This window comes from Halocatena marina (assembly GCF_023276375.1).
In the GTDB taxonomy this organism is placed as follows: Archaea; Halobacteriota; Halobacteria; order Halobacteriales; family Haloarculaceae; genus Halocatena; species Halocatena marina.
In genome coordinates, this window is sequence record NZ_JALLPK010000001.1 from 114,249 (window position 1) to 171,919 (window position 57,671).

51 protein-coding genes and 2 tRNA genes (2 of these 53 cut by a window edge) are annotated in these 57,671 nt (G+C 55.2%); 29 read left to right on the forward strand and 24 right to left on the reverse strand.

Annotation, left to right across the window (positions count from 1 at the left end):
- Positions 1-933, reverse strand: partial view of a glycine cleavage system aminomethyltransferase GcvT gene (gene gcvT / locus MW898_RS00605; protein WP_248903618.1) — the 5' portion only. Its footprint begins 144 nt before the window's first position; the window shows 933 of its 1,077 coding nt (coding positions 1-933); it begins with the start codon at positions 931-933; the stop codon falls past the left edge of the window.
- Between the two features lie 110 nt (positions 934-1,043).
- Positions 1,044-2,072, reverse strand: a complete 1,029-nt coding sequence (locus tag MW898_RS00610) for a Gfo/Idh/MocA family protein (protein WP_248903620.1) — start codon at positions 2,070-2,072, stop codon at positions 1,044-1,046.
- A gap of 260 nt (positions 2,073-2,332) precedes the next feature.
- Here MW898_RS00610 and MW898_RS00615 point away from each other — a divergent pair, with 260 nt between their 5' ends.
- Positions 2,333-2,794: a universal stress protein gene (locus MW898_RS00615; RefSeq protein ID WP_248903621.1), complete on the forward strand. Its 462-nt coding sequence runs from the start codon at positions 2,333-2,335 to the stop codon at positions 2,792-2,794.
- 33 nt (positions 2,795-2,827) lie between these two features.
- Here MW898_RS00615 and MW898_RS00620 read toward each other — a convergent pair whose 3' ends face one another.
- The 4 genes from MW898_RS00620 to MW898_RS00635 form a co-directional block, all read right to left on the reverse strand.
- On the reverse strand, positions 2,828-3,667 hold the full coding sequence (locus tag MW898_RS00620; RefSeq protein ID WP_248903623.1) for an ABC transporter permease: 840 nt from the start codon (positions 3,665-3,667) through the stop codon (positions 2,828-2,830).
- Positions 3,664-4,584, reverse strand: a complete 921-nt coding sequence (locus tag MW898_RS00625) for an ABC transporter ATP-binding protein (RefSeq protein ID WP_248903625.1) — start codon at positions 4,582-4,584, stop codon at positions 3,664-3,666. Before MW898_RS00625 ends, MW898_RS00620 begins: the two co-directional genes overlap by 4 nt.
- A gap of 75 nt (positions 4,585-4,659) precedes the next feature.
- Complete coding sequence (locus MW898_RS00630) at positions 4,660-4,896, reverse strand: hypothetical protein (protein ID WP_248903627.1); 237 nt, start codon at positions 4,894-4,896, stop codon at positions 4,660-4,662.
- 74 nt (positions 4,897-4,970) lie between these two features.
- Positions 4,971-5,561, reverse strand: coding sequence for a GNAT family N-acetyltransferase (locus tag MW898_RS00635; RefSeq protein ID WP_248903629.1), 591 nt, complete (start codon positions 5,559-5,561; stop codon positions 4,971-4,973).
- Positions 5,562-5,748: 187 nt separating this feature from the next.
- Between MW898_RS00635 and MW898_RS00640 the strand changes: the two genes are divergently transcribed.
- From MW898_RS00640 to MW898_RS00650, 3 genes are all read left to right on the forward strand, one after another.
- Positions 5,749-5,979: an AbrB/MazE/SpoVT family DNA-binding domain-containing protein gene (locus MW898_RS00640; protein WP_248903632.1), complete on the forward strand. Its 231-nt coding sequence runs from the start codon at positions 5,749-5,751 to the stop codon at positions 5,977-5,979.
- Positions 5,980-5,984: 5 nt separating this feature from the next.
- A complete protein-coding gene (locus MW898_RS00645; RefSeq protein WP_248903634.1) occupies positions 5,985-6,356 on the forward strand; it encodes a PIN domain-containing protein in 372 nt (123 codons plus the stop codon).
- A gap of 147 nt (positions 6,357-6,503) precedes the next feature.
- Positions 6,504-7,967, forward strand: coding sequence for a replication factor C large subunit (locus tag MW898_RS00650; protein ID WP_248903636.1), 1,464 nt, complete (start codon positions 6,504-6,506; stop codon positions 7,965-7,967).
- Positions 7,968-8,070: 103 nt separating this feature from the next.
- On the opposite strand, the gene MW898_RS00655 is transcribed toward MW898_RS00650, so the two are convergent.
- Entirely contained in the window at positions 8,071-9,009 is a 939-nt protein-coding gene (locus tag MW898_RS00655) for a COX15/CtaA family protein (RefSeq protein WP_248903644.1), read from the reverse strand.
- Between the two features lie 144 nt (positions 9,010-9,153).
- Between MW898_RS00655 and MW898_RS00660 the strand changes: the two genes are divergently transcribed.
- Positions 9,154-11,406: an NADP-dependent malic enzyme gene (locus MW898_RS00660; RefSeq protein WP_248903646.1), complete on the forward strand. Its 2,253-nt coding sequence runs from the start codon at positions 9,154-9,156 to the stop codon at positions 11,404-11,406.
- 102 nt (positions 11,407-11,508) lie between these two features.
- Here MW898_RS00660 and pan2 read toward each other — a convergent pair whose 3' ends face one another.
- Positions 11,509-12,729: a proteasome-activating nucleotidase Pan2 gene (pan2, locus tag MW898_RS00665; RefSeq protein WP_248903648.1), complete on the reverse strand. Its 1,221-nt coding sequence runs from the start codon at positions 12,727-12,729 to the stop codon at positions 11,509-11,511.
- Between the two features lie 1,187 nt (positions 12,730-13,916).
- On the opposite strand from pan2, the gene MW898_RS00670 reads away from it, so the two are divergent.
- The gene (locus tag MW898_RS00670; RefSeq protein WP_248903650.1) at positions 13,917-14,156 is read left to right on the forward strand and encodes a DUF5816 domain-containing protein; all 240 of its coding nucleotides are present in this window, start codon (positions 13,917-13,919) and stop codon (positions 14,154-14,156) included.
- 263 nt (positions 14,157-14,419) lie between these two features.
- Here MW898_RS00670 and MW898_RS00675 read toward each other — a convergent pair whose 3' ends face one another.
- Both MW898_RS00675 and MW898_RS00680 read right to left on the reverse strand, forming a co-directional pair.
- The gene (locus MW898_RS00675; RefSeq protein ID WP_248903652.1) at positions 14,420-15,397 is read right to left on the reverse strand and encodes a DUF3592 domain-containing protein; all 978 of its coding nucleotides are present in this window, start codon (positions 15,395-15,397) and stop codon (positions 14,420-14,422) included.
- Positions 15,398-15,625: 228 nt separating this feature from the next.
- Positions 15,626-15,814, reverse strand: a complete 189-nt coding sequence (locus tag MW898_RS00680; protein ID WP_248903654.1) for a hypothetical protein — start codon at positions 15,812-15,814, stop codon at positions 15,626-15,628.
- Between the two features lie 145 nt (positions 15,815-15,959).
- Here MW898_RS00680 and MW898_RS00685 point away from each other — a divergent pair, with 145 nt between their 5' ends.
- Both MW898_RS00685 and MW898_RS00690 read left to right on the forward strand, forming a co-directional pair.
- Positions 15,960-16,730 carry a helix-turn-helix transcriptional regulator gene (locus MW898_RS00685; protein ID WP_248903656.1) on the forward strand — a complete coding sequence of 257 codons (771 nt, stop codon included), beginning with the start codon at positions 15,960-15,962 and terminating at the stop codon, positions 16,728-16,730.
- 71 nt (positions 16,731-16,801) lie between these two features.
- Positions 16,802-17,101, forward strand: coding sequence for a PRC-barrel domain-containing protein (locus MW898_RS00690; RefSeq protein ID WP_248903658.1), 300 nt, complete (start codon positions 16,802-16,804; stop codon positions 17,099-17,101).
- A 107-nt stretch (positions 17,102-17,208) separates the two neighbouring features.
- Here MW898_RS00690 and MW898_RS00695 read toward each other — a convergent pair whose 3' ends face one another.
- The gene (locus tag MW898_RS00695) at positions 17,209-18,657 is read right to left on the reverse strand and encodes a DHH family phosphoesterase (protein ID WP_248903659.1); all 1,449 of its coding nucleotides are present in this window, start codon (positions 18,655-18,657) and stop codon (positions 17,209-17,211) included.
- A gap of 278 nt (positions 18,658-18,935) precedes the next feature.
- Here MW898_RS00695 and MW898_RS00700 point away from each other — a divergent pair.
- A tRNA-Lys gene (locus MW898_RS00700) sits at positions 18,936-19,009 on the forward strand.
- A gap of 172 nt (positions 19,010-19,181) precedes the next feature.
- Here the strand turns inward: MW898_RS00700 and guaB are convergent.
- Positions 19,182-20,669: an IMP dehydrogenase gene (guaB, locus tag MW898_RS00705; protein WP_248903663.1), complete on the reverse strand. Its 1,488-nt coding sequence runs from the start codon at positions 20,667-20,669 to the stop codon at positions 19,182-19,184.
- A 171-nt stretch (positions 20,670-20,840) separates the two neighbouring features.
- On the opposite strand from guaB, the gene MW898_RS00710 reads away from it, so the two are divergent.
- Positions 20,841-21,173 (forward strand): hypothetical protein, encoded by a 333-nt coding sequence (locus MW898_RS00710; protein ID WP_248903664.1) that lies wholly within the window; start codon positions 20,841-20,843, stop codon positions 21,171-21,173.
- A gap of 326 nt (positions 21,174-21,499) precedes the next feature.
- Here the strand turns inward: MW898_RS00710 and MW898_RS00715 are convergent, their stop codons facing one another.
- Together MW898_RS00715 and MW898_RS00720 are read right to left on the reverse strand one after the other, a co-directional pair.
- Positions 21,500-22,267 (reverse strand): hypothetical protein, encoded by a 768-nt coding sequence (locus MW898_RS00715; protein ID WP_248903665.1) that lies wholly within the window; start codon positions 22,265-22,267, stop codon positions 21,500-21,502.
- A 224-nt stretch (positions 22,268-22,491) separates the two neighbouring features.
- A complete protein-coding gene (locus MW898_RS00720) occupies positions 22,492-24,576 on the reverse strand; it encodes a S9 family peptidase (protein ID WP_248903666.1) in 2,085 nt (694 codons plus the stop codon).
- Between the two features lie 233 nt (positions 24,577-24,809).
- Between MW898_RS00720 and udk the strand changes: the two genes are divergently transcribed.
- Complete coding sequence (gene udk / locus MW898_RS00725; protein WP_248903667.1) at positions 24,810-25,487, forward strand: uridine kinase; 678 nt, start codon at positions 24,810-24,812, stop codon at positions 25,485-25,487.
- A 31-nt stretch (positions 25,488-25,518) separates the two neighbouring features.
- On the opposite strand, the gene MW898_RS00730 is transcribed toward udk, so the two are convergent.
- The 3 genes from MW898_RS00730 to MW898_RS00740 all read right to left on the reverse strand — a co-directional run bounded on the left by MW898_RS00730 (position 25,519) and on the right by MW898_RS00740 (position 27,694).
- Positions 25,519-26,115, reverse strand: coding sequence for an AsnC family transcriptional regulator (locus MW898_RS00730; protein WP_248903668.1), 597 nt, complete (start codon positions 26,113-26,115; stop codon positions 25,519-25,521).
- Between the two features lie 284 nt (positions 26,116-26,399).
- Entirely contained in the window at positions 26,400-27,368 is a 969-nt protein-coding gene (locus MW898_RS00735; RefSeq protein ID WP_248903669.1) for a BadF/BadG/BcrA/BcrD ATPase family protein, read from the reverse strand.
- Between the two features lie 251 nt (positions 27,369-27,619).
- Positions 27,620-27,694, reverse strand: a tRNA-Arg gene (locus tag MW898_RS00740).
- A gap of 81 nt (positions 27,695-27,775) precedes the next feature.
- On the opposite strand from MW898_RS00740, the gene MW898_RS00745 reads away from it, so the two are divergent.
- Positions 27,776-28,639, forward strand: a complete 864-nt coding sequence (locus MW898_RS00745; RefSeq protein WP_248903670.1) for a geranylgeranylglycerol-phosphate geranylgeranyltransferase — start codon at positions 27,776-27,778, stop codon at positions 28,637-28,639.
- 55 nt (positions 28,640-28,694) lie between these two features.
- The gene (locus MW898_RS00750) at positions 28,695-29,108 is read left to right on the forward strand and encodes a CoA-binding protein (protein ID WP_248903671.1); all 414 of its coding nucleotides are present in this window, start codon (positions 28,695-28,697) and stop codon (positions 29,106-29,108) included.
- Positions 29,109-29,116: 8 nt separating this feature from the next.
- Here MW898_RS00750 and MW898_RS00755 read toward each other — a convergent pair whose 3' ends face one another.
- Entirely contained in the window at positions 29,117-29,575 is a 459-nt protein-coding gene (locus MW898_RS00755; protein WP_248903672.1) for a DUF5798 family protein, read from the reverse strand.
- An 81-nt stretch (positions 29,576-29,656) separates the two neighbouring features.
- Between MW898_RS00755 and MW898_RS00760 the strand changes: the two genes are divergently transcribed.
- Positions 29,657-30,067, forward strand: a complete 411-nt coding sequence (locus tag MW898_RS00760) for a DUF7548 family protein (RefSeq protein WP_248903680.1) — start codon at positions 29,657-29,659, stop codon at positions 30,065-30,067.
- A 250-nt stretch (positions 30,068-30,317) separates the two neighbouring features.
- Here MW898_RS00760 and MW898_RS00765 read toward each other — a convergent pair whose 3' ends face one another.
- Entirely contained in the window at positions 30,318-30,611 is a 294-nt protein-coding gene (locus tag MW898_RS00765) for a hypothetical protein (protein ID WP_248903682.1), read from the reverse strand.
- 158 nt (positions 30,612-30,769) lie between these two features.
- Entirely contained in the window at positions 30,770-31,753 is a 984-nt protein-coding gene (locus MW898_RS00770) for an H-type lectin domain-containing protein (protein WP_248903684.1), read from the reverse strand.
- A 394-nt stretch (positions 31,754-32,147) separates the two neighbouring features.
- On the opposite strand from MW898_RS00770, the gene MW898_RS00775 reads away from it, so the two are divergent.
- From MW898_RS00775 to MW898_RS00810, 8 genes are all read left to right on the forward strand, one after another.
- Positions 32,148-32,420 (forward strand): NADH-quinone oxidoreductase subunit J, encoded by a 273-nt coding sequence (locus MW898_RS00775; protein WP_248903686.1) that lies wholly within the window; start codon positions 32,148-32,150, stop codon positions 32,418-32,420.
- Entirely contained in the window at positions 32,417-32,836 is a 420-nt protein-coding gene (locus tag MW898_RS00780) for an NADH-quinone oxidoreductase subunit J (protein WP_248903688.1), read from the forward strand. Before MW898_RS00775 ends, MW898_RS00780 begins: the two co-directional genes overlap by 4 nt.
- Positions 32,836-33,138, forward strand: coding sequence for an NADH-quinone oxidoreductase subunit NuoK (nuoK, locus tag MW898_RS00785; RefSeq protein ID WP_248903690.1), 303 nt, complete (start codon positions 32,836-32,838; stop codon positions 33,136-33,138). The genes MW898_RS00780 and nuoK overlap by 1 nt, the downstream gene beginning before the upstream one ends.
- 2 nt (positions 33,139-33,140) lie before the next feature.
- The gene (nuoL, locus tag MW898_RS00790; protein ID WP_248903692.1) at positions 33,141-35,168 is read left to right on the forward strand and encodes an NADH-quinone oxidoreductase subunit L; all 2,028 of its coding nucleotides are present in this window, start codon (positions 33,141-33,143) and stop codon (positions 35,166-35,168) included.
- Positions 35,165-36,757: a complex I subunit 4 family protein gene (locus MW898_RS00795; RefSeq protein WP_248903694.1), complete on the forward strand. Its 1,593-nt coding sequence runs from the start codon at positions 35,165-35,167 to the stop codon at positions 36,755-36,757. Before nuoL ends, MW898_RS00795 begins: the two co-directional genes overlap by 4 nt.
- Positions 36,754-38,265 carry an NADH-quinone oxidoreductase subunit N gene (locus tag MW898_RS00800; protein WP_248903696.1) on the forward strand — a complete coding sequence of 504 codons (1,512 nt, stop codon included), beginning with the start codon at positions 36,754-36,756 and terminating at the stop codon, positions 38,263-38,265. The genes MW898_RS00795 and MW898_RS00800 overlap by 4 nt, the downstream gene beginning before the upstream one ends.
- 229 nt (positions 38,266-38,494) lie before the next feature.
- Positions 38,495-40,081: a DHH family phosphoesterase gene (locus tag MW898_RS00805; RefSeq protein WP_248903698.1), complete on the forward strand. Its 1,587-nt coding sequence runs from the start codon at positions 38,495-38,497 to the stop codon at positions 40,079-40,081.
- Positions 40,082-40,126: 45 nt separating this feature from the next.
- A complete protein-coding gene (locus tag MW898_RS00810) occupies positions 40,127-40,936 on the forward strand; it encodes a CBS domain-containing ParB/RepB/Spo0J family partition protein (protein WP_248903700.1) in 810 nt (269 codons plus the stop codon).
- Positions 40,937-41,012: 76 nt separating this feature from the next.
- On the opposite strand, the gene MW898_RS00815 is transcribed toward MW898_RS00810, so the two are convergent.
- Entirely contained in the window at positions 41,013-42,188 is a 1,176-nt protein-coding gene (locus MW898_RS00815) for a pyridoxal-phosphate-dependent aminotransferase family protein (protein ID WP_248903702.1), read from the reverse strand.
- 198 nt (positions 42,189-42,386) lie between these two features.
- Here MW898_RS00815 and ligA point away from each other — a divergent pair, with 198 nt between their 5' ends.
- Together ligA and MW898_RS00825 are read left to right on the forward strand one after the other, a co-directional pair.
- On the forward strand, positions 42,387-44,510 hold the full coding sequence (gene ligA / locus MW898_RS00820; RefSeq protein ID WP_248903704.1) for an NAD-dependent DNA ligase LigA: 2,124 nt from the start codon (positions 42,387-42,389) through the stop codon (positions 44,508-44,510).
- A 144-nt stretch (positions 44,511-44,654) separates the two neighbouring features.
- Positions 44,655-46,397, forward strand: coding sequence for an MBL fold metallo-hydrolase (locus MW898_RS00825; protein ID WP_248903706.1), 1,743 nt, complete (start codon positions 44,655-44,657; stop codon positions 46,395-46,397).
- Positions 46,398-47,000: 603 nt separating this feature from the next.
- Here the strand turns inward: MW898_RS00825 and MW898_RS00830 are convergent.
- Positions 47,001-48,020 carry an AIR synthase family protein gene (locus MW898_RS00830; protein WP_248903707.1) on the reverse strand — a complete coding sequence of 340 codons (1,020 nt, stop codon included), beginning with the start codon at positions 48,018-48,020 and terminating at the stop codon, positions 47,001-47,003.
- Between the two features lie 65 nt (positions 48,021-48,085).
- Positions 48,086-48,346 carry a DUF7967 family protein gene (locus MW898_RS00835; protein ID WP_248903709.1) on the reverse strand — a complete coding sequence of 87 codons (261 nt, stop codon included), beginning with the start codon at positions 48,344-48,346 and terminating at the stop codon, positions 48,086-48,088.
- Between the two features lie 123 nt (positions 48,347-48,469).
- Between MW898_RS00835 and MW898_RS00840 the strand changes: the two genes are divergently transcribed.
- The 4 genes from MW898_RS00840 to MW898_RS00855 all read left to right on the forward strand — a co-directional run bounded on the left by MW898_RS00840 (position 48,470) and on the right by MW898_RS00855 (position 55,507).
- Positions 48,470-50,239, forward strand: a complete 1,770-nt coding sequence (locus MW898_RS00840; RefSeq protein ID WP_248903711.1) for an excinuclease ABC subunit C — start codon at positions 48,470-48,472, stop codon at positions 50,237-50,239.
- Between the two features lie 114 nt (positions 50,240-50,353).
- Complete coding sequence (locus tag MW898_RS00845) at positions 50,354-51,610, forward strand: hypothetical protein (RefSeq protein WP_248903713.1); 1,257 nt, start codon at positions 50,354-50,356, stop codon at positions 51,608-51,610.
- Between the two features lie 308 nt (positions 51,611-51,918).
- Positions 51,919-53,976 (forward strand): pre-peptidase C-terminal domain-containing protein, encoded by a 2,058-nt coding sequence (locus MW898_RS00850; protein ID WP_248903714.1) that lies wholly within the window; start codon positions 51,919-51,921, stop codon positions 53,974-53,976.
- Positions 53,977-54,361: 385 nt separating this feature from the next.
- Positions 54,362-55,507, forward strand: coding sequence for a hypothetical protein (locus tag MW898_RS00855; protein WP_248903715.1), 1,146 nt, complete (start codon positions 54,362-54,364; stop codon positions 55,505-55,507).
- 191 nt (positions 55,508-55,698) lie between these two features.
- Here MW898_RS00855 and MW898_RS00860 read toward each other — a convergent pair whose 3' ends face one another.
- Positions 55,699-57,378 (reverse strand): CocE/NonD family hydrolase, encoded by a 1,680-nt coding sequence (locus tag MW898_RS00860; RefSeq protein WP_248903716.1) that lies wholly within the window; start codon positions 57,376-57,378, stop codon positions 55,699-55,701.
- 189 nt (positions 57,379-57,567) lie between these two features.
- On the opposite strand from MW898_RS00860, the gene MW898_RS00865 reads away from it, so the two are divergent.
- Positions 57,568-57,671, forward strand: the 5' portion of a protein-coding gene (locus MW898_RS00865) for an SPFH domain-containing protein (protein WP_248903718.1). 1,003 nt of this gene lie beyond the right edge of the window; only the first 104 of its 1,107 coding nucleotides appear in the window; it begins with the start codon at positions 57,568-57,570; its stop codon lies off the right edge, out of view.

The window sequence follows — 57,671 nt, forward strand, 5'->3', positions numbered from 1 at the left end:
CATCGTTCCACTGGTGACGGTACCGATGATTCGTTCGTCGGCGTCGACGATGTCGTAGCCGTGGCGAGGAACTCCCCGCTCGGTGAGTTCGATTCCCACGAACTGCTCGTCGGGATCTGTCTGCTCAGCAAGTTCGTCGCGTCCGACGAACTCCGTATCGAGCGCGACGACGAAGCTGATTCCTGCCTCGAACGGCGTTCGGGGATTTTCTTCGTGATGGAAATCCTGACCGGAGAGGAGAAACCCCTGTTCGAGCCGGAGGGTATCGCGGGCACCTAATCCACAGGGCTGACAGTCGAACGCTCCCCACACCGTCTCCGCATCGTCCCACGGCACAATCAGTTCGAACCCATCTTCGCCTGTGTACCCCGTGCGAGACGCGAGACACTCGATGCCATCGATGGTGACTGTCTTGATTTCGAAGCTATCTATCGCTTGTGTGGTCTCTGTGGCCGAATCGACGAGGTCCACGCTGTCCGGTCCTTGCACGGCGAACATCGCGTACTGCTCGGTCGTGTTCTCGATTGTACAGTCAAGTTCCCACTCATCCCGATGCGTTCGCCAGCGTTCTTCTATCTCCTCGTCGTGGCCAGCGTTCGGAACGAACAGATACCCGTCATCGAGACTGTAAACGACTGTATCGTCGATGAGAATCCCGCTCTCGTCGGTGATCGCCGAGTACTGACCCACCCCAGATGAGAGTTTCCGTACGTCGTTCGTGGTGAGCCGCTGCATCAGTTCGGTCGCATCAGGACCACGCACTTCGATCTCGCCCATGTGCGAGACGTCGAATAGCCCGGCTGATTCCCGGACAGCCTCGTGCTCAGTCCTGATGGAATCGAACTCCACTGGCATATCCCACCCGCCAAATTCCGTGAACTTCGCCCCCCGATCCGCGTGTACGTCGCGCAACGGCGGCGTTCGTAGGACCATATCCCACCCACGAGCCGAACGATGTAATCGTTTGCTTCTCGGTCCAACGCAGCAGAGCCGTGCCTGTTCTCCCCGCCACGACAGTCTGGATCCACCGTGAACGGTGTCTTTCAGTCGATTACCACGTCTGCAGGATCGATGTCGACCCACTCGCCGTCGTTCCACGCCGATTCGTAAGCTGCCTCTGTCACTGCAGTGACTCGGAGTCCGTCCTGTGCCGTTGCGGCAGGCGGTTCCTCGCCACGAATCGCCGCAATGAACGCCTCGGCCTTCGTTCGCTGCTCGCTCCGATTCACGGCAGGGCTGTGTTCGCTGCTGTCGGCATCAATTTCGAGCATCTCACGCGGTTTCCAATCCACGCCATCGACGTAGACCGACCCCTCTTGATCCCACACGTGAATGTGTTCTCGGACGCACGGCGTTCGTCCGTAGGTCGTCACGGACGCTTTCGCTCCTTCCTCGAAGGCGATGGTAACGTCTGCCCAGTCGTCTACACGGCGCTCTTCATCGACGAACGTCATCTGAGCAGAGACAGCTGTCGGCGTCAATCCTGTCGTCCAGAGAATCGCATCGAGAAGGTGGCTTCCCGTGTCGTAGAGATATCCGCCGCCCGAAAGGTCCGGATTACAACGCCACGTGTCGTTGAACCTATCGATCCAGTCTTGTGATATTTCGGCTGTGATCCATTCCGGCGTCAGGCCGTTTTGCTCCCAGCGCTCTTTGACTGCGCCGAACGACGGGTTGAGGTGACGCTGGTAGCCAATCATCAGCACCTCATCGCTGGCACGTGTCCGGTCTCGAAGCTCTCGTGCGTGGTCGAGATCTGTTGTTAGAGGCTTATCACAAAGCACGTGCAGGTCACGATCCATTGCAGCGAGTACCTGCTCGTAGTGGAGCGTGTGCGGCGTCCCAACGAGAACAGCATCGAGCTGTTCTTCCTCAAGCATCGATTCGTACTCGTGATAGCGAGCCGCATCGGAGACTCCGAGCGCCTCTCCAGTGCTGTCGAGTACTGCCTCATCGATATCTGTCAGAGCCGCGACGGTCGCATCGGGATGATCTACGAATCCTCCGCCAACAGAACGTCCGATATATCCACCACCAACGATACCAAGCCGCAGTGTTCCATTTCCGTTCATCGCTTGGTACACTTCCGGTAACTGCTTATGTCTACTGATCTGTACACAGATTGCTGGGAAAATAATGCATCTAAATTTTCATACTTATGTCCGTAATTGTGTTTCAACCGTCGACATCACGTTCACTTACAGTCCGCTTATGGCACAGGCATATGATGGTTTTCCTCGTCTCTTTGTTGAGGATACTTCCTGACTATGGAACATACAACAGAATGTCAAGATGTGTATCTATGTGTGATGCCGTTTTTCGGTGACTGGCGATGAGTGTTCTCGCTGTCGGATTCCCTGATGGGGAATCTGATCGAATCGTGTGTGATGCTGGTTCGTATGCAGCGAGTACCGATCAGTCTCTCATCGTGGCCCACATTGTCCCCGAGTCGTCGTTTGCTCGCCGCCAACAATCATACGCTGCCTTCGATACGTGGGATGGTGAGTATTCACTCACACAGGCCCAAGACCGCGCTGCGTTAATCGCCAGAACTGTCGCTACTGAGGCACTTCGAGGGATGTCTGTCGCGTATCGGTGCGTTGGGCGGATCGGTTCGCTTCAGCGGGAGATCCAGCGGTTGGCCCGCGAGTACGACTGTGAGCATCTATTCATGCCCCGCCTCCGACGACCGTGGTACCGACGATTCTCGTCCGACCCACTCGACGTTCTCTCACGCTCGTTTTCGGGTCCGATCACCACCCGTCCAGTGTCGTCTTCGTCACTACCAGAGTGACTGTCCACAGTGAAAATGAAGTTGTTATGAAGGTTATAGATCCAGGCGCTGGAATCGGAGGTTACCGAACCCGATCGGGAGGGCAATCCAACAGAGCAGGATGAGGAACGCAAACCACGCAGACAGGTAGAACGGATCGCCGCTTTGGGACATCATATTCGCCATTGGGTTTGTTGGATCGAGTAGCACACTGAGGGTGCCATTGAACGCACCGTTAGGGCTCAGCCGAATAAATAACAAGAACCAGTCTGGTGGTTGTCGGAAGAAGATAGTTCCATTGAGGACATAGTGGATTCCGAATCCAATCCACTGCCACAGTACGTTGAAAAGAATAAACATCCCGAAGATTCCGGCTGCGGCTTTCGATGTGGATTTCGTCAGTGCAGAAATTCCGAGCCCAATGCTCACGTAGACTGCACCGAACACAATGGTCAACAGAATGAATAGACCGTAGCTGACCGGTGAAAGCTCCGGATAGAATGCGAGAAGGACGACCGTCGCCGCGGCGAATCCGACGACAGCTGATATCGCAAGGACAGACGTCCGCCCCAGAAGTTTACCGAGAATAACGTTCGTACGATTGTGCGGGAGCGAAAGCAGTAGCTTGATGCTTCCTGTCTCGACTTCTCCAGAGAGTGCTTTATATCCCAGCAGTAACCCAATAATTGGCACGAGGAATCCAACTGGACCTTGGAGGAAGTTGAGGAGGCCGATAGAGGATAGACCCGGGCCTCCCTGCTGGAGGCCTTGAATCTGAGAGTACGCAAACGCGGCACCGGCCGCAAAAAGGATGAACAGTACTGATAGCCCCCACAGCACTTTCGAACGGATGGCGTCCTGAAAGTCCTTCTCCGCGATGACGGACCAGCTCATGCTGTCACCTCCTGTTTGTCGCTCGTATACGCAATGAACAGATCTTCGAGCGACGCGTCTCTCGTCGAGAAGTCCTCGACATTCACGCCACTCTCTTCGATCGTGGTCAACACCGCCGATTTCGATCCGTTATTCGTATCGATCTTGATGACTGTATCATCTACAGTGACGCTCGACACACCAGTGAGTGCTTGGAGCCGACCTTTGATGTCATTGGGAACATGATCGACGTTGACCACCAGTGTCGATCCGGTGCTAACCGCGTTTCGGAGCCCACTGACCGTGTCCTCTGCAACGAGTTCCCCTTCACGGAGAATGCCGACCCGATCACACACTGCATCGACCTGACCGAGGATGTGACTCGAAAAGAACACAGCTGCGCCCCGGTCGCGCTCCTGACGGATGATCTCGCGCATTTCGCGCGCTCCGGAGGGATCGAGTCCCGTCGATGGCTCATCGAGAATGAGAAGATCAGGCTTACCGACAAGCGCCATTCCGAGGACGAGCCGCTGTTTCATCCCTTTCGAGTACCCACCAGCCTTCCGATCGCCATCGTCGGCGATGCCGACGCGTTCGAGAATCGCGTCCGGATCATCGTTTGCTTCTTTCGAATCGATGGCAAATTGGAGGTGTTTGCGCCCAGTGAGTCGGTCGTACACGTGATATCCGTCCGGGAGCACGCCCACGCGCTGGCGAACTGCGACGCTCTCTTCGTGTGCATCATGGCCAAGAACCTGAACGTTTCCAGACGTCGGCCGCACGAAATCGAGTAAGATGTTGATCGTCGTCGATTTTCCAGCTCCGTTTGGACCTAAAAAACCGTATATTTCTCCTTCATTTACTGTAAGATCTAAATTATTCAGGGCGGTGACGTTACCAAAGCGTTTGGTTACGCCGTCTAATTCTATGGAGGCCATACTGGCCGTTCAGCCTCGCGGATTATAACAGTAAGTGTTTCCCTCCGTCTAGTTAGATTCTCGATTCGTTTGTAGTTAACTTTCAAATGGTTTTTCGTCGCGGTGGTTGTCGATATTCTCCTGTTTTTCGGCTTCCTTCTCACGGACCGCTGATCTGCGGTCTTCCTCTTTTTTCTGCTCGTCTCGGTGCTCACGAGCAATCTCTTCGTTCTCGTCTTCCTCGGCTTCATCTTCTTTCTCCTTGGCGAGGGTCACGTCACGTTCGTGTTCCTGTTCGTGTCTGCGCTGGCGGTCGGTTTTTTCATCGCTCATGAAAACAATTAGAAACGCTGTCTTTGTAGGGATGCTGCTGGCATGATCAAGCGACGCCGGTTGAGCGCACGTTTTCAGCTCTTATTCGCGTCGTATTCTTCTCGTGCGATGCTATATCGAACTTCGTCGGCGACAGTGCCGTCCTGATAGACGAGGTGGTTACGCAGGTAGCCGTCACGGCGGCCGCCGTGTGCTTCGACGTATTTCTGAATTGCGCGCGCTGATTGTTCGTTGTCCGGGTGATGGTTGACGGTCACGAGATCGAGGTCGAGCCGATCGAACGCGAGAGCGATGAGTGCTGTCGCTCGTTCATGTGAGTAGCCACGACCCCAGAGCGGCTTGCGCAACCAGAACCCGAGTTGACCGGTTCGGCGGGACCAGTCGATACTGAGTCCGGTGCAGCCACCGAACTCGCCGGCATTGTCCTCTTCTTCTCGTGGGTACACGACATAGGTCGCCTCCTCGCCCTTCTCCCACTGTGTCTCCTGTTCTTCGATGAACGATCGCGTTTCTTTGAGCGACCGATTTGGCGACCACGTGACGTACTGCGTGATTTCGTCGATCGCCGGAGCGTCGACCGAAGTGTGATCGTATAACTCGAATAAGTGCTCCATCGTGAGCTGTTCGAGCCGAAGACGGTCGGTCTCGATGGTTTCGGGAAACATACACACGACGTATCGTGAGACAGCGAAAAGCGTTCGGCAGGATTGTCGTGTGGTGACACACATCACTGAGTATGATGGAGGATCGTGACGATGAGTTCGTGTCGACCTGATTTCACGCCAACACTCTTTGTGGGAATAATCGATTTGTTAGGGAACTTTTTTATCTCTACCCACCGTCTTCTCGTTTATGTCCGAGGCAACGCTCGACAACCGTGGCCGACTCACGCTTCCAAAGGAGATTCGGGAGCGCTACGGGGAACACTACTACATCGTTACACTCCACGATAGCGTCAAGCTCGTTCCAATCGCGGACAATCCCCTCTCAGCGCTCCGCGAGGAATTTGCTGGTGTGGAGAAGACGGCCCACGAACTCCGTGAGGAAGCACGACGGGAAGCGATCGACGAGGCTGGGAGTTAAATTGGATGTACGCAGAGACGGACTTTCTGCTTGCACTCATCAAGGATGAGGATTGGCTCGGTGACGCAGCCGAGACCGTGTACCGCGAACACCGTGACTCGCTCTGGACGTCGCAGTTCGCGCTTATCGAACTCCTCCTCGTCGCGTACCGAGAGGAGCGCGACACCGAGCATGTCATTGCCAACGCTGCGAACCTTGTCGAGGTTCGGGGTGATGTGGATACGGTAGTCGCGGCGGCGAGTTACGTCGAAGATCACGGATTCACGCCCTTCGACGCGCTCCATCTCGTCGAATCCAACGGCGATACCGTCGTATCGAGTGACGAGACGTACGAAGACTTCGCGCCCCGACTCGATTTGAAAGAGATCGACCATTGAGCATTGTGCTCTACTGTTCTACTCTGCGCGCTGCTGTGCCGTGAACAACCGCACTGTTAAGTTTGAAACTGCCCGAGAGATGTGTACGAAACATGCACGTCGAATGGGCTGGAGTATGGGAGCAGCACGACTGTGACCGGTGGAACGATGACTGACTGGACAGAGAAGTACCGCCCATCGACGCTGGCGGAGGTTCGGGGAAACAACAAAGCGCGCGATGCACTACGCGAGTGGGCGGAGTCGTGGGAGAATCACCAAGAATCGATCATTTTGCATGGGAGTCCCGGTGTTGGGAAGACATCTGCTGCACACGCGCTCGCAAATGATATGGAGTGGTCGACAATCGAACTCAACGCGAGCGATCAGCGCACCGCGGACGCCATCGAACGGTTCGCTGGTGGGGCAGCGATGAATCAGTCGCTGTCGGGGACGGGCCGTCAGCTCGTCATCCTGGACGAAGCGGACAACATCCACGGTACTGCGGACAGGGGCGGCGCACGCGTTGTTACCCGGCTCGCAAAGGAAACGCGACAGCCCATGGTCCTCATTGCAAACGAGTACTACGAGATGTCGAACGCGCTCCGGAATGCCTGTCGAGATATCGAGTTCCGGGACGTTTCCGCGCGTTCGATCGTCCCCGTACTCCGGGATATCTGTCGAAAGGAGAGCATCGAATACGACGAGGACGCGTTGAAAACAATCGCCGAGACCAACAGCGGAGATCTTCGAGGAGCGGTGAACGATCTGCAAGCAATTGCTGAACAGACCGACCGACTCGACACCGCTGACGTGGTGACGGGCGAACGAGATCGGACCGAGGGGATTTTTCAGCTCCTTGATGCCGTTTTCAAAGAGCAAGACGCACGTGGTGCGCTCGAATTCTCGTACGATGTCGACGAAACACCTGATGACGCCATCAGTTGGATCGAAGACAACGTACCGAAAGATTACGACGGGGAAGAACTCGCAGACGCCTACGAGTATCTCGCGGCTGCTGATCGCTGGCTCGGACGAGTGCGTGCAACGCAGAACTACACGTACTGGCGGTATGCGAGTGACAACATGACTGCTGGCGTCGCCGCCGCACGTCAAGAGCCGAAAGGAGGATGGACGCGCTATGGCCCACCGAGCTACTGGTCAAAGCTCGGACGATCGAAAAGCACCCGGACAAAACGCGACTACATCGCGCAACAAATCGCTGAATCGAGCGGGACAAGCATGGCGACAGCGCGCAGGCAAATTCTTCCCTATCTCTCGGTGATCACACACCACTGCAAGAACCGCGAGCTGACCGTCGCTGTGGCCGCCCGATATGATCTCGATGCCGAACACGTCGCATTCGTCACTGGAAGCGGTGAGGATACGAACAAGGTCCAATCAATCGTTGCGGACGCAGAACAACTGCGTTCGGAACCGAGCGAGAAACGTGTCGAAACTGAGGGCGCCGGTAACGAAATCGAGATCAGTTCAGACAACGGTTCGGATGCCGATACAGACGATGAATCCGAAACCCAGAACGACGGAGAGTCGGCGGCTCCCGAGGAGGAACCGACCGGAGATGGTTCCGAGGCGGCCGACGATCAACAATCAGGACTGAGTGATTTTCTGTAGTTCACCGTCTCGTCCTGGCAGTGTCTTTTTTGTGACGTTTCTCGATCACAGAACCGCAACCGCGAATGAATGAGCAAGGGCGGAAAAGAACCCGAACGTTACTCTAATCGGATCTTTGCGTCTGTGCGCTAGCCGGTGTCGATCCACCGTCACGGAAGACGATCCACACAGTAACGAGGGCTATGACGAACAGCACGATGCTGAGTCCATCCGTGATGAGTGGCGGAATGACCGTCCCCCACAGCTGGCGGCCGAGAAGCATCTGGACGGCAAGCACACCAGAACCAAGCGTAGACAACCACCGGAGACGGGTGAACGATGACGACACCGATCCAGTGGAAGACGAGGACGAGGATGTCGATGACGACGATGGAGCCACAGATATGCCCTCGTATTCTGTTGTCCAGACGGCGATCGAAACGAGTACTGCGTAGATCGCCAGTGTGAGTGCGTAGTAGACAATTTGAATTTCGGCAGAGTAGACGAACAGCGTGCCGTAGCTGAACAGGTACTGAATTGGGACGAGGATGAGGACCGTTGCAGTCAGTCGCCGGAGAAGGCGTCGTGATAGTCGTGTGGCTGACTCGGCGTTTGTTGGAGTGAGTGAAAGTGCTGTGCCAACGGTCAACAGCGTGAGGATAGTGAGTGCAACTGTGTAGTGAAGGATCTGAACGCTCGGTGTGTAGCCCCACGACAACAGTCCACTGAGTGTTACCGTCACAGCGCCGAGGCCAATCTGAAGGGGCAACAGCAGCACTGCAAGCGTGACTATCCACGCGATTCGGCGGTCATCAGCGCGCGTCCACGCGGCATACGCCGTCCCGATGATGACAAAGCCGGTGACCATGGCGACGAGGCGGTGGAACCACTCGATGAAACTCGGAATTGTCGCAGGAAACAATCCGAGCCATCCATCACAGAACGGCCACCGCGCCCCGCATGTTAACCCGGCACCGAACGCGGCGGTGTAGATACCGAGCAGCATGAGCACGAACGTTAGGCCTGTCGTGGCTAGCATGAGCTGGCGAAATCGGAACCTCATACACGAAACTCTGTATCCCGTTCATTTGAATCCCACCCTCTCGACGGAGCCTGATAGCACACATCTCTCAAGAGACGGACTGGTTAAGGGCCGATCGCAATATATTCGGAGTAGTTATTTAGGGTTCCTCCTCAGAAGGCCATCATGGGACTGGATGAGGACTCATTAGCGTATCATCGAGAGGAGCCACCAGGGAAGCTAGCGATTTCGACGACTAAGCCGACGAACACCCAGCGTGATCTGAGTCTCGCGTACTCACCAGGGGTTGCGGCCCCGTGTCTCGCGATCGACGACGATCCAACAAAAGCCTACCAGTACACGGCGAAGGGGAATCTCGTCGGTGTAGTCTCAAACGGAAGCGCGGTACTGGGGCTGGGTGATATTGGTGCGCAGGCTTCCAAACCGGTGATGGAAGGCAAAGGCGTGTTGTTCAAGCGATTTGCGGATATCGATGTCTTTGACATCGAACTTGACGAAACCGATGTCGATGCGTTCGTCGATGCAGTTGCAGCGATGGAGCCGACGTTCGGCGGAATCAACCTCGAAGACATCGCAGCTCCTGCCTGTTTCGAAATCGAATCACGACTGCGCGAGCGGATGGACATTCCGGTGTTCCACGACGACCAGCACGGAACTGCGATTATCTCTGGCGCTGCGCTGCTCAACGCTGCCGATGTGGTCGGCAAAGACCTGCAGGATCTCGATATTGTTTTCTCGGGAGCGGGTGCGAGCGCTATCGCGACAGCGCGCTTTTACGTTTCACTCGGTGCACGAAAAGAGAATATTACGATGTGTGATTCCTCAGGGATCATCACGGAATCACGCGTCGATAACGGTGAAATCAACAAATTCAAACAACAGTTCGCCAGAGACATCCAAGACGGAACACTGAGCGATGCGATGGCCGATTCGGACGTGTTCGTTGGCTTGTCGGCGGGCGGAATTGTCTCACAAGAGATGGTCCGCTCGATGGCGAGTGATCCAATCGTCTTCGCAATGGCGAATCCGGATCCCGAAATCGACTACGACGCGGCAAAAGAAGCGCGCGAGGACACCGTGATCATGGCGACAGGGCGCTCGGATTATCCGAATCAGGTGAACAACGTGCTTGGATTCCCGTTCATCTTCCGCGGAGCACTGGACGCGCGCGCGACAGATATCAACGAACCGATGATGGTCGCCGCAGCCGAGGCACTGGCGGAACTCGCTCGCAAAGACGTACCGGACGCCGTTCTCAAAGCCTACGGCGATCAACCACTCCAGTTTGGACCGGAGTATATTATCCCGAAGCCGATCGATTCGCGCGTTCTCTTCGAAGTGTCGTCGGCTGTCGCAAAAGCGGCAATCGAAAGTGGCGTCAGCCGAAATTCACTGGAAATTGAGCCGTACCGCGAGCAGCTCGAAGCCCGTCTCGGCAAATCACACGAGATGATGCGGATCGTTCTCAACAAGGCCAAATCCGACACCCAACGGATCGTCCTTGCTGAGGGTGATGACGATAAGATGATTCGGGCGGCTTACCAGCTCGAAGAGCAGGAAATCGCCGAGCCTGTCCTTATCGGCGATCGTGGGCACATCAGCGAAACTGCCCTTTCGCTTGGGCTCGATTTCACCCCCGAGATCGTCGATCCGGGCGAAGAGTCGCTCGAACCGTACGCCGATCGACTCTATGAACTGCGAAAGCGCAAAGGAATCACACAACGAGAGGCGAACGATCTGATCACGGATGGAAATCACCTCGGAAGCGTCATGGTCGAGATGGGTGATGCGGATGCGCTGTTGACGGGGTTGACCCACCACTATCCGTCGGCGCTGCGCCCGCCGCTGCAGGTAATCGGAACTGCTCCCGACGCAGAATACGCTGCAGGCGTGTACATGCTGACGTTCCAAAATCGCGTGGTGTTCTGCGCCGATGCAACGGTGAATCAGGACCCGGATGAAGATGTCTTGGCAGAGATCGCCCAGCACACGGCGAATCTAGCGCGCCGATTCAACGTCTCGCCACGCGTCGCGTTCCTGTCGTATTCGGACTTCGGGAGTGTACGGACCGAAGGCACCCGCAAGCCACGATTGGCAGCCAAGCAACTACAGACGAATCCGTCGGTCGATTTCCCCGTTGATGGGGAGATGCAGGCCGACACGGCAGTCGTCGAGGAAATACTTGAGGGGACGTACGGTTTCTCTGAACTCGATGGACCAGCGAACGTCCTCGTGTTCCCGAACCTTGAGGCAGGTAACATCGGATACAAACTCCTCCAGCGACTGGGTGGAGCCGACGCGATCGGTCCGATGCTCGTCGGTATGGACAAACCTGTGCACGTCCTCCAGCGCGGTGACGAAGTCGCCGATATCGTCAACCTCGCTGGCGTCGCTGCTGTCGATGCGCAGGATACATAACGAACAGGTGGCGTATCAGATTCGGAAGTAGACCGCGCTCACGCAGAATCAGTAGAAGAGTCCCGATCAAAACATTGTGTTGTCGCCACAGACCCAGCGTTCTCAGTAGAACGCAGCGGTCGTTACTGTCGTCTCTTCGTCGTCCTCTAGTTTCTCGTAGGCGGCCTCGAAGTCCTCATCGCGGACAGTCGTGCGTTCTTCACGGATTGCAAACATCCCGGCCTCGGTGACGAAACTCGCCAATTCGGCACCACTGAAGCCCTCTGTCATCGTTGCGAGCTCGCTGTACTCGACCGATTCGTTGATATCCATCTCTGAAGCGTGGATTTCGATGATGCGCTCTCGACCTTCCTGATCGGGCGTTGGTATCTCGATAAGACGATCGAACCGTCCGGGTCGGAGGATAGCGCGGTCGAGCATGTCGAATCGGTTGGTGGCCGCGATGATGCTGATCTGTCCCCGTCCGTCGAAGCCGTCCATCTCGGAGAGCAACTGCATCATAGTACGCTGGACTTCGGCATCGCCCGACGTTTTCGAATCCGTCCGCTTCGAGGCGATCGCGTCGATCTCGTCGATGAAAATAACGGCAGGCTCGCGCTCTTCGGCCAGTTCAAAGAGGTCACGCACGAGACGTGCACCCTCTCCGATGAATTTCTGGACGAGTTCCGAGCCAGCCATTTTGATGAACGTCGCGTCGGTCTGGTTGGCAACCGCCTTTGCAAGCATCGTCTTCCCTGTCCCCGGGGGTCCGTAGAGCAACACGCCCGACGGCGGATCGATACCAACAGCATCGAACTGCTCGGGATTGAGCAGCGGCTCTTCGACTGTCTCGCGCACTTCAACGATCTTATCGTCGAGTCCGCCGATGTCACCGTAGGAGACCGTCGGCCGCTGGTCAACTTGCATTGCCTGTGCGCGTGCATCAGTTTCGTTGCTAAGAACCGACTGGACGGTAAATGAGTCGCTGATCGAAACGCGGTCACCGGCTTCAATCTGTTCTTGAAGCCGTGGTGAGAGCTCTGTCAACACCTCCTGGTTGTTTCCGTGTTGCTTGATGACAACCTGATCGTCGATAATTTCCTCGACGGTCGCAATATACTGAGCAGAAGTTTTCAGCGTCTCGTTTTCTCGCTGGAGTTGATCGACATCATCACGCAGTGCGCCTTGCTGTGATTGCGTTGTTTCGAGCTGATCGGTGAGCTGTTCATTGACTTCAAGAATTCGTCCGTAATGTCGCTGCAGCGCATCAAGTCGCTCAGCGGGCGACATTTCCGGATCCAACTCCAACTGGGGCCGGTCCGGCAACGAAGGACTACGGGACATAGAGTTACCCTACCTATGGCACTAAGCTAAAAGTGACTTTGGGTTGCGTCAGACATATACCACCTATCGAAAGTCATTAGACTATTCTGATATATGGAACAACGTCGAAATATCGTTACTTGGAAGAGTGGACTCTATCTAACAGAATATCAGATCAATCTTATATGGGGACAATACGAATCCGTGTATGGATATATGTCGATATGGCCCTCGTTTCGATGAAAACACACTCAGTCATCTCGCTCGCTCGACCGAAGTAACAATTTATTAATATATTATTGCTATTGTGAGAGCGATTTCACACTGTGGTTCTTGTATCAATGGGACTTTGTGTGGATAACACAGCCAATGGATGTCTTCTATCGACCACGTATTCGGACTGTGATTCTGTCGTGTTGGCTCTCTCACTGTTAGTGATGACTCGGTTGCTTCGAAATGAATCAGTCAGTACACGTTCTACCACCATCAGTAAGATCCAACTTGACAAACATCTGTCGACAGACGTCGGACAGAACACTCCGACACGCGAGGATGCGGCGCACGCTATCAGAATTCCAGTGTTGTGACCGGAGTGTTCTGTCCGTTCGTCCGTGTTTGAGTGGATGTTCCGCCGTTTGCCGGATGATGGCCCCCGATTCATATCGGCGCTATGAACGCATGCGTGAACCGTCTGGTGTAGACAGCACGCATGGGTTCCGGTGGCGGCGGTGATGTCGGCTGTCGTGTCGGGTACACCTCAGCCGACGCAGATGATATTGACGGCGAAGGCAAAGGGCGCTAGGCTGGCAACTGCCGGGGTGTATCTTCAGTATAATTGAAAGCAACGCTTCGTTGTATACGATCTCAACGCCGTCTCACCCGCTCTCCAACGCTTTACTACCACTGTTGCTACTATTTATCTATTGAGTGTCATCCCGGTCTGTTAGCGTTCGATGACTGGATATGCCGGCTGAGAGAAGACTGATATGGGGTTGTCATGTGTGCTGTCGTTCCGGTGAGTTCTCGGTCTCTACTCTTCACGGGTACGTGTGGCTTTTCGTAACAGACGAGCTCGAAACAGGACCACCAGCAAAGGAATCAACACGCTACCGCTATAATTCCTGTCTCTGGCTGTCCGAAGACACTCTGCGGTTTGCTGTCAAGCGAGATGTCGTAGCATATGTATTTCGTGGCACCGATGACCGGGTATGGAAGCGCGGACACATCCAACGGGTGAAACGCTGTACATCGATTCCACGACGGGTGAGAACGGGTCAAAGGGACCTTTCTATATCGTCTATCACACCGAACGTGGGGACAGACAGTGGGGCTTTTTCTGCTCGAATTGTGATACATTTGACACTGCTGTCGATTCGATGGGCCGTATTCAGTGCAATAACTGCAATAATATCAATAAAGCAGATGTGTGGGACGCTGCACACGAGTGAATCCTCTTCGTTCGACATTCTCGGTACGCAAGCCATCGATGAGTGGACGTACTTCGTGAGTAAGTTTGCGGGATAGAATATTATAGAATTAATTCATTTTGATAGTAGGGAATATGCTCACGCAGCTACATCCATACCCCTCATGTTGTTCGTATCCTGTCTGCCGAGCCCCGGTTCTCTCATGAATCGAAGTCCTCAGTGTCGTCGGTCTGACCTCACTCAGTCCCACGCTGTCGGAGACTGTCTCAGCGGATTACTGTCCTTCAGAACACAAGTTCATTCAGGAGCGCTCCGATGAAGAAGAGTGCCAATACGAACGTGAAACCGGTTTTCTTGACCCGTCTTCCATAATCGTCAAGATCATCATTTGTAGTGAGTATCGTAACGAGCCGTGTGGGGTGTTTGAACGGACTTGGTGGGTGCGGTTCCGATATTCGCTCACGGAGCCGCCGATACTCGGTGAACGACCAGAGACTATAGAGCAATAACGATGCGATCACTAGGAGAATCGCAATCAACGCTGTAATGAGTAGTAACCCGATCGGATCCAACAGTTCAACCGCCCTTGGTGATGAGGGAGTGCCAGGCGAATCTGCCGAGAACGCGAGAAACACCACTGCGACTATCGACACCTCCAGGGCAATCAGCGCCGCTACGATTGACCTCTTACTAGTGCTGTTGATTGTGTCACGGTCAATGCCAAACAGTGTTTGATACCGTGTTGATTCGTATTCGCTTTTGGGTCGCAGCTTCGTACCCTGACCAGGATTTTGCGCACCGACGGCATCGAGCGCTATCCAGAGTATTGCAAACGCGCCAATCAGCATGAATATAAGCGGATCTTGTGTCGTTTGCCGCTCTAAGAACGCCTCGTTGGGGGCAGCAGGATCGACATACGCAGTGACCGTTGTGTCAGGTTCGTATGATGCGATTACGGACTCCGCCTTCGATCTTGACTCATACAATTGACTGATATCACTAGGAAATAATTTGTTGCTCTTGTACTCAGTTCCCTGATAGTAGTAGCGATACGCAACGCGAACCTCGTATTCGCTGCTGTCCTCTGGTTGTACAATGGAGGACTCAACGATAGTTGCCTCTACGGAAACTGCGTCGTCAATCGCCGCCGACTGCTGGACGTAGTCGTACCCTCCGAGCGTGAAAAGTGCGAGTCCAAAGAGTACCATCACGACAGTCCCCCGATTGACTTCAATGGGTGTCTCACCAACGGAGAATTGCATCTCTATGACACGTATTATGGTAGAGGAAAATAAATCGGCAGGATCTATCAATTTCAGAGCTAATATTGAAGATATATATTATTAACCAGATGTCATTCGAAGTTGGACAATGGGTTTGTGTGTTGTCTGTTTTCACTTCGCTGGCCATACAGATCAGCAGTATCGTCGAGCGAGCACGCTCCCACCCGCGCCGAAGGCGCGGGATGCCCATGCTGAGGCTACTCTGACTCACGACTCCTGATCGCACGCGGCGATATCGAACGAGGGCACGTTAGGTCCTAACACGAGGAGGGCCGATGCAGTAGCTACTGTGGGGACACATCGATCTATTATTATTATCGAAATCCGTGGCGGTTCGGGCAGACCGCCACCGATCGGGATAGCTGCCGGGTTGTCAGAGGCATCCGGCGTTTTCACCAAACAGCCCCTCGTATATCACCTTACTCCTTGAAACCCCCGTTCGAACTTGGATAATCATATATAAATCTATCGTCTAATTATATGGGGTGTCCCCATTTTCGCCCCGCGCTATTTTTATTTCTGTGTACTGATCATCTGTTCAATGAGTGGATCAGATCCATCGCAGCTGCTCGTCGATCGAGCAGCGCTCCTCCGACAGCTCGATTCCGAGCCGAAAGACACGGAGGAACTCCAGACGGCAGTTGGTTTGTCATCATCGACGATTAACCGAGCCGTCTGTAAACTCGAAAAAACGGGATATGTCGAACAGGTTGATGATCACTATCAGACGACACTAACCGGCCGACTTGCGCTCAAATCGTACGAACAGTTTACAACAACGATGGATACAATCAACAAGTCTACAGACCTTCTCGGCGCACTCGGGTCAGACGCACAGATCGCGCCGGCAGTTCTCGCAGATGCAGAGGTTCTTCGTACGACGCGAGATTCGGCGCGCGTTCCCATCGATCGAAGCGCAGCGCTGCTCTCGGAGGCAGACCAGGTCCGAACTGTTCTATCGACGATCTCGACACCACACCTCAATTTGTACTACGAGCAGGTTGTGGACGGAACCAGTGTATCAATCATCGTTTCTCCGTCACTTATCGAACAACTCGTCACCGAATACTACGATCCGCTAACAGAAGTGATCAGTACTGGACAAATCGAGCTCAGACAGGCTACCGAGGAAACATCGTTTGGGCTGACAATCGTCGAATCAGCTTCCCATACCGCCGTTGAGCTTCGAGTGTATGGATCGGAAGGCCTTCGCGGAGTCATCATCAACGACTCACACAAAGCCATCACGTGGGCAAATACATATTTTGAAAATGAATGGAACGACGCATTATCGATGCAGACGCTGGGATAATGGCGTTTATCCAATGTATCCGGGCCGACAATGGCACCAACGGTTAAGACCCTCCCGCTCGACGCGGAGGTATGGAGTCCGAGCCGAAATCACGGGAGATTACGGCCCTCATCGATCACGATGTATATTCGGCCAGCGGGACGTTCATCGGACAAGTCGAGGATCTCAAACTAGACCTCGACACAGAAGCAGTAACTGGACTCGCGCTGGGAAACATCAACGAAGAATTATTTCGAGACTACGTTGCTGATAGACGAGGTATCATCGTTCCTTACCGATGGGTTCGGTCTGTTGGCGATATTGTTATTGTCAATGATACTATCGACCGACTCAAAGAATCTGACGATGGAAACAACGATACTGTAGAATAAGACACAGTCGTCCTATCGACCGTCGGTAGCGTCGATTATCTCTTCGTCCTATCGCACGTAAGTACCAGTAGTAATTCGAACGAGGAGAATAGCGATTTCTGCTGTCTTTACGATCCGTTTCCGTCGCTCGTTTCGACACCAAGTGCTTCGAACAGTTTGGTTCGAACTGCTTCTTCGACGAGAGAGAGAAGCGTATCGCGGTTCTCTTCGCTCGTTTCGATACCAGTAAAGATACCAAGTGGGATCGTCGCGCTGGCGTCTGTCGAGTGGCCTGCTGCCTCGCCCATGTCTCCGAAGGCATCATCGAGGACGGAACCGATATTCATGCGGATATCCTTCGACCGGGCGGCCAGTTGAATCGCGTCTTCGGTGATAGCAAAGACGGCGCTCGTCGTGATTCCTTCGAGGTTGAGAAGGCGCTGTGCGGCTTGTCCGAGTGCATCGCGGTCGCGGACAAACCCAGCGTTCGTAACGAGATGACTGCCTTTCACCTCTCGATTGTGAATGGCTTCTGCGAGTACATCGAGCGTCTCGGGACTCATACTCGGTGCCTCGACTTGTTCCAGCGTGTCGTGATCAGCAAACGGATAGAGATACGCCGCGGCGGTGAGATCCGCTGGCGTCGTATCGCGTTTGAAATCGAGTGTTTCCGCTCGAATACCGTACAGGAGTGCCGTTGCGACTTCTTCGGAGACAGTGAGATCGAGCACCTGTAGATACTTCGTCAGAATCGTCGAAGTGGACGAGATATTAGAGCGGATGTCGGAGAACGACGCCTCGATCTCGAACGATGGTTCGGCGTGATCGATATAGATATCGACGACACCATCCACCAGTGGATCAGTGGCGTGTGCATGGTTAACGAGCGCGATCGTATCGTAGCTATCGAGAACGACCTCTGCTTGCGAGACGAGATCGATCTCAAGTAGGTTCACGAACGCACGATTTTCTTGAAGCGACATCTCGCCATCGTAGATCACGTCAGATTCGATACCACGATCTGATGCAATAGCCTGTAAGGCGACCGCACCAGCGATGGCATCCGGATTTGGTTGGCGATGAGTTACGATCGCCATTCGAGTGTTCGTGCTGTCGATGGTGTCGACGAGCTTTTCAGTCTTGTATTCGAGTTCCCCGGATTCGAGTGCACGAAGTGCGGAATCAGCAATAACAGAGGACGGATTGATGACAACGTCTGCGCCAAGCTCGGTGAACTCATCGGCGGAGACTGGATCTGATGCGCGGACGACGATATACCGGTCCCCACTCTGTTCTCGGAGATTTTTCACCGCTGCCTTATTCGCGTCCACATCGGAGGACATGATGAGGACGACATCCCGGTCGGCGATGGATTCGGCGACCGCTTGATCGCGGATATCAGCCGTTCGAGCGTCGAGATCCTGATCCCGGAGTGCTTCGACGCGTCCCTCGTCCATATCGAGAATAAGGACATCTTTGTCCTCTCGTTCGAGTTCCTCCGCGACGGCGTGACCGACACTCCCACAGCCAAGAATCGCGTAAGTAGACATCGACGCCATCGTAATGGCGGTGCTCATGCTACCCTACCTGTGGTGCCGATATACTTGAAACTCTCCTCTTCCCAGTGGCAATGCTCGGAGGAAGTCGCTAGCCGAGACGGATGTCTGTGCTTGCTGTCCATCTACATACTTTGAATGATGGAGCGAACTCTCGTTGTCTGTAGAACAAGTTGAGATACACGAATCATCTTGACTTCAAACTGTCGTGAAACACTATCACAATCGTCCTTCGTGAACGGTTCTCTCCGATCGGCAAAGGAAACGTATATCAGTCAACCGTCGCAACCAGTTGGTGAGGGCTGATAGCTCAGCCAGGCAGAGCATCTGGCTCTTAACCAGACGGCCGAGGGTTCAAATCCCTCTCAGCCCGCTTCTCATTTCGAATTGAACAATTCCTATTTCGAATCAGATTTGAGTACTTTCAGTGATACGTCCCCTCGATTTCGATTCATCATTTTGAAAGCCGTGTGAAAATTGTACTCCCTCGTTATCCCCTAATCGTCCCACACCGTTTAGTCCTATAAGCTGACTGGCTCGATGGATTACTCTCTTGGTTTGTAATTTGGTGCTTCGTCGGTGATGACGACGTCGTGTGGATGGCCTTCGGTCTGTCCGGCGGAGGAGACACGCACGAACTCAGCGCGGGCTTTGAATTCATCAATGGATTCGGCTCCAACGTAGCCCATTCCGGACTGCATCCCACCGACGAGCTGATACAGTTCACTTTCGAGGCTTCCCTTGTAGGGTGTCGCGGCCTCGACGCCTTCTGGGACGAACTCCTCGTCATCGCTCGCCTCTTTCAGGTACCGATCTCCGCTTCCGGACTGCATCGCGCCGACGCTTCCCATGCCACGGTACTGCTTGTACTTCTTGCCGTTCATGGTCACGACACGCCCAGGTGCTTCATCCGTCCCTGCGAAGTACGATCCGAGCATAACAGCGTCCGCGCCAGCGGCGATGGCTTTGATCGCATCGCCAGAGTAGCGGATTCCGCCGTCCGCGATAACCGGAACGTCGGCAGCGGCGGCAACATCGGCGACATCGGCAATCGCGGTGATCTGTGGAATCCCGGCTCCGCTGACAACACGGGTCGTACAGATGCTGCCAGGTCCGATCCCCACTTTCAACCCATCCGCAAAGTCGACGAGCGTCTCAGCAGCATCCGCAGTGCCGATGTTACCGACAACAACGTCGGCATCGACCATCGATTTGATGTCGCGGGCACTCTCGATGACATTGCGGTTGTGTGCGTGCGCACAGTCGATGAAGATCACGTCCACACCAGCATCGTCAGCGGCGACTGCGCGGTCATCTTCGAACGGACCGACGGCGACACCGACACGGAGATAGTCTGCGTCGTCACGAGCGGCCTCATCGTACTCGCGTCGTTGGAGAATTCCCTGCATCGTGACGAGTCCAGTGAGTATTCCCGCTTCGTCGACGATCGGGACGCGTTCGATTTTGTGCTCGTACATGAGTTCGAGCGCCTCTCGTGCGGTGACACCGTCGCTTGCCGTGATGACTTCGTCAGTCATCGCTTCCCGTACCTCATCCCGTTCACCGACTTCGAGATACGGTCGGATGTCCGTTCCAGAGATAATACCGAGGACGACACCGTCATCATCGACAACAGGGGCACCACTAACGCCCTCGGAGTCCATCATCTGATCGACTTCGTGAACGGTTTGCTCAGGTGTGGCAGTTACCACGTCTCGAATAATGAGCTCGTCCGCACGCTTGATCCGGTCGATTGCTTGGACCGTTTCTTCGATGGGCATGTTTCGATGGAGCACACCGAGTCCGCCCTGTCGAGCCATCTCAATCGCCATCTCACTCCCGGTGACGGTATCCATCGCTGCAGACAGAATCGGAATGGACAGCGTGACGTTCTTCGAGACGCGCGTTTGCGTGTCGGCGTCATCCGGCTCGACGTGACTCTCCATCGGACGCAACAGAACGTCGTCAAACGTCAACGCTTCCGGTACTTGCAGCTTCTCCAGAAAGGACTGATCCTGAGGAACCTTCGCCATGTTAGCGGTCACAGATCCCGTGATAAAAGCATTGTGTAAGGTGGGGTGACGTAACAAAGAGAGACAAACACAGCCACGAACTGACCAAAGACGGGTTTTCTGACGTGGGAAGTGGAGTCGTATGCCGATTGTCTGACGAACATACTTGAGTATGTGTGTGTAAGAGAGCACATGGAATCGCTGGATGGAGCGACCTCTCGGAGGCAAGAATCCGAACAGCCGAAGGAGTGGATAGAACTCGTCAACACGGCTCTGCAGGTGCTCGGTGGATTCTTTCTCATCAACGGGATCTACTTTGCTCTTTTCGCCACCGGCATCTACACGGCTATGGTGTACTATTCATTCGTCCTCATGATTCTGACTGGCATCGGTTACTGTTATTATTTCACCACAGACGATGTCGAGAGTATGCTACAAGCGTGGCATTCGGTTGGTGTCGTGATGCTGGATTCGGTGGAAAACTCTGGGGCTCGCTCAACACCCGAACAGCGACGAAGGTTGTAACACATTACGAACAGACGATTACTCTTTTTTCTTCCAGCACCCATCTGTTGGATAGCTGTCGGCAGCCCATCCATGAGTAGAGCACATCGGTCACTACGTTCAGGCACTGAACGCTCGGATACCGTGGATAATTGCGTTCGACCCGAAACGAGGAGGAGCGATACTACCGTAATGATCTGGCGATCGATCGAGTGCGCTACGTCAGCAGGGCAATCGGATCGTACCGATCACATCAATCGAAGAACAAACAAAAGTCACGTGCCGTATCCGAATTCACAACCAGAGTAGTTTGAGAGTAGATGACTCCTTGCACTGGATGTTTGGCTCTATAGATTTCCGTACGGATCCGGCGAAAAGCTCCGTATCGTCGGCCGAACTCGGTTCTCGAAGATGATATCGAAATAGGTCCTCGTGCCAGTTTGTATACTCTCGTAGACGTCCGACGTTGCATAGTACGTCATTGTCGACGGATCACCGTTTGGACGCTCTCCGTGACTGACCGTGATTCGGTACGCCGGTTTCTTTCCAGACGTATCCGATGCACGTCGCTTTTCTTTGATGGTGCCCTCTCTTATTATCAGCGTCAGGGCCGCGATCGTTCCACTATTGAACAAATCAAGGGTATACTCGATTCGGTCTCCTGCAATCAACTTCCCGAATGATTCCCGAGAAAGGAGATACCGTGGAGTGCCCCCGATCGCAGGCTGTCTTGGACGTTTTCCGTTCTTGGTTTCGACCAGTGGACCGTGGGGATTCAGCTTTCGGACCTGAATGTAGTAGTAGACATCGTCGTATCGCTGCTCCAATTGGTCGTTGAGGGGTCCAGATATGGTTGTGTTCGCCGGCTCTTCCGACCGAGGAAGCACATCTTTTACGACACCGTCTTCGATCGTGGTTTCGTTGGTCTTGATCTTGAGCACGGGGACTCTCCGGTTGTTGCGTTCCCCGAAGATGCCCTTCTGGATGAGTACCCCTTGTGGCGGCGGGAGCGGGTGAACACAACCAGCAGTGCTACTGATGAGACCCGCACCGAGCGCAGAGAGAAACGTTCTGCGGGAGACCCGACTATCCGCGGAGCGAAGATTCGACCACACGAGTGTGTTTCGTTTCCGAATGGGACATAACTCTACTGGATGGCTCCTGATATCATCAACATATACAATAAAATAACAGATTTTGCAGATGGATAATAATGAACTCGGAAAACGTGGTTGATATTCGATATTGAAATCGGATACAGTCTCGTGTTCGTTTCACCGATTCACGTCGTGGACGACGCGGCACGCTGCAACTGTGAAACGCTGAGTTGCTGGTGCGGTCAGGGTTCTGTTTCTGTTCCTGTCTCGTGATCCGGATCGTGCTTGTTAAACCACTGCTCGATGGTTTGGAGTCGATGGATGGCTCGTTCGGGGGAATCTACGTTGTGGTGCTCGTTCTGGTAGACGACGAGCTTCGAAGGGACGCCGCGTTTTTTGACGCTCACATAGAGCTGTTCGGCTTGCGTCGGTGGACAGCGCCAGTCGTTCTCGCCGGCCGTGATGAGCAGTGGCGTGTTCATCTCACCGACGCGCGTGATGCTCGAATATTCGCGGTATTGATCGATGTTCTCCCACGGGAGACCGAACTCATCCTCGGCCCAGAGATGGTTGTCGTCCGTTCCGAACATCGAGTATAAATCGTAGATGCCGTGCTCGGGTGCCGCGGCTGCGAACTGGTCAGTGCGAGCAACGACGTGGGCGGTCGTGATACCACCGTACGAAAAGCCCGTAACGAACAGTCGGTCGGGATCGACCCATCCTCGATCCACGAGGTGCTCGACGCCGTTGATGATGTCTTCGCTCTCAAGCTCTCCGCGCGTCCCGCGTAGCTGTTCGGAGAACGCTCGACCATAAGAGGTGCTTCCACGGTAGTTCACACAGAGGACGACGTACCCCTGACTCGTCCAATACGTCCGACCGAAATTGAACGCAGGCGTATCGTACGACATCGGCCCACCGTGGATGCTCACGACAAGGGGGTGCGTGTCGGGATTATCGAGATCGAATGTGGCGGGGAGGAACGCGAGGCCTTCAATTGATCCGTTTTCTGTTTCCGGAGAATCTTCTGTTCCGCTCTCGAAGTGGACGCGCTTACACTGGGGTAGTTCCCTGTCTTCGAACGCGGCGTTCATATCGGTAACAGGAGTCAACTCGTCGAAGTCGCTGTTCGTGGTGAATACGTTCCGTGTCGCATCAGGTGCAGTTCGGACGAGAGCGATGTCGCTACCGCTCTCTGACGCACTGGAACTTGCACTGAAGGTGGAGATCGTGCTGTACTCGCTCTGCTCTTCGAAGATGCGTTCGGCTGGATCTCCGTTGACGTGACAGCGGATCAGTCGTGATCTCGCTTCATCACCGATTGCTGCGAGAAGTGTCTCGTCGTCGATCCAGTCGGGGCTGCCGTTCCACGCGACCGTTCGGTCGAGACCAGCCGTGATCGATTCGTACTCTCCGTCGGTCTCTGTGATGTACACTTCTGTTGGCCGGTACCAGTTCGTCGGATGTCCACCGACGAATGCGAGTCGCTCACCGTCTGGACTCCAGGATGGCTGGGTGATTCGAAGATCCGAATCGGTTAGTTGTCGCAGATCGCCTCCGTCTGGAGCGACTGTGAATACGTCATAGACTGCGGAGTCATCGGGCTGCTCGGTCCGATTCGAGAGAAAAGCAATCCGATCCGAGGGACCCCACGCGGGCTGGAGTCCCATGAGCGGTTCGTAGGTGCCTGCTCCGTAGGCAGTGTCAATCCGTGTTTCATCGCCTGTCTCGATATCAACGACGAACAGATACGTTCGGACACTATCAAGCCAACCGACGCCGTCTGCCTTGTGCTGGAGACGCTCGATCTCGATTGGTCCGTCGTCCCGCCTCCGTTCGAGTGTCTCGCGCTCGTCTTCGGTTGGATCACGCGCACTAATTACGAGTCGCTCACCATCAGGTTCCCAGTCGAACTCCCGAACCCCTTCGTCACGAGTGGTCACCTGCTGTGCGTCACCGCCGCGCGCGAGGTCGAAGATCCAGACTTGTGTCTTTGGCTCATCATCTGCATCAGCAGTGTCTGCGTCCTCTTCGTCGTTCTCGTCGGACACTCCGACGCGCAAGGCCGTATCGCACTCCCGAGCAGCGAGAAATCCGAGCTTCGTTCCGTCCGGGCTCCATTTCGGGCTACTTGCGCCTGAAGCACGCGTCAGGCGATATGGCTCTTTCCGTCCATCACTGGGAGCGACGAACAGCGAATGTCTCCGTTTGTCCGCTTGGGAATCGAATTCATCGGCAACGAACGCCACACGCTCACCGTCAGGGGAGAGCGCGAGATCTGTTATGGCCGTGAGGTCGTAGAGGTCGTCGAGCGCAAGTTCGCTCATCACACCGAATCTGTGTAAAGAATTACTATTACGTTTGTGGTGTGTTGATACTAATTCACACGCGGACGACGGTTTCAGACTCGATATCGGTGTTGTGCTCTATAGCTGATCTTGCATAGTGAATTTGGAAGTGTATCTATATATGGTTCTGTAAGAAATATTGTTGTACAATGAGGGTCATATTCGAGGTGAGAAATCAATGTTAAATCGCCTGGGGGTCGATAGGTAGTCCAATGGCTAAACCCTCGTTCGTGATTGGAATCGCTGGTGGGACGGGCGCGGGAAAGACCGCTGTCGCGCGTGAGGTTGGCGATACTGTTGGCGAGGCTGTGACGATTATTCCACTCGACAACTACTATCGTGATCTCACACATCTCCCGATGGATGAGCGTGAACAGGTGAACTACGACCACCCCTCTGCATTCGAGTGGGATCTACTCACTGAGCACGTCGAGATCCTCCTTGGTGGTGATGCTGTTGAGATGCCGCAGTACGATTTCACGGTCCATAATCGTAAAGACGAGCGCGTGGTAGTCGCACCGACAGACATCATTATCGTCGAAGGAATCCTCTCGCTGTTCGAAGATCGTCTACGTGAACTGTACGACCTCTGCGTGTACGTCCAAACTGACGCCGACGTGCGCATCCTTCGGCGAATTCAACGTGATGTCATCGAACGCGATCGTGATCTCGAAGGCGTCATGAATCAGTATCTCACGACGGTGAAACCGATGCACGAGCAGTTCATCGAACCGTCCAAAAAACACGCAGACATCATTATTCCCGAGGGACTCAACCGCAGCGCGGTTGATCTTCTCATCAAGAAAGTTCACGCAGAGACGCGTGCAAACGGACCTGACTCTGAGAATGGAACTGAAAGCGAAGCAACTGAAACCAACGTCCAACACTGATACTCACAGTTCTTGCTCGGTTTCGTTGATTTCAGTCAACTGCGTCAGCGCGCAGTCGTTCGTACTGTTGTTCGAACTGCTGTTTGCACGATGGACAGCAGAGATAGTAGCGTTCTTCATCGAGAGTCACTGTCTCTCCGTCCTCGTCAACGGTGTTTCCACACTGTGCACACGTGAGTGCAAGTTCGGTCCCGCCGGTGTGTGGCGTCCAGTCTACATCAGTCAGGAGAATCACGTTGTATTCCGTGATGTCCTCGAGTTCAATTGTTTCTGTGAGAAACGTACGAACAGTTCCGTCCGGTATTCGTCCTTGAAACAGTATGTGTGCTTCGGCAGTCGTGAAGACGTGTTCGACGCTGTCGGCTGCGGAAAGCGACGCACGAACCCGTTCGACGGCCTCTGGCTGAACTGAGAGATCCACGAGAACGGGAACTCCACCGCTCAACTTTGAACGATCGAGATCGACCGTGAACCGCCGAACAACTCCAAGATCCTGAAGTCGACTGATGCGTTCTGAGACTGACGGTGAACTCATATCGACGTGTTCGGCGATCTCACTGTACGGTCGACGAGCGTTTTCAGTGAGGAGGCGCAGAATAGTGAAATCCGTCTCATCGAGCGTTCTCATGGTCGATGAGACGTCTCACGCACGCAAAACGCTTGTGCTGGTTTCTTTGATTTCAAACGTTTGTACGGGTGGTGTATGATTTATCTAAGACAAGGTGGTACTCTACTTTGGAAACTGTGGTTCTGGTGGTAATTTACCAATTTTTCTTATATGTTGGTTTCGTGTTGCTGTGGCACGTGACTCAGACTATTCTGAAGAAAATCGCCAAGCATTGGGGTTGCTCACGTGACGGTTCACGAATCTGCTTCCAATCCGTCGTTACGAAATTGTATGGATGGCGTGAATCAAGCGTGCCCCATAGCGTGCTCCGTCAGTCGTTCTACCACCGCATCGTCGACGCCGGTTGCTCGGTCGATAGCGTCGAAGGCCGCGCCTGCGACAGGGCTCATCGCCGGTTTCACAGCCCGGTAGCCTTCGGTGTCCGTAACCTGTCGACGAAGTTCGGCGGTCATGTACTCACTCAGGAGTACGCTGCCTGCCGGAGCAACGGCTACAGGCGTTTCAAGAAACCCACCGACGAGTCGGATACCGGTCACAACCTCTGCAATTGCGTCATCGCAGATGGCTCGTGCAAAGGGATCTCCGTCTGCTGCTGCGCCTGTGATCAACGGTGCCACACGATCGAGTGGATTCCCAGACAACGTGTTGGTGAACCGGTCTCCCTTGCGGACGGCCGATTGGAGGGTGACTACCGACTCGCAGTCCCAGCGCTCCAGTAGTCGATTCCCGAGTCGCCAGTCCGTGGGAGCTTCGCCACTGAGGAGTGCGTGGAGCGCTCGTTCGCCAAGATTGTGTGCACCGGCGCGGGCGTAGTGCAGACAGTCGTAGTTGCTGACCTGATCACCATCAGCCGTGATTCCAAAGACGAGAGAACCGGTGCCACCAATGGCTACGATACCTGCATCGTCACGGAGTGCCCCGATGTGGGCTACCACTGCGTCGTTAACCACGCGCGTCTCGCAGGCGAGCGCGTCGATAGCGAGGAACTGTTCAGCTTCCGTATAGCTCTGGGGTGTGGCGAGTCCCCCGATACCGGCTGTGAGTTCCGCTACGTCGCCCGGTGTTCGCTCAGCATCGGCGAGCGCAGTCTTGACTCCTTCGCGGAGATTCTGCCGCGCTTTTTCTGGGTCGTTGAACTCGGTACTCGCGCCACCCCGTTCAGCAGTTCCCAGCACGCGTCCACCAACATTAGCGACGATAACGCGCGTCCGGGTGCCACCCCCGTCGATGCCGACAACCACGTCGTTAGTCATCTATCAGATACGTGTGGGCGGATGAGGTAAAGCCTGTGTGCACCTCTGTGGATTCAGGTGATGTAGTGGTTGTGATTAATACTGCCCGACATTCTCGATGGATCGCCGGATGGTCTGCACCATCACGTGTCTACAACACAACTTGCAGCGCACAGACTCATAGCGATTGATGAAGAAGGCTCTTCGAGAACGTCGGATACAGTGAACCACACGACCGCATCGCTCCAATTCAGAACTGTTCAGAAAACGAACGGGCGCTGAGGGATTTGAACCCCCGGCAACTTGGTCCGAAGCCAAGCACTCTGTCCAGGCTGAGCTAAGCGCCCTATCTGTTACTTTCGTCGGAATAATTTAAACCTGTCCATCGCTTTCGCACCGCTTATTTCATTGCCACGGCACCGCTTTGCATGGACAGGCTGCGTGGATTGGTCGAACTCACTCGCCCCGTGAATGCCATTGCCGCCGGAGTACTCACACTCATCGGCGCGTACGTTGCTGGTGGTATCGCTACCGAATCATTTCAGGCCGGGATGGCTGGTGCAGCCACCGTTCTTGCAGCCGGGGCGGGGAACACGATCAACGACTACTTCGATCGGGAGATCGATCGAATCAATGCTCCTGATCGACCGATCCCTCGTGGTGCGGTTACGCCGCGTGAGGCTCTTATCTTCAGCGTCGTAAGCTTCATCGTCGCGATCGTGCTGGCATTCACGCTCCCGACGCTCGCTATCGCCATTGCAGCGGTCGACCTCGTTGCCCTCATCGCCTATACTGAGCTGTTCAAGGGTCTTCCCGGCGTCGGCAACGTCGTCGTCGCCTGCCTCGGTGGCAGTACGTTCCTGTTTGGTGGTGCGGCAGTGGCAGGTAACGATCTGGCGATGGCAAGCAGTAATCTCGCCGTGGTTGGCACACTTGCAGTGCTGGCTGCACTTTCAACGATCACACGCGAAATCGTGAAAGATGTCGAGGATATTGTCGGTGATCGAGAGGAGGGACTCAACACGTTACCGATCGCTATCGGTGAACGAGCATCGCTTTCTCTCGCGCTCGCGTGTACTATTCTTACTGTTCTCGTAAGTCCGCTCCCCTACCTTCTCGGAACATTCGGTATCGCGTATCTCGTGGTTGTTATCCCGGCAGATGTGATCCTCCTTCTCGCGTCCGTCGAGAGCTTTCGTGATCCGACAGCCGCCCAGTCCCACATTAAATACGGGATGTTCCTCGCGGCAGCAGCGTTCGTCGCCGGTCGAGCAGTTCCACTATCTCTATAATCATTAACGCGCGTATCGGGAGCAGGCTTTTACCCGTTTCAGTGGTAGTAGCTGTATGGCCACACAGCCATCGGGCGACGATATCCTTCGCACGATTCTCGATCACGACACCATCGCTGTCGTCGGCTGTTCGTCGACACCTGGTAAAGACGCACACGAAATCCCGAAATATATGGATGAGAACGGATACACGGTTATTCCCGTCAATCCGTACGCAGACGAGATCCTCGGACGAACAGCCCACGATTCACTCGGCGATGTCGATACCGAGATCGATGTCGTCAACGTATTCCGACCGAGCGAAGAAGTCGCTGACATCGTCGATGATGTTCTTGAACGGGAGGACGTGCGTGCCGTCTGGCTCCAGCTCGGTATCCGAGACGACGAAGCTGGCCAGCGTATTGAATCGTCCGAACGAGAGTTCGTTCAAGATCGCTGCATGAAAGTGGAACACAAGCGGCTGGTCTAACTCACCACTCACCCGTTTTGCGGCCTTCGATCAGACGAAGATGGTCCCTGAGCAGTACCTTGTCCTTGTCTACGACCTTGATCGTATCCTTGGCCCTGCCCTTGGTCATATCCTTGGCCCTGCCCTTGATCGTATCCTTGGCCCTGCCCTTGGTCGTATCCTTGTCCCTGCCCTTGGTCGTACCCTTGACCGTGTTGTCCCTGTCCTGGGGTGGCCTGATCGGGTGCATTCGTGTCAACGTTTTCGATAACTTCGTCCACGTCGATCCCTTGTTGTTCTGCCACTCGTTCGAGGAGCGCGCGTGTGACTTCGTGTTCGTACCGGAGCTGATCGACTTCCGTATTCGTCCGCTCGACGGTTTCGCGGAGTCCCATGAGTTGCTCTCGGAGGTCGTTCAGCCTTGCATACAGGTCCTCAGCCATGTTAGCGACCTTCTGGAGCTTTTTTGCAGTTCCACCAAGTCCCATACATGAACCGAGGGCCGGAGGGTTGTGTACCTTGTGGTGGGATTTCACGAGAACTAAGCCGCTGGCACTCGGTCGTCTGGTATGGACGACGTGCGCCTTGCCCCTACTGTCGGTATCGTTGCTTCCATCGCTTTCATCTCTGTTCTCGTACTACCATACTTCCTCATCAATGCCCGCTCGGTCGGTGCCTACTACGGAGCCGGACCGCTTAACCCGCTGCTCGGTGGGCTATTTACACTCGTTTGTATCATTATTTTTGCCGCTGGGAGACAAGATCGATCTGACCCGGCACTCGTTGCCGGTGTGGCTCTTGTATTCGGTGTCTTTATTTTCGGCTTCACTGCTATCTGGGCCGCAACTGTCCCGGCCAGTCTCGTGCTCTCGTTCCCGACCGTTGCTGTGTTTGAGTACCACCGCTTTGTGCTCGTTCTCAACTCTTTCATCATACCGTTGAGTGCAGCGTGGTACGCTTACGTGCTCGGCGTGCTGTAGCACAATGTAGTATATTACCTCGAAATGAACTGTACAGGACGAGATGTCAGCGGTACGAAGCACATATGATTAGCTGAGCTGTCGGACGAGCAGTGCTCAATGGGGTTCATTTGATTTGATCTGATTTGATCTGATCTGATCTGATCTGACCTGTCCTGAGTATTCTGCTCCGGGCGTTCTTCGATCTGGCTCAATCGTGTTTAGTGCGGGCATCACTGGCTTACCGGTGCTCTGTCTCTGCCTCGTACTGTTATCGTGTATCGTACAAGATGACTTCTGCTTCAATCTCTTGTCGCTGTGGTGCATCTGTTGGACTCAAACAGATGCTGTCGGGTGTATCGAACACGATGATTGATCCCTGTTCATTGTGAGGCGTACGGAGTTGTGCACTGACTTCCGGACGGCCGTTGACCATATCGAGCTCGAAACTTGCAACAATAAACGAATCCTCTCTGCCTGTTTCCACCGAGCGAACGTGAATGCGATCATTGACCCGAAGATCGGTAACTCGATCGACAGTTTGCGTGTTGTTTCGGTTAGCCATGTGTAGTACAGATAGTCCATACGAATCATCGTACACAAACGTTTCCACTTCTCGATACATAGGTATTCAATTGTGTAAAATAATAAAATAGTAGAATAGCAGAAAAAGTGTAATGCGATACTTAGCAAAAACAGGCTAAGAATCGAATGAAGTCCGCTTCAGACGTAGAGGAGGGCGTCGTCTTCGAAGACGGCGTAGCCGATGGCTTCGGGGACGTGTTCGACTTCGGTGTCAGCACTCTGTTCTTCCTCGACAGCGACGGTTGCACCAGTTCCGTCGATATCGCTCACGCGGGTGGTGGCGGTGTTGTGCCCGGCGAGTGTCTGCATGTCGGCGAGGCAGATGGGTGAGTCGTAGTCGTTTGCGAACTCGAGTGGGTAATCGTCGTGCGTGACGGTCTGGGTGGTGGCGTCGACTTCGAAGCCGCCGAGGATCGAATCGAGCTTGCCAAGCGGCGGATCGAGGATGCCCTCACCGGGTTCGAGCGCGATGTAGCCAACCGTTTCCGAGCGGTGGAACTGTTGGTAGCGCTCCTGTTCTTGGAGTTTGACGGTGAACTGGTTGGTGCCCGCGACGTCGACGCGGGTGGTGATGGAATCGCCCTTGCCGGCGGCATCGCCGCGGCGGCCGTTATGCGTCTGTGCCTGTGCAAAGACGGTGGGGCGCTGGGAGAACGACTGCGTGAAGGAGACGCTCTGTGCAGTGGTGTTAGCGGCGACGAAGCCAGCTTCGGCGTTGAGGAGTGCGCCGACGAGTTCGTGGACACCGCGTGCCATCGCAAGGAAGTGTAGTTCTTCGGCGGCGTGCTCGCCGTCTTGGTAATCCCACTCTTCGAGGCGGAACTCAAAGCCGTTCCGGGTAACCTTCCGGATGTGGACATCGACGGGTGCCGCCTCGTTTGCGGTGACGGGGTTCATGATAACGACGGGGGTGAGTGCAAACGGGATATCGAATGAGACACGGGCCCAGCGGTCGGGATCGCTCTGACCAGCGACGATTCGGCCAGTTTGGCCGATGACCGAGGGACCACCGACGGCAGGCAGTGCCCGCCCTCGGGTAGTTGCGATACGACTAACTCCGGCTGATGTTGCACCAGCAGCCGCCAATTGCAAAAATCGGCGACGAGACTTGTCTCGGACCATAGCGAAATATCATATGAGTAGGTGTGATTTAAAGATGTTCATTTCATGGTACACTGCGGGTTTTATCATTAATTGATATTTGTGTTAAACAGTGTAATAATGCACGATTCTATTGATGATTATACGTAGATTCCAATGAGTGCGGTCGAAATATCTTATAGTAGATCATTAAATTTTCTCTTCATATTCATATTCTTGTTTTGTTTTGTTGGTAATGTTTGCCACATGCCATATATGGCAAAGACTATTAAGGAAGATATGTTGGCTATTCAGTTATTAATCGTTCGGTGATTTCAGTGGGCCGACGTCGTGTGGTTTGTGCAGTGATATCGATGGAGAGCGTGGTCAACCCGTTCTCGAAATCTTCAAAGGGAAGCCAATACGAGGGACACTAATGGCTGTAGCACCGTACGAGACATTGGCATTCGCGCTGTTTGCCGTTATCACAGTGGGAAGCAGTTTAGGCGTCGTCCTCGTGCGCGACGTTTGGCACTCTGCTCTCCTACTGGGGATCGCGTTACTTTCGGTAGCAGTGCACTACGTCATGCGCCAAGCGGCGTTCGTGGCAACGATGCAGGTGCTCGTATACGTCGGGGGCGTCCTGATTTTGATCACATTCGCGGTTATGCTCACCCGCGATAGCTCGGGTGAGGAGGCGGTCGCATGACGACTCGCCCACGGTTGAAACTCGGCCGTCATCTCATTCCAGGGATGGCTGCGGTCGCTCTGTTCGTTGTCATGGCAGCAGCGTTCCTATCAGCTGAGTTTCCAGCACCACAGGGGTTCGGCGAGGGATCAATCACTGCGAGTATCGGCTATGCGATGTTCGATCTCGAAGGACCGATCCCATCAGAGAACTTCCTCGTCACGTTCGAGATTATCGATGTTGTCCTCGTGGCTGCACTCGCCGCCGCCGTGATGCTCGCCCGGCGTGAGAGCGGTAAAGGACCCCTATCCGGACCTGGATCTGAATCCGGATCCGGATCCGGATCTGAATCCGAATCTAACGATGGGCTCACGGACATGGATGTTCGAACAGACGGTGGAGACGGTACGGACGCGCACACGGAGGACGATCATTGATGGTTCCATCAGAGTATTATCTTGTCCTCTCGGCAGCAGTGTTCTGTATTGGCCTGTTTGGTGTTCTGACGCGTCGGAACGCGTTGGTGTTCCTGATGAGCGTCGAGTTGATGTTGAACGCAGCGAACATCAACCTCGTCGCCTTCTCGGTTCAGAACGGAAATCTCACTGGGCAGGTGTTCAGCCTGTTCACGATGGCGCTCGCCGCTGCAGAAGTCGCCGTCGGAATCGGTATCATCCTCGTACTCTATCGCAACTTCAATGATGTGGACGTCACGACAGCAACGACAATGAGGTGGTAATCATGGCAGGAGCATTCGAATTCGCGCCAGCGATCGCTATACTACCGCTTGTATCGTTCGTTATCGCGCTCTTTGCGGGTCAGTATATGCCCAAGAAAGGAGCGCTCGCCGGAATCACAGCGACAGGTGGGTCTCTGCTACTGTCTGTGTGGATGTACGCTACTGTTCTCACGACAGGACACCCACATTTCGAACATATCTATACGCTTGTCTCTATCCAAGATCCGTTCGCGCTTCAGTTTGGAATTCTCATCGATCAACTCTCGACGTTGATGCTGCTCATCGTCTCTCTCATCTCCTTTTTGGTGTTCATCTTCTCGCTCGGATACATGAACGATGAGGGTGAAACAGGTCTTCCGCGATACTATGCCGAGCTGAGCCTGTTCAGCTTCAGCATGCTCGCATTCGTCATGGCGTCGAACCTGTTCATGGCGTTCATGTTCTTCGAGCTCGTCGGACTGTGTTCGTACCTGCTCATCGGCTTCTGGTTCCGCGAGGCAGGTCCACCGTCGGCAGCGAAGAAAGCGTTCCTCGTCACCCGATTTGGTGACTACTTCTTCCTCATCGGCGTGGTCGCCGTCTTTGCGACGTTCGGGACGGCAGCCTTCGCAGGAGATGGGAGCTTCCCAGTCATCGCTGAAGAAGTCCTCGCAGGAACCGGTGGCGGCGAGGTTCACACCTTCGGATTCGATCCGCAAACGTGGTTCACGATCATCGGTCTCCTCGTGCTGGGTGGTGTCGTTGGGAAATCTGCACAGTTCCCGCTTCACACGTGGCTTCCTGACGCGATGGAAGGCCCGACGCCCGTCTCTGCGCTCATTCACGCGGCAACAATGGTCGCAGCGGGTGTCTATCTCGTTGCACGCATGTACGGTTTCTATGCGCTTTCACCGACTGCACTCTCGATTATCGCGTTTGTTGGTGGATTTACAGCGCTGTTCGCGGCGACGATGGGCGTCGTCAAGCGCGAACTCAAGCAGGTGCTCGCGTACTCGACCATCTCCCAGTACGGGTATATGATGCTCGCACTCGGTGTCGGTGGCTACGTCGCTGGTGTCTTCCATCTGACCACGCACGCGATGTTCAAGGCCCTGCTGTTCCTCGGTGCAGGAGCGGTCATCATTGCGATGCACCACGACGAGGATATGTGGAAGATGGGCGGACTGAAAGAGCATCTTCCAGTCACGTATTATACCTTCCTCGCAGGCTCGCTCGCACTCGCGGGCATCCTTCCGTTCTCGGGCTTTTGGTCGAAAGACGAGGTGCTGTTCGAGGCACTCCTCCGTGGCATGAACGACCCGGTCTTCTTCGCCGCATACGCGATGGGACTGCTCGGTGTGTTCTTCACGGGACTCTACACCTTCCGGATGGTGTTCCTCACCTTCCACGGTGAGCCACGGACGAGCGTAGCCAAAGACCCTCACCTCATCAGTTGGAATATGAAAGTCCCGCTGGTGGTGCTCGGTATCCTCGCTACTGTCATCGGATTCATCAACATGGCACCGATCGCAAAGCTGACCGGGACTCACATCGACTTCCTCCACAGCTGGTTCGCCCACGGCGGCGAGGCACTCACTGTCGAGCATTACGAAACGTTGCTCGCAGAGTGGGCAGGCTACGAGGCTGTCGAGGTCAGTAACAGCGTGATGCTCGGCTCAGCGGCTGTCTCGCTCGCGCTTGCGCTCTTGGGAGCAGGGGCTGCACACGTTCTCTACAACGTGCCCGAACCCATCGAACACACGGACAAACTCGGATCCATCAAGACGGTGCTGTTCAACAACTACTACCAAGACGAATATCAGGTATGGCTCGCAGAGGGTGTGACCGCGAATGTTGCCCAAGCGGCTGATACGTTCGACCAAGGTGTCATCGATGGTGCTGTCAACGGCATCTCTAGCATCTCGTTGTTCTCTGGAAGCCGCATTCGCCGCATCCAAACCGGAATTGTCTCCAACTACGCGGCTCTGCTCACGCTGGGTCTGGTCGCGCTCCTTCTTGCTATCGGTCTCCTCGGGGGGTGGTTCGTATGATGATCGAATTCCTCCTCGGGGTCTGTCTCGTTGGCGCAGCAGTCGTCTTCCTCGCACCGGATCGGTACTCAGCACGGCTCTCGTTCTTGATTAGCCTGCTCCCCATCATCGGCAGCGTGTACATGTACGCCACGTTCGACGGCGTCGGCAACGCGCTACTCGAAGGAGCAACGTTGGCGTTCGAGACGCGGGTCAAGTGGCTGAGCGTCGGTCCCTATGACCTGTTCTACCACGTCGGTCTCGACGGCGTGAGTATGCCGTTGATCGTTCTCACGACGGTGTTGACGTCGCTCGCTATTGTGAGCGCGTGGACGCCAATCAATGAGCGCAAATCACAGTTCTACGGGTTGATGCTCATGATGGAGGCGAGTCTCATCGGCGTGTTCGCAGCACTCGATTTCTTCGTTTGGTTCATCTTCTGGGAAGCCGTTCTCATCCCAATGTACTTCCTGATCGGTGTCTGGGGTGGCCCACGACGGAAGTACGCCGCGATGAAGTTCTTCGTCTACACGAACGTCGCCTCGCTAGTGATGTTCGTCGGCTTTTTCGTTCTCGTGTTCGGGCTTGGTGGATCGGTCCAGACGCTCGGACTCCCCGAGATTGCACAGACAATCACCGGATCCGACACCGCCGTGCAGTCGGTCGCCGGATTGGCTCCGAGTACTGTGAAGACGGTTGCCTTCTTCCTCATGTTCGCCGGGTTTGCGGTGAAGGTCCCGGTTGTTCCCGTCCACACGTGGCTGCCGGATGCTCACGTTGAGGCACCGACGCCGGTGTCGGTGATCCTAGCGGGCGTCCTCTTGAAGATGGGTACGTACGCGCTGTTGCGGTTCAACTTCACGCTGTTACCCGAGGTGGCCCAGCAGTACGCGATCGTTCTCGTGCTGTTCGCGGTCGTGTCGGTGATCTACGGAGCGTTACTCGCACTGGCCCAGCAGGACTTAAAACGCATTGTCGCATACTCGTCAGTCTCTTCGATGGGCTACGTCATCCTCGGATTAGTCGCGTTCACGCTCTACGGCATTGGTGGTGCGACGTTCCAGATGATCAGCCACGGACTCATTTCGGGTCTCCTGTTCCTCTGCGTAGGTGTTATCTACAACACGACGCACACGCGGATGGTCGGTGACATGAGCGGTCTCGCCGACAGGATGCCGATCACAACCGGCGCACTCGTCGCTGGTTCGTTCGCGTATATGGGACTCCCGCTGATGTCCGGCTTCATGGGCGAGTTCTTCGTCTTCGTCGGCTCGTTCGGGGCCAGCTTCCCATTCGCGCCTGTGTTTACGGGAATCGCAATGTTCGGTATCGTCATCGTAGCGGGCTATTACCTGTTTGCGATGCAACGGACGTTGTTCGGCTCATTCAACGTCGAGACCGACTACGAGATCACTCGCGCGCCCACACACGACGTGATCCCACTGTTCGTGCTCCTCACTCTCATCATCGTGCTTGGCTCTGCACCCGACGTGATCTTCCAAATGATCGAGGGCGCAGTCAGGCCGATGACCGAGCTCACTCAAGGACAGCAGGCAGATGCCCAGCCAGTCCTTGATACGCTAAAGCTCATCGGAGGTGGTGTCCTATGAATCCAAACCTGTTGCAGATCCAGATCACCGGATACGAAGCCCTTGCGCCGTCGATCATTCTCGCGTTCACGGCACTCGTACTGTTCGTCATCGATAGTATCTCACCTGAATCGGAAAACAGCCAGCTGCTTTCCGGTCTCACGGTTTTCGGCTCGCTCGTTACGCTCGTCGTGACCGGGACCTTTCTCCTGATCGGTGTCGGGGGAGCGAACGCGAGTGCGCTCTCACTGTTTGAGGGACAGCTCGTCGTCGACGAGATGAGCCTCTTCTTTACGTTCATCATTGCAAGCGTCACCGCGCTCGTCTCGCTCGCTAGCTACGAATATCTCCGTGACCGTCCATATCAGGCCGAATACTACATTCTCGTCCTGCTTTCGGCTACGGGAATGACGCTCATGGCTAGCTCGAACAGCCTTGCAACGGCGTTCGTGAGCCTCGAACTCACTTCGCTCCCATCGTACGCACTTGTCGCGTACATCAAGGATAACCGCGGAAGCGTCGAAGCTGGTCTGAAGTATTTCCTCATCGGTGCGCTCTCGTCTGCGGTCTTCGTATATGGTGTCAGCCTCATCTACGCCGTTACAGGAAGTCTTCTCCTACCTGACATTGCGAGCACGCTTCAGGGCGGATTCGATGAGAGTCTCATTGGCGTCCTCGGATTCGGTGTGGTGATGATCCTCGGTGGACTCGCGTTCAAGATGGCAAGCGTCCCGTTCCACTTCTGGGCACCGGAGGCGTACGAAGGCGCTCCGGCACCCATCTCGGGATTCCTGTCGTCTGCTTCGAAGGCTGCCGGGTTCGTCCTCGCCTTCCGCGTGTTCATCACCGCGTTCCCGACAAGCGGGATCGCAGGTGTCGATTGGGTGTTCGCGTTCCAGATTCTCGCACTGGTGACGATGACCCTCGGTAACTTCGCCGCAGCCACCCAAGAGAATGTCAAGCGGATGCTTGCGTACTCTTCGATTGGCCACGCTGGCTACGTGCTCATTGCGCTTGCAGCACTGACTGGTCCGGCCGATCAAGGTCTCGTTCTCGGCGCAGGAATGATTCACCTCCTCGTCTACGGCTTCATGAACACTGGTGCGTTCCTGTTCGTTGCGCTTGCCGAATACTGGGGGATCGGGAGAACCTTCGAGGACTACAACGGTCTTGCCAACAAGGCACCGGTTGCCTGTGCGGCCATGACCGTGTTCCTGTTTAACCTTGCAGGGCTACCCATCGGCGGTGGATTCCTCTCGAAATACTTCCTCCTCTTTGCAACAGTCAGCGCTCAGACGTTCGTTCTCGCCGCTGCGCTCATCATCAACAGCGCGCTGTCGCTTTACTTCTACACCCGTGTGGTGAAGGCGATGTGGATCGAGGACCCGACCGACGACTTCACCATCGACGGCTATCCGAGCGGTCTCTACGCCGCTGTGATTGCCGCCGCTGTCGTGACTGTCCTGCTCCTACCGGCACTCTTCCTCTTCTCTGACCCTGCGTTCGAGGCCGCTAGTGCACTGTTCTGAAAACTGAGAACGCATCTGCTCTTCTACAATCGAAATCGATACTGGTGTGATGCTGGTATTCGATTGCGAATGTGACATCGACGCTGTCCCTGTGTCTTCTGTCAGCGGTAACCGGTTGTCACATAAACTGAATATGACATGTATATCTGGAATACGGTGAACGGAACCGCACCGCGATGGATAGAGCAGAAGGAGGAAGTATTTACCGACTGACTCTACTATGGGGTGTATGGTAACCCGGCTGGTGCTTGGGTGTGGATCACTCGGGCAGCTGCTGGTCGATACACTCGATGAGCGCCCTGGAACGCTACAGGTTATCGTTAACGATACGAACCGAGCAGAAACGCTCCGTGGCGATGGTATTCCGGCCACACAGGGCGACAGCACGGATTCGGAGGCACTCCCGTGGACACGGGATTCCACCGTGGATTCGGTCATCGTCGCGAGCGACGACGCCGAGCGAAACCGTCGGACGGCACTCCTCGCGCGTGAGACATACCCCGACGCACTACTCGTCGCGTATACGGGAGAGAACGCCGATGATGAGATACGATCAACGCTGTCAGCAGTCGCGGACAGAGTAATCGACCCAGGTGTGGCGCTTACAGAACAGGTACTCGCATCCGCTGGACGGCAGGGTCACCGCGTCCGCCAACTCCACCGGACGCTTCGTGACCTCGATGGACGACTCGCTGTCGTGATGCACGACAATCCAGATCCGGACGCGATTGCGAGCGCGATTGCGCTTGCGAATCTCGCAGAACGACTGAACTGTCCGGCAGATCCGTGTTACTCAGGAGATATTACCCATCAAGAAAACCGCGCGCTCGTGAATCTCCTTGAGTACGATCTTCTCCATTTCGAGAATGATGCGTTCGATCTCTCCGACTACAGTGGTGTCGCGCTCGTTGATCACGCGCGCCCAGGCGTAAACGATCAACTCCCCCCCGAGACGGAGATCGATATCGTCATCGATCACCATCCACCGCGCAAGCCTGTTGAGGCGCGGTTCGTCGATCTGCGAAGTGACGTTGGAGCGACGAGTACGCTTCTCGTTGATTACTATCAGCGTCTCGATATTGTGCCGTCGACAGAGATTGCAACGGGGCTGCTGTTCGGTATCTGGGTCGACACCAAAGAGTTCAGCCGCGAGATCGCAGTCGATGACTTCGAGGCAGCAGCGTACCTTATGCCCTCGGTGGACATGCCGGTGCTCGAACGGGTCGAATCACCGAGAATGAGCACGGAAACGGTCGAAACGATCGGCCGAGCGATCAGAAATCGGACAATCAACGACTCGGTGCTCACGAGTTGTGTCGGTCATTTCAGAGATCGAGACGCAATCGCGCAGGCCTCTGATCACTTGCTCAATATGGATGGGATCACGACGACGCTCGTATACGGGATCAAAGACGGGACCATTTATGCCTCGGGACGTGCCCGGAGTACAACCCTCGATGTCGGTGAGACCCTTCGTGATGCGTTCGACCAGATTGGTGATGCTGGTGGTCATGCCGATATGGCTGGCGCACAGATCCCGCTTGGTGTCCTCGGTGTTATCGAAGAAACGACAGACAATGGCGACAGTACTGACTCTGGAGATGGAGACCAAAGTGATGATCGCACAGAAGGGAGCAATACCACCGATAACGTCGAAAACGAGAGGACGAGCAAAAGTGACAGTAAACGTGATCAGTTGGTCGATATCGTTCGGAAAGTCATTGACGAACGGTTTTTCGAAACGATTCGAAATCGACCATATTGGGAACTAATGGATGATACCGACGCCTCTAATCCCAATCACGTCTACTGGTGATGCCGACCGAGAAACATTTAACCGAGTCTGACCTCCTCGAATATAATGGCAAACAGTGATGGAGGCAAACCCCGCGTTAAAGATTATATGACCCGGGAAGTCGTGACTGTCAGCCCGGATGAAACGGTTGCTGACGTTGCCCGTCGCATCGCGGAAAACGAGGGTCACAGCGGCTTTCCGGTGTGTACTGGACGGTACGTTCAGGGGATCATCACTGCACGCGACCTTCTGCTCGCTGAGGACGAAGACCCTGTCTTCAAAGTGATGAATGAGGATCTCATCGTTGCCCATCCCGAAATGGATATCACCGACGCCGCACGCGTTATCCTCCGTTCGGGAATCCAGAAGCTTCCTGTCGTCGACGATGCCGGACACCTCGTCGGTATCATCTCGAATGCCGATGTCGTTCGGAGTCAGATCGAGCGCGCCACTCCCGGAAAGGTCGATAAGCTCGTACAAACGCTCAAGAATATCCACGAGGTGGATATGCGACAGGTTCGACGGACGGTTTCTCTCGATGATCTTACTCCCACCCAAGGAACGGTGTATACGGACGAGCTGGAGGGCCGGTCCTACGAGCTACAAAACGGATTAGCCGAACCGCTCGTGGTTATCGATAATGGTGGGAGCAGGCTGTTGCTCGCCGACGGCCATCACCGCGTGAAAGCGGCCCATCGACTCGGTATCGATGAAATGGACGCGTACGTCATCGTTCTCAAGGAAGCAGTCAAGCTGGGGATGGCAGAAACGGCACGAAAGGGCGACCTCGACGGAATCAATGATATCTCTGTGGTCGATTACTCACACCACCCACTTATCGAGACGACAACGCGGCTCCAAACTGACCACGACTAAACTAAACTAAACTAGAATAGACTGGACTAAACTGGACTGGACTATTCCACGATGTGGAGTAGTGCGGGCGAAGGTATTACTTGTTCAGTATCTCTGTTGCTGTCTCGATGCTCGATTCGACATCGCATTCGACGCCGACTTCGTTCAGTGCCTCTCCAACTGTTCGGATCCCTCTGAGCACCTGCGCTGAGGATAAGTGACCCATATTGCTCACCCGAAAGATCTGTCCACCGAGATGGGCTTGGCCACCGCTGATGCTTACGTTTCGCTCTGTGATTGCCCCAAAGAACTCCTCTGGTGCTGCTTTCACTTCATCGGGTAGTTCGATTGCTGTGAGCGTGTTCGAGAGGCTCGTTGGGGGTTCGATGTCGGGGAAGCGTTTGAGTCCGAGTGCCTCGAATCCAGCGCGGAAGGCCTGTGACTGGCGTCGATGGCGGTCGATCCGGCTTTCCATTCCCTCCTCGCGGATCTCTTCGACAGCCACCGCGAGCGCGCGAAACAGGGGAACGGAACTCGTAAACGGGGTTTGGTGATCGTCGGCCTTCCGGAGATGCCACTCCAAATCTTCGTAGAACGGTGCAGAGTCGCCATCAGCGGCGTCAGCAGCGCGTTCGGTAACGTAGAGTGCGCTGATGCCCGGCGGTGCTGCGAGTGCTTTCTGTGCGTCTGTGATGGCGATATCGACGTTCCAATCGTCGACGCGGAACACGTCGCCGCCGATGCTCGTGACACCATCGACAACAAACAACGCGTCGTGTTCTGCTGTGAGTTCACCCACAGCTTCGACAGGGTTCAGAACACCGGTACTCGTCTCGTTGTGGACCATCGTCACGAGATCAGCGTCTGCGACTGCCTGTTCGACTGCGTCGAGATCGAACGATTGGCCCCACTCGACCTCAACGGGGGTCACGCGAGCGTGGCGCTCTGCGATCCGCTTGAACCGACGGCCGAACTTCCCGTTCACGAGAGCGACGACGTCACTCTCCGCGTCAGTAAGGTTCGCAACGGCCATCTCCATCCCCATCGTCGCCGTCCCGTTGAGAATGAGACTCGTCCCGTTGCTGTCGTGGCGGTGATCGTCGAGCGTCGACTGAGTGAAGACGTAATCGAGTCCCTGCTGTGCGCGTTCGTATGTCGCCTCGAATTCCGCCGACCGGTGCGACACCATCGGCTCGTCCATTACCCGGCGCACATTACCCGAGAGCGGTACCGGTCCCGGGTTCAAGAGAAGGAAATCATCATCGTCCGGCATACGCTCATCTACTCCCGTGGAAAGATAAGCCCCACCGTTCCCAACAAACCTCGCCGGTCCTCAACGGTGATGATTCGATTCGAACAATTCCGAAGTACCTTCAATTCTATCGTCTCTGTTGGATCGACTGTGTAGGCCGATGACGCATCTGTCGTACCTTTGCCTGCTTTTATACCGGATCTCGACCTACACCAGTCAATGAGTCAGTCTCGCGAGCGGCCGGACAGCAACCCATACATCAGATCTCCCGAGACGGAGTTCGACGACGTTGAATCCATGAGTGAAACGGCGGCTAACGAGCAGGCAGAACAACTCCGTGATGCGATCCGATACCACGATCGTCGGTACTACGTTGACGCCGACCCAGTGATTCCCGACCGGACCTACGACGCTCTCTTTTCTCGCTTGCAAGCACTGGAAGAGCAGTTTGATCTCGATACGACCAACAGCCCGACCCAGCGTGTCGGCGGCGAACCGCTCGACGAACTCGGGAGTGTCGATCACGTCGCGCCAATGTTGTCGATCGATTCGAGCGGCGAAGTCGAGGATGTCCGTGAGTTCGACCGGCGCGTCCACACGGAGCTCGGTCTCTCTTCGAGTGGTGAGGATACGCAAACATCGCTCGATGCGTACGCTGACGAGAGCGTCGAATACGTGTGCGAGCCGAAGTTCGACGGGCTGTCGATCGAAATCGTCTACGAAGAGGGCCGATACGTGCGGGCTGCGACGCGTGGCGACGGCGAAACGGGCGAAAACGTAACCGAAAATATCCGAACTATTCGTTCGATTCCACTCTCGCTTTCGGGGGACTACCCGGAGTTCCTCGCGGTCCGGGGTGAGGTGTTCATGCCCCGTGATGCGTTTCAGGCGCATAACCGAGAACGCGTCGAACGTGGTGATGACCCGTTTGCGAACCCTCGAAACGCCGCTGCAGGCACACTTCGACAGCTCGACCCGCGCGTAACCGCAGAGCGTCCGCTCGATTGTTTCGTGTTCGACGTGCTCGACACCTCTCATCCGTTCGATTCGAACTGGGAGATCCACGAGACACTTCCTGAGTGGGGACTAAAAGTAAACGACAGAACGACGGTTGTCGCGGATATCGAATCTGCCATCGAGTACCGAGACGAGCTGGTTGCAGTGCGAGACGATCTCGCGTACGAGATCGATGGCACTGTTATTACAGTGAACGATCGCCAGCGGTGCGATCGGCTCGGTAGCACCGCCCGTGCACCGCGGTGGGCCTACGCCTACAAGCTCCCAGCACGGACCGAAGAGACGACTGTCCGCGACATCGTGGTTCAAGTTGGCCGGACGGGACGGCTCACGCCGGTTGCGTTGCTCGATCCTGTCGAGGTTGCTGGTGTGACGGTCTCAAGAGCAAGTCTTCACAATCCCGACCAGATCGAATCGCTGAACGTCGATGTCGGCGACGGCGTCCGCATTGAACGTGCGGGGGACGTCATTCCGTACGTGAGTGAAGTCACAGAACACGAGAACGACTCGCATTTCGAGTTCCCAGGAACGTGTCCGATCTGCGATAGTCCGGTTGAGCGCGAGGGGCCGCTCGCGTTCTGTACGGGTGGTCTTGCCTGCCCGATGCAACTCAAGCGGGCGATCGAACACTACGCGAGCCGGAGTGGTCTCGACATTGAGGGACTCGGTGAACAGCGACTCGATCAACTCATCGAATCTGGGTTGGTCGAATCGCTCCCGGACCTCTATGATCTCCGGACGTCCGATCTTGCTCGGCTCGATGGATGGGGGAGGACGAGTGCGGAAAACATCGTCGAAGAGCTAACGGCATCGATGGGGCCGCCACTCGACGATTTCCTTACCGCGCTCGGTGTCCCTGAAGTCGGGGCGACAACAGCCCGTTCGCTTGCTCTTGAGTTTGGAACACTCGATGCAATACTCGACGCAAGTGAAGCGGAACTACGATCTGTTGATGATGTCGGTCCAACCATTGCGAACGAGATTCAGGAATTTTTTGAGAGCGAACAGAATCTGACCGTTGTCGAAGGACTCCGCGAGCACGGCGTCGAACCACAATCACTCGACGTAACGACGGACGACGCTCTCGAAGGAATGACGTTCGTGTTCACAGGAGCGCTCGATCGGTACACCCGTAGCGAGGCTCAGGATCTCGTCGAACGCTTCGGGGCGAACGCTACTAGCAGTGTCTCAGGCAACACCGATTACCTCGTGACTGGCGACAGTCCTGGACAGAACAAACTCGATGATGCAACAGAACACGACGTTGACGTACTCGACGAAACCGCGTTCGTCTCGCTTCTGGACGAACACGATATCCACGATTGATATTTAAACCGGAACTACTGTCGAAACGGGTCAAATGTTAAAGTAACATCAATATTTACACGTCATCCAGTTCACCGATGTCACGTGATTTTTCACCCATCTATAGAACATCATTATATATTTTTGGTTCAATGTCCGGGATAGATGAGGCTGCATTATCAGCGCGCCAACCCAGATGTCGGTGGCGAGTCACTCCTCTTGCGGTTCGAGGACGTTGTTGACGATCGAGTAGCGTGTTTGCTGGTGAATTCTGGTCGCGGCGTTTCCGTTGACGAACTGCTGGATGAGTCCCGTGGTGAGTATCTGGCGGGAATCATCATCAACAACGCTCATCCGGAGTACTACTGTACGCTCGGTGAGAACGTACGCGAGGAGACGCCGATCTATGCCGCGCCCGATACCGCAACGATCCTCGCCGAAGCGTGCAGTGCTCCCCTGCGCGATATTGAGCACCCCGACGCTATTCTCACGCAGTTAGCCACGGTCGATACCTGGACTCAACTCGTCCGTGGGGTGCAGTTACACCCACTGCCGGTTGGTCACACACCAGGCGCGGCAGGCTTCCTCCTCGAAATCTCAGAGGAGGCGGACGCGCACACGTTGTTCGTTGCGGATGAGTGTACGATCAGGCGGGCGGCGGGCTATTCTGGTATCGGCCTCGATCTCCCGGTGGCGATCGATTCACTGGTTCTCTCGGGTGCCACGGCCGATCCGTTCGCCCCCGCGCTGACCGAGACGCTCTCGATCGTCTGCGAGCGCGCGCGTGAGGACGCGACGGTACTCGTCACGGCGGACGAGCCAACAGGAATCCACGCCGCGTATCTGCTGGGCCATCTCGGCAAGCGACTCGGATCGCCGTTTCCGATCACCGTCACCGGGCGGACCGCAACGCTATGTGAACAGCTGGGCTACTCGATTCCGAACGTGACCCGCCTGCCAGACGCCCCACCCGAAAAGGTGCTCACGCCGGGCACGGTTGCGATCGCGGAGCCGGACGCCCCCGTGCAAGGCCCCGCCGGACAGCTGTTCGAGGCGCTTGCGGGCGATCCGGAGGCAGCCGTTCTTCGGCTCACGCGTGGGGTGGCCACGCCGATTACTGCCACTCAATGCATGGTCCAATCGTTCCCGTGGCACAACTATCCCGACCCCGAAACCCTCGCAACGGTCGTCGAGGCGCTCGCTCCGGTGCAGGTGGTGCTCGCAGAGCGACCCACACCAGAGGCGGAGGGGATCCATCTCCCCGACAGCTTCGTCTGGTCGATCGACGACGATCTGATCTACACCCTCTATGACGGTACGGACTGGGTTGCGCCGGCCGAAATCGATCCGGACGCAGCCCAACACATCCGCCAGCGCGCGACAGCCTACCACGACGAGCCTACCCCGAGTGAGTACGAGCTCTCGCTGCCGCTGCCTGTGCGGACGGGCACGATCGACTTTGCAGCCGAAGGGCTCGACGTCGAGGTGATCCAAGAGCGACTCCTGCCGGCTGAATCACCCGATGGATCGTGGCGACACCGTGCTCCGAACGACGAGGATGTCGCTAGTCACGATGCTAACAGTGCTGCCTCTAGTGCTACGAACGGGAGAAAGACGAGTGAGACCACGTCGGTCGATGCCTCACTACAAGCCCTCCGAGAACAGATCGATAACATCGAATCGGTCGTTGCGGGACAAATATATCAGGCAAGCGTCGTCGATGCTGGTGATGACGTGTGCTTATTCCGTGTGCAAAATCCACCAGCATCGTTCGAACACGGACAAAACGTCTCCCTCATCATAGATTCGGCTGAGACGTTGCAGACGGTGGATGTCTCCGAGCAAGAAAACGGCTCGGAACCGTCTGATACTGACAATAGTACAACTGACGCTAACGAAATAGTCTGATCATCATCACTTTCTAATCACATTTTGTAGCGACCAAACGTTTTGTCGGTATCGTTGAAAAAACGAAAGAAGACTTCGAAAAGCGCAACAATGGCATAGATGAGAGCCTGTGGAAATTCACATCCCCACGCGACTCCTGCCGATGACGTACCCAAGCTATCGCCGATTTTTGTCTGCCTCTGACATCCCTGATAGCTACGCTAGTGGTACCTCCCTGACCGTCCGGCCGAGGGAGATCTGGCATGCAATTTAACCGATTCGTCCACTGATGCTGTGGTATTTCCTCGACCAATCATCTCTGCACGCGCCGGTGGGTATGCGAGACCGACGTGCGACAGTATCCGGAGGCCCGGCTCCGACGGTGACATGCGTCGCGTGTCGGTGGGTGCGGCTCGTGCAATCCAATGGTCACGTCTCGTTACCGACAGTCGAGGGCTACCACGAACACCGCTTGTATCGGTCTGTGGTGCCATGCCGACCACATTCTGATTATGGCATTGTGGGTGTATAATACACCCAGTAGCTTCAAATGGCTATTTTATCGTGTCGCGCGAATAGACTGAATGATATGCATTTTATAAATAGATATATAACACGAATTTACTAGTTGTCTGTTTGTTGGTCGGCGTATTCGGCATACACTGTCCACGAGGGATCGACCGACGGGTGCCTGACTCGCTCGCTATCGATATACGTTCCGGAGCCGTTACTCGCCGTCCCGATGACAGCCGCAGTCGTTCCTCGGTCTCTAAGCGCCTCGATAACGGATTCGGTTCCGTCGGGACGAACAGTGATGAGAAGTGTCCCGGAACTCGTTGCGTGCCACGGTTCTATGTCGAGATACGAACACACCTCCTGAACAGCGGGCTTCGTTGGTACTGCCGAACGGTCGATATCCAGTCTGACACCTGCGCTCTCGGCAATTTCTGTCAGCGCTCCCTGTAATCCGCACTCTGTTGCGTCGTGCATCGCTGTGATCGGGCCTGTCGTGGCTGCGGTGAGTGCATCGCGGACCGTTCCTGTTTCAGCGAGTCCGTCCGTCGCCATCGTTAGCGTTGCTTCGGGGAGATCCATCTGCTCACCAAACAGCGTCGTAAGCAAGCCAACGGCCTCTACTGCTGGCCCAGTTGTGACGATAACGTCATCTCCCGGTTGCGTCCCGTTCGGTCGAACGATATCGTCCGGATTACCGAGGGCAAAGACACTCGCGCCTCCGACCCACGGGTACTCACACCCCTCGTACCGTGCTGTGTGGCCTGTAACGACACTCACTCCGAGATCAGTCGCCTTCTCGTCGATGGCTTGCCAAACGGTTGCGAACTCCTCGTCGGTCATTTCTGGTGGCAGCGTAAAGGAAATCGAGAGATACTGGGGTGGGAGACCGCTTACGGCCACGTCAGCGAGGACGATGTCGAGGGCAAACGTGGCCGCCCGCTCGAAACCAAGCGCCGGAAGGATCGAAAGGGGGTCGGTTGCCACGACGAGTGCGCTGTCGTCCACTTCAACGACACCGAAATCGACACCCGCTGTCGGTCCGAGACGCACCTCATCACGGGACGCGCCGAGATGCGGGTAGATGTACTCATCGAAGAAATCGGCGTCAACCTTACCATAATCGGGCATAAATCGATTACTCGTTGGGATAGTAAATCGTGCGTGTTCGCGCTTGCGATGGTTTCTTGCGTCCGTTATACTTCATCGTCTGGCGCATGTTTTTCTGCCATTCGAGTCGCTTCTTCTGCGTATCGTTGGCGCGTGTCGTCACTCGTCGGTTCGAGGTCCTCGTCTGCGACTTCAATCGCTGCGGTCACAGTCGTTCGTGAAAGGAGGCTCGAAGAGAGCTCCTTCTGATAGTATCGCTCCCCGTCTGTCGTCGCGTAGATGAGTGTGATCAGGTTGCGCGTATCGTAGGTGCGCTCGACCATCCAGAGACGGACCTCGTTGTCCATACATCCCGTTCTGTTCGGTCCAAATTGTAAGCACCGACTGCGCTCTCTGATCCAGTTTGTGCAGTGACCGTATGTCCATCGATCGCGTCACCTTCAATCTCACTCGGACACTACGTTGTTTTGATGGATAGGGCGACAGTGCGCGAGCGGGTAAGTGACCTCCCCCGTGAGCCGGGCGTATACCAGTTTCTCGATACCGACGGCGTCGTTCTCTATGTGGGGAAAGCGGTGGCGCTACGCGATCGCGTCCGGTCGTACGCTGACCCGCGATCCGAACGCATCCGGCGGATGGTTGAGCGTGCTTCGGCCTTCGATTTCGCTGTAACGGACACTGAGACCCAAGCACTCCTCCTCGAAGCGAATCTCATCAAGCGTCATCAGCCGAAATACAACGTCCGGTTGAAAGACGACAAATCCTACCCGCTCGTCCAGTTGACCGATCACGAGTATCCGCGGATCGAAATCACGCGCGATCCCGACGAGGCTGCGACTGTCTACGGCCCATACACTGACAAATCAAGGGTCGAGACCGTCGTAAAGGCACTTCGGGAAAACTATGGTATCCGTGGCTGCTCAGACCACAAGTTCGCAAACCGCGATCGACCTTGTCTCGATTACGACATCGGTCTCTGTACTGCCCCTTGTACCGGGGAGGTCACCGATGAGAACTATCTCGATGACACGGCGTCTGTGAAACGATTTTTCGAGGGCGAGACGGGCGTTCTCTCCGATCCGCTCCAGCGCTCGATGGAAGCGGCGAGTCAGGCCCAGCAGTTCGAACGCGCAGCAAATCTCCGCGATCGACTGCAAGCGGTCGAAGCATTCCACGAGGGCGGTGGCGAAGCGGTCATTGCTCGCGACGAACGGACCGTCGACGTGCTCGGTGTCGCTATCGAGGGGACCGACGTGACCGTCGCTCGACTCCGCAGTGAGAATGGCAAACTAATCGATCGGGACCGATACTCGCTTTCAGGACCCGAGCCGGACCATGAGGGTGCTGGTACATCCGAATCGAGCGTCGCTGGCGTACTGAGCGCGTTCATTCCTCAGTACTACGCTGAACGTCGACTTCCAGACGCCCTCCTCCTCCCCGAACGACCATCAGACGGAAACGTCATTGAGTGGTTGGACGCCGAGGGGGTTGCTGTAAGTGTTCCAGGAACTGGACGTGAGTCAACGCTTGTCGATCTCGCGCTGAAGAACGCCCGACGCGGGCGTGTTCGTGGAATCGAACGGTCAGACGAAGCGGCGATGCTCGCCGATGCGCTCGGTCTCCGTTCGATTCAGCGCATCGAAGGCTTTGATGTGAGTCACGCCCACGGGACAGCGGTCGTCGGGAGCAACGTCACGTTCGTAGAGGGCGCTCCGGATAAATCCGCCTACCGCCGAAAGAAGCTCACTGAACGCAACGACGACTACGCGAATATGCGGGAACTCATTCACTGGCGAGCCGACCGTGCGGTGTCCGGACAGGACGATCGTCCGGATCCCGACCTCCTGTTAATTGATGGGGGCGACGGACAGCTCGATGCCGCACTGGATTCACTCTCTGAAACCGACTGGGACATCCCCTGTATCGCGCTTGCCAAAGCTAACGAAGTGGTCATCACAGCACAGCGAACGTTCGATTGGCCGAGTGATGCACCACACCTTCACCTCCTCCAACGCGTCCGTGACGAAGCACACCGCTTTGCCGTCCAGTACCACCAAACGCTCCGTGATGAGGTAACCACTGTGCTCGATGATGTCCCAGGCGTCGGATCCAAGACGCGGACGAATCTGCTCCGGCGGTTTGGGTCGATTGACAATATCCGTGCTGCCTCGATTACTGAACTCGAAAGCGTTCCTGGGGTTGGGAAGCAAACGGCGAAAACGATCGAACAGAGGCTGTAATTAACCCGCACGGACACAAAACCTATTACCCACTTATCTGAATACCGATATGCTTCCAAGAAGCCGCAGTCATCTTATAGTCTGTGGTAAATATCTTGGTAGTAACATGATACTATGATAGGAAAACGAATGACTGTCGGGCTGTTGGCCGCCCTCCTCGTTGTGTCTGCTGTCGGAGCTGGTGGATTTCCCGCCAGCGTGCTGGCTGCCGGTAGCTCGGACGACAACGACAGCCGGGTAACCGCGACCGCAATCGCTGTCAATGAGACGACCAACAGTACGTTAGACTCAGAGAATGATTCGGACTGGTATGCCGTCGATCTCGATGAAGGGCAGGGCTTCACCGCCGAGGTCGTGCACACGAACCGTGAGGATCCCTCCACAGCGGTGTCCTTCGACGTGTACGATCCGAGTGACAATCGAATCGGTGAAGCACCGTTCGACAGACCGATCAACGCGTACCGAACGAGTCCTGCAAGCAACATCGCGTACGGTGCAGATGTCGTCGAACAGGACGGAACACATTATATCCGTGTCGAAGGTGATGAGGGAGCGGACTATTCCCTCACCGTCGAGACGGACGAACTCGATCAGTACGATCCGAACGAGCAACCGGAATCGGCCACCCACATCGAATCGGGTGAGACCGTTGCCGGAACGCTGACTGGATACGATCGGGATCTCTATGCGCTCGATCTCGAACAAGGCGAGACGGTCAATGTTACGGGTAACACTTCGGCATATCTGTCACTCTGGGTCGCCAACTCTAGTGTCCCCAGTCCGATGCCCGAGGATTACTACTTCTCGGACAATTACACCGTAGCGTACACTGATTACATGCACGGACCGCTCTCGTTCACCGCACACCAGACTGGAACGTACTACTTCAAAGTCGTCACCAACGCGGAGGAGTCTACGCTCGGTACGTTCTTCGAGAGCAGTCCCTACGAAATGAGTGTCGACGTAGCTGGACAGAACAATTCCTCCCCACCGACGGACGATCCCGACGATGAGGAGCGAAACGAAACACCAAACGGTACTGACGACTCGAACGAGAACAAGAACGAAAACGACTCGACCGAACCGTCATCCGGTGTCGACGATCCTGAACGGACCGAAGAGAGTGACAGGACGGAATCGGATGAATCGAATCAGTCAGACGAAACAGATGAGGATTCCTCAGACAACACGGACGACACAGACGACAGTACGTCGGATGAGTCAGACGAAACAGATAAGGATTCCTCAGATAGCACAGACGACACAGAAGACGAGACATCGGATGAGTCGGATCAGTCGGATGATGCAGACGAGACGTCGGATCAGTCAGACGAAACAGATGAGGACTCCTCCGATCTCTCCGACTGCTAGGTGATGGAAAAGCAAATCCACACCTCAGCAATCGGCTATTTATTTTCTTCTGGACAGGCCTGACAACGTTTCAGGCAACTCAAAACATGGACAAACCTGCCTCGACGGTTCGGATCGATCGACAATCTCCGTGTTGCCTCGATTACCGAACCCGAAAGCGTTCCTGGGTCTGGAAGCAAACGACGAAAACGATCGCACAACGGCTGTAATCTACCTCCGCGGCCACAAAACCTATTAATCACTTATCGAAATACCGATATGCTTCCGAGAGGCCGCAGTCATCTCATTGTCTGCAGGAGGTCTCTCGATTGAAGCACGATACTATGATCGGAAAACGAATTTCAGTCGGGCTGTTGGCCGCCCTCCTCGTTGTGTCTGCTATTGGAGCCGGATTACCCTCCAGTGTGTTGGCCGTCAGTAGCTCGGACGACAACGACAGCCGGGCAACCGCCACGGCCATCGATGTCGGAACTGCTGCGAATGGAACAATCGAACAGAGTGACGTAGATTGGCACGCCGTCGAGGTTGAGTCTGGGAAGAGTATCTTCGCTACGCTTACCATCACGACGGAGAACGCTGAAAACCTCAGATTCGATCTCTTCAATTCGGATGGTGAGAAGATCGGCGAGTATCCAAACGACATGCTGGGGCCCGCTTACTCTACCAAGCGATTGGTTGCTGGCGACTCTGCCTTTGGCGGTGATGTCGCCGAGCAGTCTGGGACCTACTATGTCCGGGTACAAGCCGCCGGAGAGACGGTTGGCGAACCGACCGACTACGAGCTGACCGTCGAGACGGACGAGCTCGATGGGAACGACCCGAACGAGCAACCCAACACGGCCACTCAGATCGAAGCGGACGAGACGATCGCTGGTGTCCTGAGCGGCTCCGATCGGGATACGTACGCGGTTGACCTCGAAAAAGGGGAGACGATCACCGTCTCTGCTGATTACGAGGACAGTGATTTCTTGCCGTATACGTATCTCGTCGGGCCGAACGCGAGCGACGCGACACTCGATCCATACCATGATCGGGAGTACTCCGTTGCACGCGAGCAGGCCGGTGGGGAACACAAGTTCACCTACACAGCGACGACGACCGGGACGCACTTCCTCCGCGTTAATCCGTACGGAGATAGTTCGACGATCGGATCATTCAACGAGAAGGCGTCGTATGAGATCTCCGTTGACGTCTCCGGCGAGGACGACGATTCGGCCTCCGACGGCGACAACAGCCGCACGAACGCGACTGAGATCGCCATCGGTGAGACGACCAACAGTGCGTTAGACTCGGAGAATGATTCGGACTGGTATGCCGTTGATCTCGATGAAGGGCAGGGCTTCACCGCCGAGGTCGTGCACACGAACCGTGAGGATCCCTCCACAGAGGTGTCCTTCGACGTGTACGATCCGAGTGACAATCGAATCGGTGAAGCACCGTTCGACAGACCGATCAACGCGTACCGAACGAGTCCTGCAAGCAACATCGCGTACGGTGCAGATGTCGTCGAACAGGACGGAACACATTATATCCGTGTCGAAGGTGATGAGGGAGCGGACTATTCCCTCACCGTCGAGACGGACGAACTCGATCAGTACGATCCGAACGAGCAACCGGAATCGGCCACCCACATCGAATCGGGTGAGACCGTTGCCGGAACGCTGACCGGATACGACCGAGACCTCTACGCGCTTGATCTCGAACAAGGTCAGACTGTCAACGTCACTGGCTCAGGAGGTCAGTCGCTCTGGGTCGCCAACTCTAGTGTCCCCAGTCCGATGCCCGAGGATTACTACTTCTCGGACAGTTACGCTGTAGCGAATGACGATGTCATGGATGGAACGCTCTCGTTTACTGCAAATCAGACCGGAATGTACTACCTCAAGGTCGTAACCCCTGTGGAAATGTCCACGGCTGGTTCGTTCTTCGAGAGCAGTCCCTACGAAATGAGTGTCGACGTAGCTGGACAGAACAATTCCTCCCCACCGACGGACGATCCCGACGATGAGGAGCGAAACGAAACACCAAACGATACTGACGACTCGAACGAGAACAAGAACGAAAACGAGTTGAACAAACCATCATCCGGCGCCGATGATCCAGAGCGGATCGAAGAGAGCAATGGAATGGTCTCGGATGAATCGAATCAGTCAGACGAAACAGATGAGGATTCCTCAGACAACACGGACGACACAGACGACAGTACGTCGGATGAGTCAGACGAAACAGATGAGGACTCCACAGATAGTACAGACGACACAGAAGACGATACATCGGATGAGTCGGATCAGTCGGATGATGCAGACGAGACGTCGGATCAGTCAGACGAAACAGATGAGGACTCCTCCGATCTCTCCGACTGCTAGGTGATGGATAAGTAAATCCACACCTCAGAAATCGATCATTTATTTTCTTTCGGATGGGTTCGATGATGCTTCGGCCCTCCGTCTGTCATAGCCCGCACCCGTTGTCGGAGTGACGCACTGCGGCAGACTGGGCTGTGACGGAGCGGTTTCACGCAGTACTCAACGCTGTAATCTGTTCGGATAGTTGGACCGTCGAAAACATCCGTATTGCCTCGATTGTCTAATTCGGATATATTCTATATCATGGTTTGTAAAATAATCGTATAGAAACTAAACTAATCTACACGGCCACAAAACCTATTACCAACTTATCGAGATATCGATATGCTTCAAAGAGGCTGCCTACCTACGATTAGCGGCAGATCTCTCGATTGAGCACGATACTATGATAGGAAAACGAATGACTGTCGGGCTGTTGGCCGCCCTCCTCGTTGTGTCTGCTGTCGGAGCTGGTGGATTTCCCGCCAGCGTGCTGGCTGCCGGTAGCTCGGACGACAACGACAGCCGGGCAACCGCGACCGCAATCGATGTCGGACAGACTGAAACTGGGACAATCGAACAGGGAGATGTCGATTGGCACGCCGTTGAGGTTGAATCTGGGAAGAGTATCTTCGCCAATCTCACCCTCACGACGGAGAATGAGGAAGACCTCGAATTCGAACTCTACAATCCGGACGGTGAGCGGATCGGCGAAGGTCCTGCTGACCTGATGGTCCCTGGCTATCATACCATGCGAATGGTCACGGGTGGGACTGCGATGGGTGGTGACGTCGCCGAGCAGTCCGGGACCTACTACGTCCGGATACAACCCGCCGGTAATAATTTCAATGAATCAACCGATTATGAGTTGACCGTCGAGACGACGGAGCTTGATGAGAACGACCCGAACGAGCAACCCAACACGGCCACTCAGATCGAGGCGGACGAGACGATCGCCGGCGTGCTGAGCGGCTCCGATCGGGATACGTACGCGATCGATCTCGAAAAAGGGGAGACGATCACCGTCTCTGCTGAGTACGACGGGAGCTTCACGCCGTCGACGTCCCTCGTCGGGCCGAACGCGAGCGACGTGGAGCTTGATCCATACTACGATACAGAATACTCCCTCGCACACGAACCAATCGGGAGAGACCACGAGCTTACCTACACGGCGATGACGACCGGGACGCACTTCCTCCGCGTCAATCCGAACATCGAAAGCTCGACCATCGTAACGTTCGACGAGAAGGCGTCGTACGAAATGAGTGTCAACGTGTCGGGTCAGAGCTCCGATCAGCCAACGGATGATGAGGACTCCGATAATTCAGAATCCGGTGACGATAACGAGGAGACGAACGAAACACCAAACGAAACGGATGCGGATACCGATACTGACGACTCGAACGAAGAGAGTGACAACACGTCGAATGAGTCGGATCAGTCGGATGACACAGAAGACAATACGTCGGGTGAGTCGGAGCAGAGCGACGATACGTCGAATCAGTCAGACGATGCAGAGGATGACACCTCTTCCGATTCCTCTGACTGCTAGGTGATGGATAAGTAACGATCTCCATCTCAGCAGTTACTTATTCATCTCGTTCGGACAGGTTCGACGACGCTTCGGCCCTCCACCCACACAGCCCGCACCGTTGCCAGAATGAGGCACTGTGGCAGTTGGTTGTGACAGAAGTTTCACCCTACATCTGTATATTTGTGCTATTCACACTGGCTACTTGCATATTAAAAATCTCGTCTTCGAACCGGCACCGAGAGCGTTGCAGGGGTTTCTTCCGAATGGTAGACAAGAGCCCCGAGCGATGTCCGAGAGGCGAAAAAGGCGTCGTCTGTCGTGGCAAGCGTGAGTCGAAGGGCGTCATCGGAGTCGAATTGGTGCTGGGTGACGACTAATTCGATATGCTTTTGCTCCGATTGTAGTTCCAAGCCACGCCTATTTTTTCGCTCCATCAATTCTTCGGCAGTGTCGTCTTCAGTTTCAACGCTGAATGGTGTCACTTGGTTGTAGAGCTGTGTCTCATTCTCACTGTGAATACGAGAGAGCATTGCGAACAGCCGTGTTTCCCGACCGAGCGGAGCGATAGTAACATCGAGGACGGGGGGTCCGAGAAGTTCGAATGGTTCGTCCACCGGAAAGTCGAACGAGACCGCCGTCACTCCGCCTTCGAGAATCGGGACGAACTGATTCATCGAGGTCGAGACAACGGTGTTGACAAGTAGTGAATGTGTTCCCAGCGCGGCAGATTCGAGTGAGAACGTCAATCCGTCCTCGGCAGCAGGGAACCGATTGATTGCTTCCCACGAGTCTGACTGCTGGTGGTAGTAGGTGATTGGTGGGAGGTTCATCGGTGATGTCCCGTCTGTGAGGTGTGTGTCCATCCACGCACGAGCGATGTCGTCGATGTACGCTGCTGTCCCTCCCGATGTACTGGAGACGCCGAGCGTGTGTCCACCGTCGTGCAAGAGCAGGCGCGTTTCGACGGCTTGGTTACGGAGCTTTCGGTAGTTCCGAATCGCTTCCTGCGGGGTGAACAGCGTATCTGACCATCCTGCGATGAACAGCGTGGGGATGTCTATCTGATCTAACTTCTCAATCGGCGAGCGGGCGTTCAAGTACTCCCACGCATCCTCGGTTAGTTCGTTTTCTACCATCGTGTCCCGGTATATCTCGTGGAGTTGCGGCTCGACGCCGTGTTCGATATTCTCGAACGACAGAACCATGTCCTCCAATGAAATACCGCGCGAATCTGCGATACCAGTGACGTACAACAGTGTTGCCCACCCCTTCTTGATTACACCGTCGGGAGCGAACGAGTACGAGAGATCGTGCCACGCTAACCGCGGAACTATCGCATCGAGACGATCGTCTGCTGCTGCGACAGTTAGTTGAAGTCCACCCGCATACGAGATACCATCCATTCCAACTCGTGGATTCACTCGCCCGTCGATCGGTTCATCGACCTCGACAGTCGAACGTCGACCGAGCCACGAAATGAGTGCCGAGGCGTCCCGTACCTCATTTGGTCCGTTGAGTCCGACCGTGCCGTCTGACTCCCCGAATCCTCGGGAATCGTAGACAAGGACGACGTATCCATTTTGTGCGTAGTACTCGGCCATTCTGACCTGCGCTGTACCCATTCGGTCACTGCCCCACGTGTGGGTCATGAGCACTGCAGGATACGATCGGTCGGTGGCAGTTGTCGCTGCACCCGCTGGCTCGTATACGCTCCCGACGATCGTTGTCCCGTCGAATGATTCGATCTCGACACGCTCGATGTGCGTATCACGAGTCGTCGCATCAGTGGTCCCAACACTGGCACCGACGATACCAGCGAGTGAACCAGCTGCGACCCGCTGTAAGAAAGCACGGCGTGTCGGATTCTCCGACCACCGTTTGCGCGCCATAGTTCGTGTTGGACTGTGACAGTATTATGTCGTTGCAATGTGTGATCTTCTATTCGATCTAAAAACTATGTGATGCTCTCGTTACATCATCTCGAAGGACTGTGTTCGTACTGTGAATTTTATTTTTTGAGGGGTGGATTCAATTTGTATGCACGAAATGCTTAACTCTTGTTCGTCAAATAGTAAGATATGAGCAGTCCGTATCGCACCGTCGGTCGGTTGTCGGCTAAGTGGACACTCGGGCGGCTCGCTGTTTACCTGCTGGGTCTGTTCATTCTTGCCCTCGTGTTCGT

Excerpts from the sequence above, each read along its gene's own strand:
- MW898_RS00795 (WP_248903694.1), top strand. The coding sequence starts at position 35,165 with ATGATGATCGAATTCCTCCTCGGGGTCTGTCTCGTTGGCGCAGCAGTC.
- MW898_RS00630 (WP_248903627.1), bottom strand. The coding sequence starts at position 4,896 with ATGAGCGATGAAAAAACCGACCGCCAGCGCAGACACGAACAGGAACAC.
- MW898_RS00720 (WP_248903666.1), bottom strand. The coding sequence starts at position 24,576 with ATGAGCGAACTTGCGCTCGACGACCTCTACGACCTCACGGCCATAACA.
- MW898_RS00610 (WP_248903620.1), bottom strand. The coding sequence starts at position 2,072 with ATGAACGGAAATGGAACACTGCGGCTTGGTATCGTTGGTGGTGGATAT.
- MW898_RS00695 (WP_248903659.1), bottom strand. The coding sequence starts at position 18,657 with ATGAGCACCGCCATTACGATGGCGTCGATGTCTACTTACGCGATTCTT.
- MW898_RS00650 (WP_248903636.1), top strand. The coding sequence starts at position 6,504 with ATGACTGACTGGACAGAGAAGTACCGCCCATCGACGCTGGCGGAGGTT.
- MW898_RS00830 (WP_248903707.1), bottom strand. The coding sequence starts at position 48,020 with ATGCCCGATTATGGTAAGGTTGACGCCGATTTCTTCGATGAGTACATC.
- MW898_RS00855 (WP_248903715.1), top strand. The coding sequence starts at position 54,362 with ATGATAGGAAAACGAATGACTGTCGGGCTGTTGGCCGCCCTCCTCGTT.
- MW898_RS00625 (WP_248903625.1), bottom strand. The coding sequence starts at position 4,584 with ATGGCCTCCATAGAATTAGACGGCGTAACCAAACGCTTTGGTAACGTC.
- MW898_RS00675 (WP_248903652.1), bottom strand. The coding sequence starts at position 15,397 with ATGCAATTCTCCGTTGGTGAGACACCCATTGAAGTCAATCGGGGGACT.
- MW898_RS00655 (WP_248903644.1), bottom strand. The coding sequence starts at position 9,009 with ATGAGGTTCCGATTTCGCCAGCTCATGCTAGCCACGACAGGCCTAACG.
- MW898_RS00760 (WP_248903680.1), top strand. The coding sequence starts at position 29,657 with ATGGACGACGTGCGCCTTGCCCCTACTGTCGGTATCGTTGCTTCCATC.
- MW898_RS00845 (WP_248903713.1), top strand. The coding sequence starts at position 50,354 with ATGATAGGAAAACGAATGACTGTCGGGCTGTTGGCCGCCCTCCTCGTT.
- MW898_RS00670 (WP_248903650.1), top strand. The coding sequence starts at position 13,917 with ATGGAAGCGCGGACACATCCAACGGGTGAAACGCTGTACATCGATTCC.
- guaB (WP_248903663.1), bottom strand. The coding sequence starts at position 20,669 with ATGGCGAAGGTTCCTCAGGATCAGTCCTTTCTGGAGAAGCTGCAAGTA.
- MW898_RS00710 (WP_248903664.1), top strand. The coding sequence starts at position 20,841 with ATGGAATCGCTGGATGGAGCGACCTCTCGGAGGCAAGAATCCGAACAG.
- MW898_RS00765 (WP_248903682.1), bottom strand. The coding sequence starts at position 30,611 with ATGGCTAACCGAAACAACACGCAAACTGTCGATCGAGTTACCGATCTT.
- MW898_RS00810 (WP_248903700.1), top strand. The coding sequence starts at position 40,127 with ATGGCAAACAGTGATGGAGGCAAACCCCGCGTTAAAGATTATATGACC.
- MW898_RS00685 (WP_248903656.1), top strand. The coding sequence starts at position 15,960 with ATGAGTGGATCAGATCCATCGCAGCTGCTCGTCGATCGAGCAGCGCTC.
- MW898_RS00775 (WP_248903686.1), top strand. The coding sequence starts at position 32,148 with ATGGCTGTAGCACCGTACGAGACATTGGCATTCGCGCTGTTTGCCGTT.
- MW898_RS00620 (WP_248903623.1), bottom strand. The coding sequence starts at position 3,667 with ATGAGCTGGTCCGTCATCGCGGAGAAGGACTTTCAGGACGCCATCCGT.
- MW898_RS00800 (WP_248903696.1), top strand. The coding sequence starts at position 36,754 with ATGAATCCAAACCTGTTGCAGATCCAGATCACCGGATACGAAGCCCTT.
- MW898_RS00780 (WP_248903688.1), top strand. The coding sequence starts at position 32,417 with ATGACGACTCGCCCACGGTTGAAACTCGGCCGTCATCTCATTCCAGGG.
- ligA (WP_248903704.1), top strand. The coding sequence starts at position 42,387 with ATGAGTCAGTCTCGCGAGCGGCCGGACAGCAACCCATACATCAGATCT.
- MW898_RS00645 (WP_248903634.1), top strand. The coding sequence starts at position 5,985 with ATGTACGCAGAGACGGACTTTCTGCTTGCACTCATCAAGGATGAGGAT.
- MW898_RS00615 (WP_248903621.1), top strand. The coding sequence starts at position 2,333 with ATGAGTGTTCTCGCTGTCGGATTCCCTGATGGGGAATCTGATCGAATC.
- MW898_RS00730 (WP_248903668.1), bottom strand. The coding sequence starts at position 26,115 with ATGAGAACGCTCGATGAGACGGATTTCACTATTCTGCGCCTCCTCACT.
- MW898_RS00745 (WP_248903670.1), top strand. The coding sequence starts at position 27,776 with ATGGACAGGCTGCGTGGATTGGTCGAACTCACTCGCCCCGTGAATGCC.
- MW898_RS00755 (WP_248903672.1), bottom strand. The coding sequence starts at position 29,575 with ATGGGACTTGGTGGAACTGCAAAAAAGCTCCAGAAGGTCGCTAACATG.
- MW898_RS00770 (WP_248903684.1), bottom strand. The coding sequence starts at position 31,753 with ATGGTCCGAGACAAGTCTCGTCGCCGATTTTTGCAATTGGCGGCTGCT.
- MW898_RS00690 (WP_248903658.1), top strand. The coding sequence starts at position 16,802 with ATGGAGTCCGAGCCGAAATCACGGGAGATTACGGCCCTCATCGATCAC.
- MW898_RS00840 (WP_248903711.1), top strand. The coding sequence starts at position 48,470 with ATGGATAGGGCGACAGTGCGCGAGCGGGTAAGTGACCTCCCCCGTGAG.
- MW898_RS00805 (WP_248903698.1), top strand. The coding sequence starts at position 38,495 with ATGGTAACCCGGCTGGTGCTTGGGTGTGGATCACTCGGGCAGCTGCTG.
- pan2 (WP_248903648.1), bottom strand. The coding sequence starts at position 12,729 with ATGTCCCGTAGTCCTTCGTTGCCGGACCGGCCCCAGTTGGAGTTGGAT.
- MW898_RS00750 (WP_248903671.1), top strand. The coding sequence starts at position 28,695 with ATGGCCACACAGCCATCGGGCGACGATATCCTTCGCACGATTCTCGAT.
- MW898_RS00635 (WP_248903629.1), bottom strand. The coding sequence starts at position 5,561 with ATGTTTCCCGAAACCATCGAGACCGACCGTCTTCGGCTCGAACAGCTC.
- MW898_RS00735 (WP_248903669.1), bottom strand. The coding sequence starts at position 27,368 with ATGACTAACGACGTGGTTGTCGGCATCGACGGGGGTGGCACCCGGACG.
- MW898_RS00815 (WP_248903702.1), bottom strand. The coding sequence starts at position 42,188 with ATGCCGGACGATGATGATTTCCTTCTCTTGAACCCGGGACCGGTACCG.
- MW898_RS00835 (WP_248903709.1), bottom strand. The coding sequence starts at position 48,346 with ATGGACAACGAGGTCCGTCTCTGGATGGTCGAGCGCACCTACGATACG.
- MW898_RS00660 (WP_248903646.1), top strand. The coding sequence starts at position 9,154 with ATGGGACTGGATGAGGACTCATTAGCGTATCATCGAGAGGAGCCACCA.
- udk (WP_248903667.1), top strand. The coding sequence starts at position 24,810 with ATGGCTAAACCCTCGTTCGTGATTGGAATCGCTGGTGGGACGGGCGCG.
- nuoK (WP_248903690.1), top strand. The coding sequence starts at position 32,836 with ATGGTTCCATCAGAGTATTATCTTGTCCTCTCGGCAGCAGTGTTCTGT.
- MW898_RS00860 (WP_248903716.1), bottom strand. The coding sequence starts at position 57,378 with ATGGCGCGCAAACGGTGGTCGGAGAATCCGACACGCCGTGCTTTCTTA.
- MW898_RS00825 (WP_248903706.1), top strand. The coding sequence starts at position 44,655 with ATGAGGCTGCATTATCAGCGCGCCAACCCAGATGTCGGTGGCGAGTCA.
- MW898_RS00640 (WP_248903632.1), top strand. The coding sequence starts at position 5,749 with ATGTCCGAGGCAACGCTCGACAACCGTGGCCGACTCACGCTTCCAAAG.
- nuoL (WP_248903692.1), top strand. The coding sequence starts at position 33,141 with ATGGCAGGAGCATTCGAATTCGCGCCAGCGATCGCTATACTACCGCTT.